The sequence below is a fragment of the Novosphingobium sp. Chol11 genome, assembly GCF_900218065.1.
In the GTDB taxonomy this organism is placed as follows: domain Bacteria; phylum Pseudomonadota; class Alphaproteobacteria; order Sphingomonadales; family Sphingomonadaceae; genus Sphingobium; species Sphingobium agri.
The window spans coordinates 55,553-112,326 of record NZ_OBMU01000003.1; the positions used below are offsets into that span (position 1 = coordinate 55,553).

The 56,774-nt window shown below is 61.4% G+C and carries 55 protein-coding genes (2 of these 55 running past the window's edge); 38 read left to right on the forward strand and 17 right to left on the reverse strand.

Features of this window, described 5'->3' with window-relative positions; genetic code table 11:
- The 10 genes from cobT to NCHOL11_RS15040 all read left to right on the forward strand — a co-directional run.
- On the forward strand, window positions 1-666 hold the 3' portion of the coding sequence (cobT, locus tag NCHOL11_RS14995; RefSeq protein WP_097093395.1) for a nicotinate-nucleotide--dimethylbenzimidazole phosphoribosyltransferase. The gene continues 351 nt to the left of window position 1, outside the view; 666 of the gene's 1,017 nt are visible here — the last part of the coding sequence; its start codon lies beyond the left edge, outside the window; it ends in the stop codon at window positions 664-666.
- 20 nt (window positions 667-686) lie between these two features.
- Complete coding sequence (locus tag NCHOL11_RS15000; protein ID WP_369680253.1) at window positions 687-1,229, forward strand: histidine phosphatase family protein; 543 nt, start codon at window positions 687-689, stop codon at window positions 1,227-1,229.
- On the forward strand, window positions 1,226-1,936 hold the full coding sequence (locus NCHOL11_RS15005) for an adenosylcobinamide-GDP ribazoletransferase (RefSeq protein ID WP_097093397.1): 711 nt from the start codon (window positions 1,226-1,228) through the stop codon (window positions 1,934-1,936). The genes NCHOL11_RS15000 and NCHOL11_RS15005 overlap by 4 nt, the downstream gene beginning before the upstream one ends.
- Window positions 1,933-2,910, forward strand: coding sequence for a threonine-phosphate decarboxylase (locus NCHOL11_RS15010; protein WP_097093398.1), 978 nt, complete (start codon window positions 1,933-1,935; stop codon window positions 2,908-2,910). The genes NCHOL11_RS15005 and NCHOL11_RS15010 overlap by 4 nt, the downstream gene beginning before the upstream one ends.
- A complete protein-coding gene (gene cbiB / locus NCHOL11_RS15015; RefSeq protein ID WP_097093399.1) occupies window positions 2,873-3,832 on the forward strand; it encodes an adenosylcobinamide-phosphate synthase CbiB in 960 nt (319 codons plus the stop codon). The genes NCHOL11_RS15010 and cbiB overlap by 38 nt, the downstream gene beginning before the upstream one ends.
- A complete protein-coding gene (gene cobU, locus NCHOL11_RS15020) occupies window positions 3,832-4,353 on the forward strand; it encodes a bifunctional adenosylcobinamide kinase/adenosylcobinamide-phosphate guanylyltransferase (protein ID WP_255254863.1) in 522 nt (173 codons plus the stop codon). The genes cbiB and cobU overlap by 1 nt, the downstream gene beginning before the upstream one ends.
- Window positions 4,354-4,635: 282 nt before the next feature.
- A complete protein-coding gene (locus NCHOL11_RS15025; protein WP_097093400.1) occupies window positions 4,636-4,926 on the forward strand; it encodes an NAD(P) transhydrogenase subunit alpha in 291 nt (96 codons plus the stop codon).
- A 3-nt stretch (window positions 4,927-4,929) separates the two neighbouring features.
- Window positions 4,930-6,324, forward strand: coding sequence for an NAD(P)(+) transhydrogenase (Re/Si-specific) subunit beta (locus tag NCHOL11_RS15030; RefSeq protein WP_097093401.1), 1,395 nt, complete (start codon window positions 4,930-4,932; stop codon window positions 6,322-6,324).
- 323 nt (window positions 6,325-6,647) lie between these two features.
- The gene (locus NCHOL11_RS15035) at window positions 6,648-7,247 is read left to right on the forward strand and encodes a hypothetical protein (protein ID WP_097093402.1); all 600 of its coding nucleotides are present in this window, start codon (window positions 6,648-6,650) and stop codon (window positions 7,245-7,247) included.
- Between the two features lie 194 nt (window positions 7,248-7,441).
- On the forward strand, window positions 7,442-8,692 hold the full coding sequence (locus NCHOL11_RS15040) for a serine hydrolase domain-containing protein (protein ID WP_176502304.1): 1,251 nt from the start codon (window positions 7,442-7,444) through the stop codon (window positions 8,690-8,692).
- A gap of 91 nt (window positions 8,693-8,783) precedes the next feature.
- Here the strand turns inward: NCHOL11_RS15040 and NCHOL11_RS15045 are convergent, their stop codons facing one another.
- The gene (locus NCHOL11_RS15045) at window positions 8,784-9,494 is read right to left on the reverse strand and encodes a 3-keto-disaccharide hydrolase (protein ID WP_255254864.1); all 711 of its coding nucleotides are present in this window, start codon (window positions 9,492-9,494) and stop codon (window positions 8,784-8,786) included.
- 300 nt (window positions 9,495-9,794) lie between these two features.
- Here NCHOL11_RS15045 and NCHOL11_RS15050 point away from each other — a divergent pair, with 300 nt between their 5' ends.
- Window positions 9,795-10,883: a Rieske 2Fe-2S domain-containing protein gene (locus NCHOL11_RS15050; RefSeq protein WP_097093404.1), complete on the forward strand. Its 1,089-nt coding sequence runs from the start codon at window positions 9,795-9,797 to the stop codon at window positions 10,881-10,883.
- A gap of 139 nt (window positions 10,884-11,022) precedes the next feature.
- Complete coding sequence (locus NCHOL11_RS15055; protein WP_097093405.1) at window positions 11,023-12,627, forward strand: DUF5597 domain-containing protein; 1,605 nt, start codon at window positions 11,023-11,025, stop codon at window positions 12,625-12,627.
- A gap of 211 nt (window positions 12,628-12,838) precedes the next feature.
- Here the strand turns inward: NCHOL11_RS15055 and NCHOL11_RS15060 are convergent, their stop codons facing one another.
- From NCHOL11_RS15060 to hppD, 3 genes are read right to left on the reverse strand one after another with little or no spacing between them, the layout of a single operon-like run.
- Window positions 12,839-13,873: a fumarylacetoacetate hydrolase family protein gene (locus tag NCHOL11_RS15060; RefSeq protein ID WP_097093406.1), complete on the reverse strand. Its 1,035-nt coding sequence runs from the start codon at window positions 13,871-13,873 to the stop codon at window positions 12,839-12,841.
- A complete protein-coding gene (locus tag NCHOL11_RS15065) occupies window positions 13,870-14,412 on the reverse strand; it encodes a VOC family protein (RefSeq protein WP_097093407.1) in 543 nt (180 codons plus the stop codon). Before NCHOL11_RS15065 ends, NCHOL11_RS15060 begins: the two co-directional genes overlap by 4 nt.
- Window positions 14,409-15,500 (reverse strand): 4-hydroxyphenylpyruvate dioxygenase, encoded by a 1,092-nt coding sequence (gene hppD / locus NCHOL11_RS15070; protein WP_097093408.1) that lies wholly within the window; start codon window positions 15,498-15,500, stop codon window positions 14,409-14,411. The genes NCHOL11_RS15065 and hppD overlap by 4 nt, the downstream gene beginning before the upstream one ends.
- A gap of 215 nt (window positions 15,501-15,715) precedes the next feature.
- Here hppD and NCHOL11_RS15075 point away from each other — a divergent pair, with 215 nt between their 5' ends.
- From NCHOL11_RS15075 to NCHOL11_RS15095, 5 genes are all read left to right on the forward strand, one after another.
- Entirely contained in the window at window positions 15,716-16,183 is a 468-nt protein-coding gene (locus NCHOL11_RS15075; protein ID WP_097093409.1) for an Lrp/AsnC family transcriptional regulator, read from the forward strand.
- A gap of 88 nt (window positions 16,184-16,271) precedes the next feature.
- Window positions 16,272-17,291 carry a 2-oxoadipate dioxygenase/decarboxylase family protein gene (locus NCHOL11_RS15080; protein WP_097093410.1) on the forward strand — a complete coding sequence of 340 codons (1,020 nt, stop codon included), beginning with the start codon at window positions 16,272-16,274 and terminating at the stop codon, window positions 17,289-17,291.
- A 106-nt stretch (window positions 17,292-17,397) separates the two neighbouring features.
- On the forward strand, window positions 17,398-18,633 hold the full coding sequence (locus NCHOL11_RS15085) for a hydrolase (protein WP_097093411.1): 1,236 nt from the start codon (window positions 17,398-17,400) through the stop codon (window positions 18,631-18,633).
- 106 nt (window positions 18,634-18,739) lie between these two features.
- A complete protein-coding gene (locus NCHOL11_RS15090; RefSeq protein WP_097093412.1) occupies window positions 18,740-19,561 on the forward strand; it encodes a class I SAM-dependent methyltransferase in 822 nt (273 codons plus the stop codon).
- A 137-nt stretch (window positions 19,562-19,698) separates the two neighbouring features.
- On the forward strand, window positions 19,699-20,256 hold the full coding sequence (locus NCHOL11_RS15095; protein WP_097093413.1) for a dihydrofolate reductase family protein: 558 nt from the start codon (window positions 19,699-19,701) through the stop codon (window positions 20,254-20,256).
- Between the two features lie 11 nt (window positions 20,257-20,267).
- Here NCHOL11_RS15095 and NCHOL11_RS15100 read toward each other — a convergent pair whose 3' ends face one another.
- Entirely contained in the window at window positions 20,268-21,014 is a 747-nt protein-coding gene (locus tag NCHOL11_RS15100; RefSeq protein ID WP_097093414.1) for an SDR family NAD(P)-dependent oxidoreductase, read from the reverse strand.
- A 243-nt stretch (window positions 21,015-21,257) separates the two neighbouring features.
- Between NCHOL11_RS15100 and NCHOL11_RS15105 the strand changes: the two genes are divergently transcribed.
- The 13 genes from NCHOL11_RS15105 to NCHOL11_RS15165 all read left to right on the forward strand — a co-directional run bounded on the left by NCHOL11_RS15105 (window position 21,258) and on the right by NCHOL11_RS15165 (window position 36,022).
- Entirely contained in the window at window positions 21,258-22,028 is a 771-nt protein-coding gene (locus tag NCHOL11_RS15105; RefSeq protein ID WP_097093415.1) for an SDR family NAD(P)-dependent oxidoreductase, read from the forward strand.
- On the forward strand, window positions 22,025-22,552 hold the full coding sequence (locus tag NCHOL11_RS15110; protein WP_255254865.1) for an SRPBCC domain-containing protein: 528 nt from the start codon (window positions 22,025-22,027) through the stop codon (window positions 22,550-22,552). The genes NCHOL11_RS15105 and NCHOL11_RS15110 overlap by 4 nt, the downstream gene beginning before the upstream one ends.
- Window positions 22,552-23,838 carry an MFS transporter gene (locus NCHOL11_RS15115; RefSeq protein WP_097093416.1) on the forward strand — a complete coding sequence of 429 codons (1,287 nt, stop codon included), beginning with the start codon at window positions 22,552-22,554 and terminating at the stop codon, window positions 23,836-23,838. Before NCHOL11_RS15110 ends, NCHOL11_RS15115 begins: the two co-directional genes overlap by 1 nt.
- 2 nt (window positions 23,839-23,840) lie before the next feature.
- Window positions 23,841-24,629, forward strand: coding sequence for an SDR family oxidoreductase (locus tag NCHOL11_RS15120; RefSeq protein WP_097093417.1), 789 nt, complete (start codon window positions 23,841-23,843; stop codon window positions 24,627-24,629).
- Window positions 24,630-24,637: 8 nt separating this feature from the next.
- On the forward strand, window positions 24,638-25,681 hold the full coding sequence (locus NCHOL11_RS15125; protein ID WP_255254866.1) for a zinc-dependent alcohol dehydrogenase: 1,044 nt from the start codon (window positions 24,638-24,640) through the stop codon (window positions 25,679-25,681).
- Window positions 25,682-25,685: 4 nt separating this feature from the next.
- Window positions 25,686-27,353 carry an FAD-dependent oxidoreductase gene (locus tag NCHOL11_RS15130; protein WP_097093418.1) on the forward strand — a complete coding sequence of 556 codons (1,668 nt, stop codon included), beginning with the start codon at window positions 25,686-25,688 and terminating at the stop codon, window positions 27,351-27,353.
- A 99-nt stretch (window positions 27,354-27,452) separates the two neighbouring features.
- Window positions 27,453-27,902 (forward strand): nuclear transport factor 2 family protein, encoded by a 450-nt coding sequence (locus NCHOL11_RS15135; RefSeq protein WP_097093419.1) that lies wholly within the window; start codon window positions 27,453-27,455, stop codon window positions 27,900-27,902.
- 106 nt (window positions 27,903-28,008) lie between these two features.
- Window positions 28,009-28,782, forward strand: a complete 774-nt coding sequence (locus NCHOL11_RS15140) for an SDR family NAD(P)-dependent oxidoreductase (protein WP_097093420.1) — start codon at window positions 28,009-28,011, stop codon at window positions 28,780-28,782.
- A gap of 21 nt (window positions 28,783-28,803) precedes the next feature.
- Entirely contained in the window at window positions 28,804-30,936 is a 2,133-nt protein-coding gene (locus NCHOL11_RS15145; protein ID WP_097093421.1) for an oxidoreductase, read from the forward strand.
- Window positions 30,937-30,947: 11 nt separating this feature from the next.
- The gene (locus NCHOL11_RS15150) at window positions 30,948-31,664 is read left to right on the forward strand and encodes an SDR family NAD(P)-dependent oxidoreductase (RefSeq protein ID WP_255254867.1); all 717 of its coding nucleotides are present in this window, start codon (window positions 30,948-30,950) and stop codon (window positions 31,662-31,664) included.
- Between the two features lie 94 nt (window positions 31,665-31,758).
- Entirely contained in the window at window positions 31,759-32,892 is a 1,134-nt protein-coding gene (locus NCHOL11_RS15155) for a helix-turn-helix transcriptional regulator (protein ID WP_176502305.1), read from the forward strand.
- A 324-nt stretch (window positions 32,893-33,216) separates the two neighbouring features.
- A complete protein-coding gene (locus NCHOL11_RS15160; protein ID WP_176502306.1) occupies window positions 33,217-35,493 on the forward strand; it encodes a TonB-dependent receptor in 2,277 nt (758 codons plus the stop codon).
- 43 nt (window positions 35,494-35,536) lie between these two features.
- Window positions 35,537-36,022: a nuclear transport factor 2 family protein gene (locus tag NCHOL11_RS15165; RefSeq protein ID WP_097093425.1), complete on the forward strand. Its 486-nt coding sequence runs from the start codon at window positions 35,537-35,539 to the stop codon at window positions 36,020-36,022.
- Window positions 36,023-36,058: 36 nt separating this feature from the next.
- Here the strand turns inward: NCHOL11_RS15165 and NCHOL11_RS15170 are convergent, their stop codons facing one another.
- Entirely contained in the window at window positions 36,059-36,475 is a 417-nt protein-coding gene (locus tag NCHOL11_RS15170) for a BLUF domain-containing protein (protein WP_097093426.1), read from the reverse strand.
- Between the two features lie 168 nt (window positions 36,476-36,643).
- Between NCHOL11_RS15170 and NCHOL11_RS15175 the strand changes: the two genes are divergently transcribed.
- Together NCHOL11_RS15175 and NCHOL11_RS15180 are read left to right on the forward strand one after the other, a co-directional pair.
- Complete coding sequence (locus tag NCHOL11_RS15175; RefSeq protein WP_247229570.1) at window positions 36,644-37,381, forward strand: SIMPL domain-containing protein; 738 nt, start codon at window positions 36,644-36,646, stop codon at window positions 37,379-37,381.
- Window positions 37,382-37,544: 163 nt separating this feature from the next.
- On the forward strand, window positions 37,545-38,333 hold the full coding sequence (locus tag NCHOL11_RS15180) for an SDR family oxidoreductase (RefSeq protein WP_097093428.1): 789 nt from the start codon (window positions 37,545-37,547) through the stop codon (window positions 38,331-38,333).
- Window positions 38,334-38,491: 158 nt separating this feature from the next.
- On the opposite strand, the gene NCHOL11_RS15185 is transcribed toward NCHOL11_RS15180, so the two are convergent.
- The 7 genes from NCHOL11_RS15185 to NCHOL11_RS15215 all read right to left on the reverse strand — a co-directional run bounded on the left by NCHOL11_RS15185 (window position 38,492) and on the right by NCHOL11_RS15215 (window position 47,238).
- A complete protein-coding gene (locus tag NCHOL11_RS15185; RefSeq protein WP_097093429.1) occupies window positions 38,492-40,282 on the reverse strand; it encodes a flavin-containing monooxygenase in 1,791 nt (596 codons plus the stop codon).
- 133 nt (window positions 40,283-40,415) lie between these two features.
- Window positions 40,416-40,823, reverse strand: coding sequence for a VOC family protein (locus NCHOL11_RS15190; protein WP_097093430.1), 408 nt, complete (start codon window positions 40,821-40,823; stop codon window positions 40,416-40,418).
- Between the two features lie 47 nt (window positions 40,824-40,870).
- A complete protein-coding gene (locus tag NCHOL11_RS15195; protein WP_097093431.1) occupies window positions 40,871-41,257 on the reverse strand; it encodes a VOC family protein in 387 nt (128 codons plus the stop codon).
- A gap of 68 nt (window positions 41,258-41,325) precedes the next feature.
- A complete protein-coding gene (locus NCHOL11_RS15200; protein WP_176502307.1) occupies window positions 41,326-43,686 on the reverse strand; it encodes a TonB-dependent receptor in 2,361 nt (786 codons plus the stop codon).
- 230 nt (window positions 43,687-43,916) lie between these two features.
- A complete protein-coding gene (locus NCHOL11_RS15205) occupies window positions 43,917-45,032 on the reverse strand; it encodes a hypothetical protein (RefSeq protein WP_255254868.1) in 1,116 nt (371 codons plus the stop codon).
- On the reverse strand, window positions 45,032-45,832 hold the full coding sequence (locus NCHOL11_RS15210; RefSeq protein ID WP_097093434.1) for a phytanoyl-CoA dioxygenase family protein: 801 nt from the start codon (window positions 45,830-45,832) through the stop codon (window positions 45,032-45,034). Before NCHOL11_RS15210 ends, NCHOL11_RS15205 begins: the two co-directional genes overlap by 1 nt.
- 86 nt (window positions 45,833-45,918) lie before the next feature.
- Window positions 45,919-47,238: an aspartate aminotransferase family protein gene (locus NCHOL11_RS15215; RefSeq protein ID WP_097093652.1), complete on the reverse strand. Its 1,320-nt coding sequence runs from the start codon at window positions 47,236-47,238 to the stop codon at window positions 45,919-45,921.
- A gap of 150 nt (window positions 47,239-47,388) precedes the next feature.
- On the opposite strand from NCHOL11_RS15215, the gene NCHOL11_RS15220 reads away from it, so the two are divergent.
- From NCHOL11_RS15220 to NCHOL11_RS15235, 4 genes are all read left to right on the forward strand, one after another.
- A complete protein-coding gene (locus NCHOL11_RS15220; protein WP_097093435.1) occupies window positions 47,389-47,940 on the forward strand; it encodes a cupin domain-containing protein in 552 nt (183 codons plus the stop codon).
- 104 nt (window positions 47,941-48,044) lie between these two features.
- A complete protein-coding gene (locus NCHOL11_RS15225) occupies window positions 48,045-49,217 on the forward strand; it encodes an acyl-CoA dehydrogenase family protein (protein ID WP_201516578.1) in 1,173 nt (390 codons plus the stop codon).
- Entirely contained in the window at window positions 49,217-50,338 is a 1,122-nt protein-coding gene (locus NCHOL11_RS15230) for a CaiB/BaiF CoA transferase family protein (RefSeq protein WP_097093436.1), read from the forward strand. Before NCHOL11_RS15225 ends, NCHOL11_RS15230 begins: the two co-directional genes overlap by 1 nt.
- On the forward strand, window positions 50,335-51,135 hold the full coding sequence (locus NCHOL11_RS15235) for an FAS1-like dehydratase domain-containing protein (protein ID WP_097093437.1): 801 nt from the start codon (window positions 50,335-50,337) through the stop codon (window positions 51,133-51,135). The genes NCHOL11_RS15230 and NCHOL11_RS15235 overlap by 4 nt, the downstream gene beginning before the upstream one ends.
- 65 nt (window positions 51,136-51,200) lie before the next feature.
- Here NCHOL11_RS15235 and NCHOL11_RS15240 read toward each other — a convergent pair whose 3' ends face one another.
- From NCHOL11_RS15240 to NCHOL11_RS15255, 4 genes are read right to left on the reverse strand one after another with little or no spacing between them, the layout of a single operon-like run.
- Complete coding sequence (locus NCHOL11_RS15240) at window positions 51,201-52,568, reverse strand: MmgE/PrpD family protein (protein ID WP_097093438.1); 1,368 nt, start codon at window positions 52,566-52,568, stop codon at window positions 51,201-51,203.
- 4 nt (window positions 52,569-52,572) lie between these two features.
- Complete coding sequence (locus tag NCHOL11_RS15245; RefSeq protein ID WP_097093439.1) at window positions 52,573-54,063, reverse strand: aldehyde dehydrogenase; 1,491 nt, start codon at window positions 54,061-54,063, stop codon at window positions 52,573-52,575.
- 25 nt (window positions 54,064-54,088) lie between these two features.
- Window positions 54,089-54,679, reverse strand: a complete 591-nt coding sequence (locus tag NCHOL11_RS15250; RefSeq protein WP_097093440.1) for a thiamine pyrophosphate-dependent enzyme — start codon at window positions 54,677-54,679, stop codon at window positions 54,089-54,091.
- A complete protein-coding gene (locus tag NCHOL11_RS15255) occupies window positions 54,667-55,218 on the reverse strand; it encodes a thiamine pyrophosphate-binding protein (RefSeq protein WP_097093441.1) in 552 nt (183 codons plus the stop codon). The genes NCHOL11_RS15250 and NCHOL11_RS15255 overlap by 13 nt, the downstream gene beginning before the upstream one ends.
- 89 nt (window positions 55,219-55,307) lie before the next feature.
- Between NCHOL11_RS15255 and NCHOL11_RS15260 the strand changes: the two genes are divergently transcribed.
- Both NCHOL11_RS15260 and NCHOL11_RS15265 read left to right on the forward strand, forming a co-directional pair.
- The gene (locus tag NCHOL11_RS15260) at window positions 55,308-56,255 is read left to right on the forward strand and encodes a LysR substrate-binding domain-containing protein (protein WP_097093442.1); all 948 of its coding nucleotides are present in this window, start codon (window positions 55,308-55,310) and stop codon (window positions 56,253-56,255) included.
- Between the two features lie 131 nt (window positions 56,256-56,386).
- Window positions 56,387-56,774, forward strand: the start of a protein-coding gene (locus NCHOL11_RS15265; RefSeq protein WP_217991098.1) for an alpha-hydroxy acid oxidase. The gene runs 815 nt beyond the window's last position; only the first 388 of its 1,203 coding nucleotides appear in the window; its start codon is at window positions 56,387-56,389; its stop codon lies beyond the right edge, outside the window.

Here is a 56,774-nt window from a genome sequence, read left to right on the forward strand (position 1 = left end):
GTCCCGCTTTCCCTTGAACAGCCCACCGCCGACATATGCGAAGCCCCCGCCATGACGGAGGCCGAGTGCCTCGAAGCCCTGAACGCAGGCGCTGCCGTGGTGCCTGAAGATTGCGAACTGCTCTTCGCCGGAGAGATGGGCATCGCCAACACCACCCCCGCCGCCGCGCTGTGCCTTCACGCCTTCGGCGGCGAGGCGCAGGACTGGACGGGGAGGGGAACGGGCATCGACGAAGCAGCCCTCGCCCGCAAGACGGAGGCGGTCCGCGTCGCGCTCGCCCTGCACGCATCCCATTGCACCGACGCCTTCGAAACGCTTCGCCGCCTCGGCGGTCGGGAGATCGCCGCCATGGCAGGTGCGATCCTGGCCGCGCGGATGATGCGCGTGCCGGTGCTGCTCGACGGCTTCATCTGCGGCGCAGCGGTCGCTCCCCTCGCGCGCGACAATCCCGCCATCACTCAACACTGCCTGGCCGCCCACTGCTCAGCCGAAGCAGGGCATGCCCGGTTGCTCGAGAAGCTCGGCCTTGACCCGCTGCTGCACCTCGGCATGCGCTTGGGCGAAGGGAGCGGCGCGGCCGTCGCGGCGCAGCTCGTCCGCTCGGCCCTCGCGGCGCATGCGCATATGGCGACCTTCGCGCAAGCCGCCGTCGCGGGCGCGCTATGAGCCCGTTGACACTCCACCTGATGCGGCATGGAGCACCACAAACGCCCGGACTTCTGCTCGGTCACACGGACATGCCGCCTGATCGAGCCGCCATGCAGCTGTGCATCGATCGGTCACGCGCGCTCGCATTCGACTGTCTGACCAGCTCCGGCCTGTCACGCGCCAGCGCGCCCGCCACGCTGATCGCCACCGATCGCCAAGCCGCTCATCGGATCGACCCGCGCTGGCGCGAACTGAACTTTGGCGAATGGGAGGGCATGGACCCCACCACGCTTCCAGCCGGCGACACTGCCCGCTTCTGGTCGTCTCCCGACGACTATCCTCCGCCAGGCGGCGAAAGCTGGTCCGGCCTCTGCCACCGTGTTAGCGCGGCACTGGGCGACGTAGGGGAGCCCACCCTCATCCTCACGCACGCAGGACCGATCCGTGCTGCGCTGACGGCGCTTTGCGGCCTGAATTATCAACAGGCCTGGGCGATCGATCTCCCCTATTCGGCGGTGCTCACGCTGCGCTTCTGGCCCGGAGACAATCCCGGCGCGCAGATCACAGGCCTCGTGACATGACCCGCCTCATCCTTGCCCTGCAACTCATGACCCGCCTGCCGCTCCCGAACGTAGGCGCGGACGAAAACGACTTCGCCGCCGCTATCCGCTGGTTCCCCGCAACAGGCATCATCGTCGGCCTGACGATCGCCGCCGCCATGACAATGGGCTTGCAGAGCGATCCTTGGATCGCCGCCTTGCTCAGCCTCATTGCCTGGGTGGCCATGACGGGAGCGCTCCATCTCGATGGCCTGGGCGACATGGCCGACGGAGCCGGAGCAGCGCATCATGACCGGGAAAAGCTGTCCGCCGTTCTCGCTGATCCGCACATCGGCAGCTTCGGCGTCGTCTCGATCGCCCTGCAATTGCTCACAAAGCTGGTCCTGCTCCGCCTGTGCGCGGAGCATGTCCCGCCGCTAGCCCTTGTCGCCGTGCCCTTCGCAGCCCGGATCGGCCCGCTCGCCTGGACCCTTTGGCTCCCGCCGCTTCACCAGGGTCTCGCCAGCCGCTTCCGCGACGGTATCGGCGCTTCGCATCTGCTGGGTTGGGTGATGCTTGCCGCAGCCCTCTGCCTGATAATCCCCCCACTCTTGTCCGCCGCCCTTTTCATCCCATTCTGGGCATGGTGGTTGCGCAGCCGCATCGGCGGCATTTCGGGAGACGGCCATGGCGCGGGCATAGAGCTTGTTGAAAGCGGCTTGCTCTTCGCGCTGGTGCTGGCGCGATGAGCGGCATCTTCCACTGGCATGGCGGGCGCCTCACCGCTGCGCGTCAGCATTATAAGGAGGCGCGCTTTCCCTGGATCGATCTCTCAACCGGCATAAACCCGCTCGCCTGGCCCGGCGCGGCTGCGATAAAGACCGATTGGCGATCGCTCCCAGATCCCGCAGCACTCGCCGATCTCGAACAAGCCGCTGCCGCCCATTTCGGCGTTACCACCGATCATATCTGCGCCTTACCCGGCAGCGAGACCGGTCTGCGCCTGCTTCGCCATCTGATCGACGCGCCCGCCTGCCACATCCAACCGTCCTACCGCACCCATGCGCAGGCTTTCCCGAATATGCATGCCTTGCAGCAGCCGGAAGCCGCACCGCCGAGCACCGCGCTCCTCCTCGCCAATCCCAACAATCCTGATGGCCGCCTCTACACGCGGGCGCAGATGCGGCAGCTTCTGTGCCGTCAGGAAAAGCGGGGCGGTTGGCTGATCGTCGACGAAGCCTTCACCGACTGCATGCCTGCCGTCAGCATCGCCAGCGAGGTTGACGATGGCCGAAGCCTGATCATCCTCCGATCCTTCGGCAAGTTCTTCGGCTTGGCGGGGGTGAGATTAGGTTTCCTCCTCGGGCCATCCCCCATTGTCGCTGCCTGCCGCCGTCTGATGGGAGATTGGCCGCTATCCGCGGCGGCGATCGATTTCGGCCGGGCTGCCTATCGCGACCGGCGCTGGATCGACGAGACGGTCGCGAGCTTGACCACTCGCGCGGCCCGCCTTGACGCGGTGCTCATCCGGCACGGCTTCAGCCCGCGCGGCGACTGCCCGTTATTCCGCCTGATCGATACGCCAGACGCTGCTTCGTTGTTCGACCGCCTTGCGCGGCAAGCGATTCTCACGCGTCCGTTCGAAGATTATCCTCACTGGCTGCGCTTCGGCCTGCCTGCCGGCGATGCCGATCTGGCCCGGCTGGACGAAGCCCTTGGTTGAGTTGGCCGCGCTCGTCCTCGACGCGGTTCTCGGCTGGCCAGCCAGGCTGCACGCGCGCGTCGGACATCCGGTCGGCGCCTTCGCCCGGATCATCACCGCCTGCGAACGCCGCCTCAACCACCCCGGCTTCAGCACCCCGCGCCGCCGGACAGGTGGCATCCTCACACTGCTGATCCTCCTGGCGATCACCATCGCGGCCGCCTGGGGTGCCGATCGCCTTCTTCGTCAACTGCTCGGGTCCTGGGCCTGGGTGGGGCTCGCGCTTGCGGCCTGGCCTGCTCTCGCGCAGCGCAGTCTGTTCGATCATGTCTTGCCCGTGGTGCAGGCGCTGGAGGCTGGCAATCTCTTCGCCGCCCGCCGCGCCGTCGGCCACATCGTCGGCCGCGACACCGCCGCGCTGGATGAAGCAGGCGTTGCGCGCGCCGCTATAGAAAGCCTCGCGGAAAGCTTCTGCGACGGCGTCGTCGCGCCGCTTTTCTGGCTGCTTGTCGGCGGCCTTCCCGGCATATGGGCCTATAAGGCCGTCAACACCGCCGACAGCTTGATCGGGCACCGGGAAGAACCGTTCGCAGCATTTGGCTGGGCCGCCGCCCGCTTTGATGACCTTTTGAACCTCATCCCTGCGCGCTTGTCGGGCTTCCTCATCTGCTTGGGCGGCCTGGGCGGCTGGCGTATTTTGTGGCGCGATCATGGCCGCCATGCCTCTCCCAATGCGGGTTGGCCGGAGGCGGCGATGGCGGGCGCGCTCCATATCCGGCTCGCCGGGCCGATCGCCTATGAGGGGGAGTTTCATGCCAAGCCATGGATTGGCGGGGAGGGTGCGGAAGCCACCCCCGCCGCCGCGCGCGCGGCGCTTTCGCTTTATATCCGGGCTTGCGCCTTGCTCTGGCTCATGACTGCGGCAATCGAAGGATTTCGCTGATGGACGCTTGGCAGAAAATGCTCGTGCTCGGTGGCGCCCGCTCAGGCAAGAGCCGCCATGCCGAAGCGCAGTGCGAAGGCTTGCCCGGCACCATCAATTATATCGCCACGGCGCAGGCCTTCGATGCCGAGATGCGCGACAGAATCGCCGCGCATCGCGTCCGGCGGAGCAAGCGATGGCAGACGATAGAGGCGCCGATCGATCTGCCCGCCGCCATCGCGCAGGCGCAACAATCTGGCCCCATCCTTGTCGACTGCCTTACTCTCTGGCTGTCAAACCTCTTGCTCGCGGGTGAAGATATTGACCGTTGGAGCAAGGATCTGGTCACCGCTGTTGGTGGTTGCACCGTGCCTATGGTGCTTGTCAGCAATGAAGTCGGGCTGTCGATCGTTCCTGAAAATACCCTTGCTCGCCGCTTCAGAGATGAGGCAGGCCTTCTCAATCAACATGTCGCGGCTGTCTGCGACAGGGTTCATTTCGTCGCTGCCGGTCTGCCCGTGACACTCAAGCAAACCGGATGAAGACGCGTCGGCGCATCTGCTGATATTGAAAATCGCGCGAGCCATCCGGGCAGCTTGCCGTAGAGGCTGAATAAATTCATTGCGCGAATCGATGGCGTGATAAATGGGTGCGGCGGCTTGCCTGCGATCGACTGGATCAATATGGGACGCCCAATAATGGTTGGAGGGGTTTTATGGGAGCCAGCGATCATGGCAGGGGCGCTATGTCCCGGACCGGGGGGAAATCGGAAGACCGCCAGGGTGTCTTGATCGGATCGCGGCTTCTGGACAGGGGATAAGTCAGTGAACGCATTGAATGCAGATTATCTGTTCGTCTTCATTTTGGCGGCTTTTCTTGGTTTTCAGCTGATCAAGAAGGTGTCGCCATTGCTGCACTCGCCGCTGATGTCGCTGACCAATGCGATCGCGGCGGTGGTGATTGTGGGGGCGATCACGATCACGGGTGAGGAAGGGGCGACGCCTCTTGCCAAGACCTTGGGCTTCATCGCGGTTTTTTGTGCGACGGTGAACCTGGTGAGCGGGTTCATGATCACCGATCGCATGCTCAAGATGTTCAAGCCGCGGGGGAAGTAACAGATGGACGCCTTCGTACCTTTCGCGGCGATTGCCGCATCGGCCCTGTTCATCCTGTCGCTGATGTGGATGAGCCATCCCTCAACGGCCCGGCGCGGCGTGCGCGCGGGCGAGATCGGCATGGTCATCGCCATCATCGGCGCGCTCGTCCAGCATGAGGTGGTCGATTACAACCTGATCATCATCGCGATGATCGCGGGCGCGGCCGCGGGTATCCCGATGGCGCTGCTGATGCCGATGACGGCGATCCCGCAGCGGACCGCCATCTCCCACGCCTTCGGCGCGCTTGCGGTCGGCCTCATCGGTGCTGCCGAATATTACAAGCATGCCCATGCCGAATATGCCGGCGGCTTCATCATGTGGGCGCTGATGTTCGAAATCCTGCTGGGCTTTCTGACCTGCACGGCCTCGATCATCGCCTTTGCCAAGCTTCAGGAACTGATGGGCAGCCGCCCGGTGTCCTTCCCCGGCCAGCGTATCGTCAATGGCGCGGTGGCGCTGGCGGCGGTGGTGATCGGCGTCACGCTGGCGCTTGATCCGACGCAGACCTGGTTGTTCCCCGTTTTCGCGGCGCTCGCCCTGCTCTTCGGCATCCTGCTGGTGATCCCGATCGGCGGCGCGGACATGCCGACCGTTATCGCGCTGCTCAACAGCTATGCCGGTCTTGCCGCTTCCGCCATGGGCTTTGCGCTGGGGAACAAGCTGCTGATCGTGGCAGGCGCGCTTGACGGCGCGTCGGGCTTCATCCTTGCGGTCATCATGTGCAAGGCGATGAACCGCAGCTTTGCCAACGTCATGTTCGGCGGGTTCGGCAATGTCGTGGCTGGCGCCGCTGGTGGCAAGGACGACCGCGTCGTCCGCTCCGCCTCGGCCGAGGAAGCCGCGATGCAGCTGGAAAATGCCGGCACTGTGGTGATCGTGCCGGGCTATGGCATGGCCGTCGCGCAGGCGCAGCACAAGGTCAGCGAGCTTTACCAGGCGCTCACCAAGAAGGGCGTGGACGTCAAGTTCGCGATCCACCCGGTGGCGGGCCGCATGCCCGGCCATATGAACGTGCTGCTGGCCGAAGCCAATGTGCCTTATGAGCAGTTGGTGGACCTGGACGACATCAACCCGGAACTGCCGCAGGCGGATGTTGCGGTGATCATCGGCGCGAACGACACGGTGAACCCCTCGGCACGCGACGATCCCCAGAGCGCGATCGCGGGCATGCCGATCATCGAGGCGGACCGCGCCAAGTCGGTGTTCGTCATCAAGCGTTCGATGAACGCAGGGTTCGCCGGGATCGACAATCCGATCTACTATAACAGCAACACCCAGATGCTGTTCGGCGACGCCAAGGACATGGTCGGCTCCATCGCCAAGGAACTGGCAGGCGGCGGAAGCGGCCTACACTGAGCCCCACCCACTGGTAAAAGAGAAAAGCCCGCTGCTCTAAAAAGCAGCGGGCTTTTTCGTGTCCGAGATCATGCCACCGAGAGTGAGCAAAGATCGGCGCGTCGTTCTTGAAAGGAAGGTTTGCAGCATCCCTGCTCCATCGGTTGAAAATGCGCTCCCCTCGGGCGCTAACCGGCCAACATCGTGCGCGGCCAAATCTTGCGACCTAAAGTGCCAGCGATGACACTTTACCTTCGGGCAAAGTGTCATGCGCGACAAAAGCGACCGATTCCTGTCGCAAGGGATTCACATTGGCCTCCACCTGTGCTTGATTCATCCCCGTTATGTTTCACGGTTCGATTAGGCCCCCATCATCCGGAAGCGGCGATTTGTCGGCGCTGCTTGACCGGCTCGCTCATGCGAGTACGCGGCCGCGCTATGCTTTCATGCTGCTCACCTTGATCGCCGAAGTTGCCCGGCCCGACGGCAGCGCGGGACCCTTGGTGGCGAAGGATGGCGGGCTGCAGCCGCTGCGCGACTGGTTGTGTGATGCGCTGACCCCGATGGGCGGGCGCGATCCTCGCCGCCTCGCGCTCGCCGCACGAGTGCGGGCCGAACTTGCCGGGCAGGAGCGTCTGCCAACTGACCAAGACGCTGCGGGCCTGGTGGTCGAAGAGGAAGTGAAGCTGCGGGTCCGCGCGTCGGGCAAGACCAATCTCAGCCGTGCCGTCTCGGAAATGGTGGCGGCAGGACTACTCCGCCGTCATTATCAAGGCTATCGTGTCGATCATCATAATCGCGGGGCGCAACGGCAGGCGGTCTATACCTTGACCGGCCTTGCGCGCATCCTCGTCGCTCCGGCCGCGCCCTTCTCGTCCCGGTCCCTCGCCCCAGCGCCGATCCCGACGCCCTCGCAACCCCGTCAAGGTGAACTTGGCCTGTAGAACTGCTGACCTCAGTCCGGTATTATTTCCGTTCCGTCGATCAATAATGTTGACGACAGACAATATTTTGGAAAATGTTCCGGCATCATCAGTTGCCGGAAGTGGCTCGACCGTACTTGAGCGCCGTTATGTCAGCGATGAACGGCTCCTAATGTGCAAAACCCGGCGAATTGCTCCGGATGAAGGAATTGGATGTGAACCAAGAATCATCACGCCGCTTTGATCCGGCAAGCTTCCGCGAAGTGACGACCCTGTTCGAGCGCCATATTGGTCAGGGTGATGTCGCAGGGGCAGTGCTCGCGGTTGCCGTGGGCGATGAAGACCCTTGCTTCATTTCCGTCGGCGAGACGGGGTTCGGAACCGGCCGGGCAGTCCAGCCCGACAGCTTGCACCGCATCTATTCGCAAACGAAGCCGATCACCGGGATCGCCACGATGATGCTCGTCGAAGAGGGCGTGATCGGTCTCGATCAACCCATAGGCGAATTGCTTCCGGAACTTGCCAAGCTCGATGTGCTCGTTTCAGAAGAAGGCGACGCCGTGCGTCCGGCCAAGCGGCAGCCGGTGGTGCGCGATCTGCTTACCCATAGTGCAGGCTTCAGCTATGGTCTGCAATTCTCACCTCTTGCGGCGCGTTACCGGGAACTGGGCCTCTTGCCCGGCGACAGGATTTCCGCGCATCGTGACGGTGGCGAAGATCCGAACGATTTGGCGCACATGGTTGAACTGCTCGGCACCTTGCCGTTGGCGCGCGATCCTGGCGAAATGTTCGAATACAGCCTCTCGATAGACGTGCTTGGAGCGCTTATCGAACGCGTTTCCTGCCGTGGCCTTGATGCCTTTTTCGAGGAGCGCATCTTTGGTCCGCTGGGGATGGCGGACACCAGTTTCGTCGTACCCTCCGATAAGCTCGACCGGCTCGTCAACCTTCACGAACGCGGTGAGGATGGGACATGGCGCCTGGTGGATGGTCCAGCCGATAGCGCTTATGCCCGTCCGGCGCTGCTTTCAGGCGGTGGCGGGCTTGTCTCGACCGCCCAGGATTATGCGCGATTCACCGCGATGCTCGCGAATGAGGGCGAATATCGTGGCAAAAGGCTGCTGAAACCCGAAACGGTGCGTTTGGCGCGGTCCAACCTGTTGCCGGCCGGGATCAATGCCCAATTCTACGGCAATGTGATGCAGGATGTCGTCTTTGGCGCGGCTATGCAGGTGAACCTGTCTGCCTCACGCACGCCGCCGGGGCTGTACGGCTGGGGAGGCGCTGCTGGCACCGGAATGTGGGTCGATCCGATCCACCGGCTGCATGTCGTCCTGATGACCCAATATTTTCCGCCGGAGATCAATTTGACCTTCCGTGAAGACCCTGTCGCGGCGGTTTATGCTGACCTGGGGCTCTGGCCTGCTGGGCCGAGGGCGATGCTGCATCATCATCTTGATGGCTGAGTGCGACCGCTAAGCCGCGCATGGTGTTATCAAGGCCTCGTGTCTGCGATTTCTTCAATCAGGACCAATGCACGAAGTCGGCACTTCCGCATCACAGCCGTTTCAACCGGATATTCCGATATTCCACCTTCATCGGTGGACCTACATGCACTTGCATTCCGATCTCGCCACTGCAGCGGCGGCCCTTCGATTCATCCATTGCCGCCGCCATCAGTTGTCCGTTCAAGAGATGATAGAGGGCAGGGCCTTTGGCGATGATGTGGACTTCATTCCAGTCCGGTCTGATCATCGTCTTCAGGGATCCGGGCTCCCCAATCGCTCCGATCACTTGTGAAGGCTCTGTCGTCGTGCGTGCGAATTGGCCGCGTCGGGCGATAAAGCTCCGTCCTCGCTCCTCATATACCATGGCGGTGAAAAGATTCTGGCCATCGATATCGAACTGCAGCCCCGACAGTGCAAAGCGGTTGGTGGGGGTGGTTTCGTCTTTGACGACCTTGCTGCGGTAATTGACTCCGCTATTGCCCTGAGCCGTGATCCGATAGTCCAACTTCAGCTCGAAGTCTTCAACTTGACCCCCGCTCCAGATCAGAAACGTGTTGCTGCGGAGGAGGGTGTCCGGTGTCACCTCTCCCACGATCATGCCGTCCTCCACGCGCCAATATGTGGGATCACCGCGCCAGCCCGACAGACTCTTGCCATCAAAAATCGGCGTGAAGCCGGGCCCGTCGCCCTTCGCCGGCCGAGGCATCAAGGGCATCGTCTTTGGTTCCGGCGGCAATGTCCGCTGCGCGGCAGAGGTCAAGGAAGGGAATATCGCCAAGGCGCCAGCGCCTGCGATGAATGTTCGACGTCCGGTCCGGTGTTCCATGATGTCCCCTTCAGATGCGGCCAGCAATTTACAGGAGTGGTCGCGGAAAATGCTGCTCGGCGCAAGCCGATCCGCTTGTCCAGGCTTAAGATGCGCCGAGTTAGGCGTGAACTTGCAAAATCAGGCCCGGCAGTTGGCAGGAAGCGATGCTCGGGGTCGCCACCCGCCTGGGGAACTGCTAATCAAGTCAAGGGCATCGCGGCGATCAAGACCGCGTGATCAGAGGATGAAGAGATGGCGAGCAGCAGCGATTATGGCTTCGGCCCGTTCCAATATCCGCGCGGGTGGTTCATGATAGGGGCCGCAGATCAGGTCATGGACCGGCCCGTGCCGGTGCGGTATTTTGGCGAGGATCTCGTCCTCTACCGCGGTGAGAGTGGCAGGGCTTACCTCGTTTCGGCCTATTGCCCGCACATGGGTGCTCATTTGGCGAACAACGCCACCAGTTACATCATGCGAGATGGCGATCAAATCCAGGGTGAATCCATCCGCTGCCCCTTCCACGGCTGGCGCTATGGCTCCGATGGAAAGTGCAATGATATTCCCTATTCCGACTTCATTCCCGGAACTGCGCGCCTCAAAACTTATCACCTGGTGGAACGGGCCGGAATATTGTGGGTGTGGCATGATCCTGAAGGGCTGGAGCCGGACTATGTTCTGCCGGACTTCGGCGGCCATTATGATCAGGCGGGGTGGGTGAACTGGAAGATCGATCATCTGGGCGACATCGACATTCACGGCTGTGAGATTGTCGATAACATGGCGGACCTGGGGCATATGTCGCCCATCCATGGAGCCGAACGCTGCATCTACTTCGCGAACAGATTTGACGGCCATGTCGTTCACCAGCTTTTTACCGCGGTGAACCGGGGCTGGGGAAATCTTCCGCCGACACTGAGCCAACTCGATACATGGTATACCGGGCCGGGCATTCTTCAGTCCGACATGAACAGCCACCTGCCGGTGTTCATGCTCGTCGCGCATACGCCGATCGAGGATGGCCGCACCCGTGTTTGGCACGCGACAATGGTACGGATGAGCGATGGCTCAGGGCCGCTGAGCGACGAGGAACGTCATGTCGCTTCGACATATCAGGACCAGTTGAGGGACGGCCTAGTCCAGGACGTGGAAATATGGGCCAACAAGCGTTCTAGCATACATCTGCTCACCGTGCCCGCAGATGGTCCTTATGGGCGGCTCCGCAACTGGTACAAGCAGTTCTACAATGAGCGCGACAAAGTGGCCAACATTCAGTCCCGCGTTAACGGAACGGTCGTCACGCTGGATCAAAGCTCCACATTGAAAGGCGGCGAAGCGGCCTGACCAGCTCGAAAAGCCGTATCTGAGCCAAATAAATGCAACGAATGTGTTTACTTCTTTGGTGTCGGCGGGATATAGCGGCGGCGGTCGTTCATGTCGCGCCCTGAACAGGGGGCGCAGCCAAGTCTCAAAGGGGAATCCTATGGTCCGCCATCATTTTTTGCTCGGGTTGCTCTGTGGATTGGTGTTCCCCGGGACAGCTTTGGCTTCGGATGTACCGCGGCTTCAGAGTGAAGGTGGACGGCATACATTCCTGGTCGATGACAAGCCCTACCTCATGCTTGGCGCTCAGGTCCACAATTCAAGCAACTACCCCGCGGTTCTTCCGCAGGTCTGGCCCGTCATGAAGGCGCTGAATGCGAATACGATCGAAATTCCCGTAGCATGGGAGCAGTTCGAACCGGTCGAAGGGAAATTCGACTATAGCTGGGTCGATACCTTGCTGGCACAGGCGCGCCAGAACGACATGCGGGTTGTCCTGCTGTGGTTCGGCAGCTGGAAAAATGGCGAATCCACCTACACCCCTGAATGGGTGAAGAACGACACGACCCGTTTCCCGCGCCTGATGCGGCGCGATGGCCGTCCTACGAAGACGCTGTCACCTTTGGGCGAAGCGAGCCTTGCTGCCGATCGGAAGGCGTTCACGATGCTGATGCGGCATCTGAAGCAATCGGATCCGAAGCACACGGTGATCATGGTGCAGGTTCAAAATGAGGTGGGGACGCATGGCGTTGCCCGTGATTATTCGCCTGCTGCTGACAAGCTTTTCAACCAAGCGGTTCCAGAAGCGGTCATGCGCGCCTCCGGCAAGCCTGCCGGGACTTGGGCCGAGGCCTTTGGCAAGGAAGCGGATCAGGCATTCGCTGCCTGGACATATGCGCGTTATGTGCAAGAGGTCGCCGCTGCGGGGAAAGCAGAGAAGAACCTGCCAATGTACACGAACGCGGCTGTGTTCGACGCGACGAGCACCATGATGGCCGCACAGGTCGGGAGCGGCGGGCCCAACTGGAATGTCTTGCCGATCTGGAAGACGATCGCGCCGGCGCTGGACCTGATAGGTCCCGACCTGTATCTGCCGATTGAAAAGACCTACCTTGGATTGCTTGACCGCTACACGCGACCGGACAACGCCTTGTTCGTCCCCGAAACGAGCAATGCTGCGTCGAGCGCGCGGTTTTTCTGGGCAGCCTTGGGCAGGGGAGCCATCGGCTGGGCGCCGTTCGGCATGGATGCCACCAACTATTCCAACTATCCCCTTGGTGCCCGCGAGTTGGACGCTTCAACGATCGAAGCGTTCGCCGCTCCCTACCGGCTGTTCAAGCCGATCGCGAGCGAATGGGCGGCGATCGCTGGAAAGCACCCGACCTGGGGAAGCTCAAAGGGCAGCGCGGGTGAAGAATCCACGTCGATGGGCCGGTGGAAAATCACCGCTATCTATGGCCGCAACAACTTCGATATCCCCGCCTGGCCCGGCATGGAGTCGCCCGCTTGGGCAAAGGAAGCTGTAGGTGGTGGGGTCGTCGCGCAATTGGGGCCAGACGAGTTCCTCGTTGCCGGGCAATATAGCCGTTTTCAGTTCACCCCGACCGACGCGGCTCTGAATGGTCAAATTTTGAGCGCTGAGGAGGGGACATTCGTGAACGGCCAGTGGAAGGCATCACGTCGCTGGAATGGCGACCAGACTTCCTACGGGTTCAATTTCAACGAGCAGCCGGCTCTGCTTCGGGTAAGGCTCTCGACATATTGAGGGTCTTACCCTCGATGCATTGAGCGTGGTCGGAACTGCTGTCGCCAGCAATTTCGACCCGTCCGAGCGCAGTGCAAATTAATTCCACATAACTGCACGTCAGTGGCCATATTAGCGCCGGGTCAGGGCAAACAATCACTATAAGGGTAAGCAGCTCTGCGGCTGCTACGGGCACGCCAGCGCGGCGATGAGCGGGTAGATCCCCGCTATTTCAGCGCTGATTGCTAGAAGCGGCGGTCTCCGGTTGCGTAACTGTCTGATCGATCACGCCGAAGACTGGTGCGCCCGCTTCATCCTCCATCCAGATGCTCACCCGGTCGCCCCGCCGCAGGAAAGGCGTATGCGGCTCCCCCTGAAGGATCGTCTGGACCATGCGCGCTTCGGCGATGCAGCTATAGCCAAGGCCGCCATCGGCTGCGGGCCGTCCGGGGCCACCGTCCGCGTCACGGTTGGACACGGTGCCCGACCCGACGATCGTCCCGGCGGCGAGCGACCGGGTCTTCGCCAAATGGGCGATCAGCATGCCGAAATCGAACGTCATATCGACTCCGGCATCAGCCCGGCCAAAGGGCTGGCCGTTCAGATCGACCTTCAGCGTGCCGTGCAGCTTGCCGTCCCGCCATTGCGCGCCCAATGTATCGGGCGTCACGAAGACCGGTGACAATGTGCTGGCGGGCTTCGACTGGTAGAAGCCGAAGCCCTTCGCCAACTCGCCTGGAATGAGGTTGCGTAGCGATATGTCGTTCACCAGGCCGACGAGCCGGATGAGGCCGCGCGCATCCTCCGGGCTGACGCCCTGTGGCACGTCATCGGTGACCACGACGATCTCCGCCTCCATATCGCAGCCCCATGACTCATCGGCGAGCGGTATAGGATCGCGGCAACCCAGGAAACTGTCCGACCCTCCCTGATAGACCAGCGGATCATGCCAGAAGCTGTCGGGCAGTTGTGCACCGCGCGCCTGCCGCACCAGTGCGACATGGTTCACATAGGCTGATCCGTCCGCCCATTGATAGGCGCGGGGCAGGGGAGCGGCCGCCTCCGCCTCGTTGAAGGGAAGGCTTGTTACCGCGCCGCTTTCAAGGTCGCGCGCAAGTGCTTCCAGCCGGGGCGCGACCGCCGCCCAATCGTCCAGCGCCGCCTGCAGGGTTGGAGCGATCGCCTGCGCATCGGCATAGGAGGACAGATCGCGGGATACGACGACAAGGCGTCCGTCTCGGCTTCCTTTCAGACTGGCGAGCTTCATGCCTTGGGCTCCTCATGCAGCCATTGCGCGTGGCGGGGCGCGCGCTTTGTACGGCTCCATTCCTCGAGCATCAGCGGCGCGACGCGCTTCAACTCCGCATATTGTTCAGCCGTGCCGATATTGGCCGCCAGTTCGATGCGATGGCCATTAGGATCGAAAAAGTAGATCGACTTGAAAACCCCATGCCAGGTGGGGCCGAGCACGTCGACGCCCTGCTCCTCGAGATGCGCTTTCGCGGCGAGCAGCGCGGCTTTATCCTCCACTTCAAAGGCGATGTGCTGGACCCAGGCGGGCGTGTAGGCGTCGCGGCCCATGGCAGGCTGGTTCGGCAGCTCGAAAAAGGCGAGGACATTGCCGCCGCCGCAGTCGAGGAAGACGTGCATATAAGGATCGTCTTCGCCGGTCGAAGGCACCTTGTCCTCTGCAAAGGCAGTGGTGAAAGTCATGCCCAGCATGCGGGCATACCAATCGACCGTCTCCTTCGCGTCGATGCAGCGATAGGCGACATGGTGAATGCGTTTGAGGTCTGGGACGGTCATGCCGGTTGCTCCACGTTCAGCGCGCCCCGCCGCATCTGATCACGTTCCATGCTTTCGAACAAGGCGGTGAAATTACCTTCGCCAAAGCCCTCATCCTTCTTGCGCTGGATGAATTCGAAGAACACAGGGCCGATCGTCGGCTGCGCGAAGATCTGGAGGAGGAGACGCGGGTCCCCCTCCTGCGTCGACCCGTCGAGCAGGATGCCGCGCGCCTGCAACTGCTCCACCGGCTCGCCATGGCCGGGCAGCCGCTCATCCAGCATCTCATAATAGGTGGCGGGCGGAGCGGCCATCAACGGCGTGCCCATCGCCTTCAGCCGATCCCAGGCGGCAACAAGGTCGTCGCACAACAACGCGATATGCTGAATGCCCTCGCCATTATAGGCGCGCAGGAATTCGTCGATTTGGCCGCCGCCGGTCTTGCCCTCTTCATTGAGGGGGATGCGAATTTTGCCGTCTGGCGCGGTCATCGCCTTGCTGGTGAGGCCGGTATATTCGCCCTTGATGTCGAAATAGCGGATTTCGCGGAAACCGAAGACACGCTCGTAGAAGCTCGCCCAGTGCGCCATACGCCCGCCATAGACATTGTGCGTCAGGTGATCGATGATCCTGAACCCAGCGCCGACAGGATGCCGCTCCACGCCTGGTTCATAGACGAAGTCGATGTCGTAGATAGATAGCGCGCCATCCTCGCCCTCATAACGGTCGATGAGGTAGATGATCGACCCGCCGATGCCGCGCACGGCGGGCAGCCGCAATTCCATGGGTCCGGTGCGCACCTCCACCGGCTCCGCGCCGCGCTCGATCGCCATGGCATAGGCCTTGGCCGCGTCCTTTACGCGCCAGCCCATGCCGCAGGCGGACGGGCCATGTTCAGCGGCGAAGTAAGCGGCCGGGCTGCGCGGTTCATAATTGGCGATCAGGTTGATGCCGCCTTGCCGCCATAGCTGCACATCCTTCGATCTGTGACGCGCGATCATGGTGAAGCCCATGGCGGTGAAAACAGGTTCCAGCAGGCCCTTTTCCGGAGCGCTGAACTCCACGAACTCAAAGCCGTCGAGCCCAAGGGGATTGTCGAGATCAATCATGCGCAAACTTCCTGAATCGATGGAGCCGACGATGATGAAATCCTAGCATATACGGTCGAAATTATGTTTCATTTGATAGAAAATCAGGGTGATATGAGATGAGGTCCAATCACAAAGCTGGCGTGATGGATGGAAATGCATCAAAGATTGCGCCGAGCTGATCGACTCTGAGCGGCTGCGATTCGCTCCTGTCAAAACAAGGAAGCCTCTGCCTGATGCCCATTCGTCCCATTGACGCGATCGATCGCAAGCTGCTGCACGAATTGCAGCGTGACGCATCGATCAGTCATGCCGAACTTGCTGAGCGGGTCGGCGCGTCGACCGCCTCATGCTGGAGGCGGATAAGGGCGTTGGAGGCGGACGGCGTGCTGGGCCGTCAAATCCGCCTCGTTGACCCGGCGCGGCTGGGACGCAGCCTCAACGTGCTGTGCCATATCAAGATCAAGAACCATCAAGCAGAAACAACCGAGGCATTCGAGACTTTCATCGCATCGCGTGACGAGATCATCGAATGCTATTCCATGTCGGGCGACTGGGACTATCTGCTACGGATATTGGTCGCGGATGTGGAAGAATATAATCACTTCCTGATGCGCACCGTCCTGCGCCATCCCACGGTCGCGACCGGGTCATCCCACTTCGCCTTGTCGCAGGTGAAATATACGACGGCGGTGCCGATCTGACCCATACCCTCATGCTCAATTATCGATTATAGACATGAAGCTATTGCGATCTTCGGCATCCGGCCTTGGCTGATGACAGGATTACAGGATGAGTACCGAAAATGAAGGCGCGCTGAAGCTGGTGACCGCGATCCTGGGTGAGGAGGATGGCCGCCGGATTGCCGCCATGCTGACGCCTATGCTGCCGGCCGGACATCAGGACCGGCCTGGCGTCACCCGCGCGCAGATGGCGGCCGCCATGAACATGCTGCTGTTCGCTGGATTGCTCGAACGAGTGCCGAGCGCCGCCAGCTATGTCGCGGACGCCATCGCTAGCGGCCGCCGCCTGTGTTTCGATCATGGCGCAATCCGCACCGTCGCCCTCGTCGATAAGGATACGGGCGCTCTGCCCCGCGGCGAATTGGCGTTCCGGCGCATCCTGGAACCGTTGGCATATGAGGATGTAGCGACCTATCCGCTTCCAGCCTTGCGCATGACCGGCCGCGCCTATCGTCATCGGGATTTTCCGGAAAGCATCCCGCAATTCTTCGTCAGCGAATTGCATGTGGACCAGTTCGACGAGGCGTTCGCCGCGGTCGCGGATCGCGTATTTGGCAGTTCGCAAGACCCCCTGGACGAAGAAGCGCTGGCCGCGCTGGATCAGTTCGCCGCGGGTGGAACCATTCCCTTCGACGTTGCGCGTGCCGTGCTGCCGACGCTGGTCGTTGCTTTCGGGCGACATCATGCGCCCTGCACGGTCGCCGATTATGAGGCGCTGCGCAGCGCATCGGCAGAGGCGGCGTGGATAGCGACGGAGGGCAATGCCTTCAATCACGCCACCGACCGGGTGGCCGACGTCGTCGCGCTAGCAGAGGAGCTGAAAGCGCTGGGTCGGCCGATGAAGGACAAGGTGGAATTTTCCCGCAATGGCCGCGTCCGCCAGACCGCTTTCAGAGCTGACATGGTGGAACGGGAATTCGTCAATGATCAGGGTGACATGTGCCATATGAAGGTGCCCGGCTCCTTCTATGAATTCATCAGCCGGGACGTGGACCCCGCCACCGGGAAGCTCGACCTCTCCTTCGACAGCGGCAATGCGACCGGCATTTTCCACATGACCAAGCAATGATCGCGGCGGCGCCCTCATCATGAGTGCGCGCTGCTGACCATTGCGCCTATTCCTTCGCCCGTTTCGAGGCTAGTCTGTCAGAACAACTGGCGGTTCCAGGCCTGACATGACAGACGAGCATATTTTCAGCGCCGATATCGGCCTCGACCGGGCGGTGGTGGAGGCTGCCAGCGCCGCGCCGATGCTGGATCAACTGCTGCAATGGTCCGCAGTCAACAGCGGATCGCGGAACCTGGCGGGGCTGGCGACGACGGCGTCGGTACTGACGGACGCCTTTTCCGTGCTGCCGGGCGACATGCAACTGCGCCCTGCGGCAGAGGTAACGTCGATCGCGCTGGATGGTCGGGAAGACGCCCTTGATCTGGGCGACAACATCCTGCTCACCGTGCGTCCCGATGCACCGCTGCAACTGTTGTTCACTGGCCATATGGACACGGTGTTTCCGGCAGAGAGCAGCTTTCAGCACTGCCGCAGGGACGGCGATCTGCTGAACGGTCCTGGCGTCGCCGACATGAAGGGCGGGATCGCGGTGATGCTGGCGGCTCTACGCGCGTTTGAAGCTTCGCCACTCCACCCGCGCATCGGCTATCAGGTCGTGTTGAACAGTGACGAGGAAATCGGTTCGCCCGGCTCCGCGCCGTTGCTGCGGGAAGCGGCGCGGGGAAAGCAGGCCGCCTTCACCTATGAACCGTCGGCACTGCCCGATGGCACGCTGGCGGGCGCGCGACCCGGGAGCGGCAATTTCTCGATCATCGTCACCGGACGCAGCGCGCATGCGGGGCGCAATCCCCGAGACGGCCGCAACGCGGTGCTGGCCGCCGCCGACATCGCCCTGCGGCTGGAACAGCTGGCGGGCGAAGGGCTGTCCGCCAACCCGGCGCGGATCGATGGCGGCGGCCCCAACAATGTCGTGCCCGACCATGCCATATTGCGCGTGAACATGCGGCCCGCGTCGGCCGATCGGCAGAAGATGGCCGAAACCGCGATGCAGGCGATCCTTGCGTCGGTAGCGCAGGCGCGGGAGGTCGCGATCCACCTCCATGGTGATTTCGGGCGGCCGCCAAAGACGCTCGACCGCCAAGCGCTCGCGCTGCTCAACCTCGTCAGCGATTGTGGGCGCAAGCTGTCACAGCAAATCGGCTGGCGCGACACGGGCGGCGTGTGCGACGGCAATAATATCGCGGCGTGCGGCGTGCCTGTGGTGGACACGATGGGCGTGCGGGGCGGATCAATCCACTCGCCCGACGAGTATCTGATCGTGCCGAGCCTTGGCGAGCGGGCGGCGCTGACCGCATTGCTGCTCTGCACCCTAGCCAGGCAGGGCATGCCCCGCGCGGCCTGAGCTCCTACTCCTGAGCGGAGCAGAAGCGGGCCATCGCTGCGCGCGCTTGCTATTCACGAGTATCAAGCGCAGATCAGGGTTATCGCCGAAGAAGAGAGGATCATGGATGAACCGTCTTGCGCGCGCCGGTCTGCTGCTGACTGCCCTTGCCGTACCTGCCTTGCCACTTGCGGCACAGCACTCTGAGCACTCTGAGCACGGGAAAACACAACCTGGCAACGATATCGCAGCCGCCGTTGCAGCGTCCAGCCGGACCGCCGCTAACACGGTTCGCGATAAATATCGCCATCCCGCAGAAACGCTCGCCTTTTTTGATGTTGAGCCAGCGCAGACCGTAGTGGAATTCAGCCCGGGCGGCGGCTGGTACACCGAGATACTCGCGCCTCTGCTGCGCGAAAAAGGGACGTTCTACGCGCTCCAGCCATCGGGCCGATATCTTGAGAACTATCGCAAGTTTCTCGCTGCCAAGCCGGCCGTCTATGACAAAGTAAAGCTGATTTCTTACCCTGACCAGGCCGCCATGATCCCTGCGGGCAGCGTCGATACGCTGCTTACGTTCCGCAACGTACATAATTTGGTGATGGCGGGCACGGAGGCAGCGACCTTCAAGGCCTTTTATGATCTTCTCAAGCCTGGCGGGACGCTTGGCATCGTCGATCACCGCCTGCCTGAAGACCGGGACAGCGCGCTCGAGAAGCAAAGCGGCTATCTCAAGGTCTCGACCATTCGCCGCTTGGCCGAGGCTGCTGGCTTCGAATATGTCGCAGCTTCGGAAATCAACGCCAATTCCAAAGACAAGGCTGACTGGCCCAAAGGGGTTTGGACCCTTCCGCCCACTTTCGCCAACGGCGATGTGGACAAGGCAAAATATCTAGCGATCGGCGAAAGCGACCGCATGACACTGAAATTCCGCAAGCCCGCCCCATAGGAATTGGCTGCTGTGCCTGTCCACGATCATGTTCTTGAGCGGCATGCATCTGTGCACGCCAAGGGCGCGTGCAGCACTTGCTAGCTGACGGAACCGATTGATGCAGTCTTTCGCATAATCCGACCTAGAGTGGTTCCATGGGATCTCTCACTTTCAGCATCAACGTCACGCTGGATGGCTGCATCGACCACCAGGCAGGCATTGCTGACAACGAAACGCACGCCTTCTTCACCCGCCTTATGGACCAGAGCGGGGCGATGCTTTGGGGGCGCGTCACATATGAGATGATGGAGAGCTACTGGCCATCGGTTGCGCGCGGCGACACAGACGCGCCGCCAGCGGTGCGCGAATGGGCCGTCAAGCTCGAAGCCAAGCCGAAACATGTCGTGTCATCGACGCGAAATGTCTTCCCATGGACCAACAGTCACCACGTCGCTGGCGACCTGCGGACGGGCGTGCAGAGGCTGAAGGACGCAACGCCGGGCGGCGTGTTGCTAGGCAGTGCTAAGCTCGCGGCTGAGCTGGACCGGCTGGGTCTGATCGACGAATATAGGTTCCTAGTTCATCCACGGATCGCTGGCCACGGGCCTACCCTCTATGAAAGCGGGCTGGCCAGCACGCGACGGCTCGAACTGATTTGGGCAAGCCCGCTAAGCAACGGCGTGGTCGCCATGCATTACCGGCGTGCAAGCTGACCTCCTCGTCTTCAGCCTGCGGTCTGGGCACCATCCACCGGCAGCGCGATGCCGCTCACGGTGCGCGCATCCGCCGAGCCCAGATAGACGATGGCACCGGCGACTTCGTCGGCCTCGATCAAATCACCCATCTTTGAAGCGTTGCGCATCAGGAGCGATATATCGACGCCTTCGGGGAGGATGCCGGTGGTCATGGGTGTCTTCACGCCGGTGGGGCAGATCGCATTCACGCGCACGCCCGCGCTTGCATATTCGATAGCCAGCGACTTGGTCAGACCGATGACCCCATGCTTTGCCGCGCAATAGGCGGTGGTGTAGGCGATCCCCACCAATCCGGCTGCCGAGCTGATATTGACGATGTTGCCTTTCGTGGCGACCAGATGCGGCATCGCCGATTGGCACAGGTAGAAGATGCTGGAGAGGTTGACCCGCATCATTCTTTCCCATCGCTCTTCGCTGAACATCGGCAGCGGCCCCCAATCCATGATCCCGGCGATGTTGCACAGCATGTCGATCCGTCCCGCCTTTTCGGCGGCAGTGGCGATGAAAGCGCGACAGGAGGTAGGATCACCAGCATCGAAGCCGATCACTAGCGGCGTGAACTGCGTATCCAGAGAGTCTGCCAAGGACCGAGCGCCCGCCTCATTGATGTCGCCCAGCACGAGCTGCGCGCCCTCCGCAGCCAGCCGCTGCGCGGTCGCCCTGCCGATCCCTGATGCAGCGCCGGTGACGATGACCAGCTTGTCGCGATAGCGCATTTTCTCTCCTTGAAATCCTTATCTTTGTCCGTCCGCCCGGGCCTAGTTTGATCGGCCTGAGAATGGCCTGCTTCCAGCCTTCATGTGGCTGGTTCAAAAGCCGACCGCCCTCTACCTCCAAATCAATTAGGCGCCGGGAAAAGCGCTCGTGCGCGACCCCCTCCATTTCGACGAGGCGGGGGAGTCTCAGCTACGCCATGCTGCGAAAAACCGGCGAAGGACCGGGGTGATGGAGAGAGCAGGATGAGCTTCGTGGGGAAGTCCGCAGTTGTGACCGGAGGAGGCTCCGGGATCGGCGCTTCTGCTGCGATGCGCTTGGCTGCGGAAGGCTGCAAGGTCGCCGTGGTCGACATCCGCATGCAGGATGCGGAGCGGATCGCGAGCCTGATCGAAGCGCACGGAGGCACCGCCCTCGCGATAGCTGGCGATGTCAGCCGGGAGGCGGACAACGAGCAATTCTTCGCCCAAGCCGAAGCCGCGCTCGACGGGCTCGACATGGCCTTCCTCAATGCTGGCGTGATCCAGCGCTATGGCCCGTTCGACCAGATGCCCGTCGAAGAATTCGACCGGATGATCGCCATCAATCTGCGCGGGCCCTATCTTGGCCTGCGGCAGGCGCAGCGACGTCTGCGCCCTGGGGGTGCAGTGGTGGTGACCGCCTCGGCTGCCGCGCTCACCGGCTTTTCGGATGCGGCGGGTTATAGCACTGCCAAACATGGCGTTGTCGGCCTGGTGCGCTCTGCAGCGCGCGAATTTGCCAGCCGTGGTCTCAGGGTCAATGCGATTTGCCCGGGCGGGGTGGAGACGCCGATGACCGGAGCGGAGCAGCAGGACAGCATCGTTGCGCCGGATCAATTGGGCACGCCGCCCTACCGCGGCAATCTCACCCCACAGATGGTCGCGGAAGTCGCGCTGTTCCTGCTCAGTCCTGCTGCGGCCGCTCTGAACGGCCAGGGGCAGCTTGTCGATGCAGCGCTGTTGTCCGCCTTCCCCCCTGCGCTCGAAAACCAGTGAAGCGGAGAAACCAGATCGTGCCGAAAGCCGCCATGGACGCCAAAATCAGCTACGACCCTGCCAATGTCGTCACTTCCGAAGTTGTGGTGATCGAGGCATCGCCCGCTCTGGTGTGGGAAGTCCTCACCGACCTCGATCGGTACGGCGATTGGAATCCCTTTTGCGTGAAGGCCACGTCCACGCTCGAAATGGGCGCGCCAGTCTATATGAGCCTCGTCAATTATCCCAATCCCGGGGCGTTGCTCCAGGGATGCGAATATATATGCGAACTCGAACCCGAGCGGAGGCTCGCCTGGGAAGCGCGCTGGCATGAGAACTGGCCCTATGCCGCCCGTCGCGACCAGTTCATCGATCCGATGGCCAACGGCCACTGCCGCTATTGGTCGACCGACGCATTTCTTGGTGAAAACGGCGTCCATGTCATGCGCTTTTGCGGGCCCTGGGTAAAACGGGCGTTCGACGACACTGCCCATGCGTTGAAGGCGCGGGCAGAAGCCCTGCATGCCGAAAGGATAGGGCGCTGATGTCCGGGCGGCTTGCGAGCAGGCCAGCGATGTGCGTTTCATCAGGAGGCGAGGACCGCGACACCGCGCGGGGCTTTCTGGGCTGGCGCATGGTGGCCATCGCGGCGGTCACGCAGAATGTAGCGGTGGGTCTGACCTTCGGCTCCTTTGGAACGCTGGTCCTGGCCATCGAAGAGCGGTTCGCGACGACCCGCACATTGTCCGCGCTTGGTATCTCGCTGGTCATCCTCATCTATTCGCTCAGCGCCCCTCTGATCAGCCCGTTGATCGCGCGGACATCGATCCGGCGGGTCCTGACCACAGGCGCGCTGCTGGGAGCGTCGGGCTATTGTCTGCTCCCTCTGGCAGGCAGCATTGGCCAGTTCCTCGGCATCTTTGCGCTGTTGATCTCACCCGGCTTTCTGCTGCTGGGGGTCATTCCATCCAACATATTGGCGAGCAATTGGTTCGTGCGGCAGCAGGGACGAGCTCTGGGCTTCGTGACCATGCCGGTGTTCGTCATGCTGGTGCCGATGATCAGTGCCTGGGGTCTCCATCATTATGGACTGACCGCCGTATTGGTGGGCGTAGGCCTCGCGCACCTGCTTGTCCTGCCACTTATGCCGTTCGTGATCGACCGTCCCGAACAGATCGGTCAGCAGCCCCTTGGCCACGCCGATGGGATCGCGCGCGCAGAAATACACCAGTTGCTTCCGTGGCGAACACTGCTCGCCCGCCCAGCACTGTGGCTCGTCACGCTGGCAGTCGGCATCGTAGTGGGCGGCGGCGTGCTGAAGGCCGCGCATATGGTGCCGCTCATCATGGGGCAGGGTTGGAGCCTGGAGGAAGCCTCCTTCCTCTTCGCCCTGTCCGGGGGCACCGGTATCCTGGGAGCGATGGCCTTTGGCTGGCTGGCCGACAGATTCGGTCCGGGCAGAGCATTGGCCGCGAACAGTGTGGTGCAGGGATTGGTGTGGTTCATCTTCCTTCAGCCCGCGCCCTATTGGCTGCTGGTCCTGGACGCGGTCGTCGTGGGGGCATGCGGGGGCGGCATCGCGGCGGCCCAAGGGGTGTTGCTCACCAGATTGTTCGGACCACGCAACTTCGCGCAAGTGATGGGCATGGTGACGATGTTCACCGTTCCCTTCACCTTCGGCGCCGCCCCGCTCGCGAGCGCGCTTTTCGATGCCACGCACAGCTACTGGACGCCGATCGCGCTCCAGATCGCGGGCTTCGCTCTCGCTGCCGTCATTTTCCTGATCCTGCAGGCCCGCGGCGCTGCACAACTGCCGAATATGGAGAGATAAACGTGATATTGAAGGACAAGGTCGTCATCGTGTCAGGCATTGGGCCTGGCCTGGGACAGGAACTCTCGTCGCTGGCGGCTGCCGAAGGGGCCCATGTCGTGCTGGCCGCGCGTACCCCCTCGAAGCTGGACGCAGCGGAAGCCATGATCCGGGAAGCGGGACATGATGTGCAAGTCCTGAAAGTCCCCACCGACATTTCGAGGCGGGACGATGTGGAGAGGCTGGTCGATGCAACCGTGGAGCGCTTTGGCCGTGTCGATGGCCTTATCAACAGTGCCTATATCCCGGGTGCATTTACCGATGTTGTCGATGCTGACCTCGACGAATGGCGGCGGACGTTCGACGTAAATCTGTTTGGCACCGTTGGGCTCTGCCAATCCGTCATTCGGCAAATGCGCCAGACGGGCGGAGGCGCCATCGTCAATGTGAACACGCAAGTGACGCGCAAAGCCTGGGTGCAGCAGGCCGCCTATGCCACGTCCAAGGCTGCGCTCGCCATGGCGACGGTGCAGATGGCGACGGAGGTCGGGCGCTGGAACATCCGTGTCAACTCCACCTTCATGGGTTGGATGTGGGGACATTCGGTCGAACAGGCGCTCGATTACATGGCAAAGGAAAGTGGCCGGAGCGTCGCTGAACTGAAGGCGGAGCAGGAGCGGGGCATCGCCCTTGGCCGAATGCCGACCGATCGTGAATGCGCGCGGCCGATTATCATGCTGCTGTCTGACTATTGCTCCGTGGTGACGGGCGCCAGCCTCGACATCAACGGCGGCGAATTCATGCCGGGTTGAAGGAGGGGATGTTGGAACTATCCACCATGCGCGTCGCGGACTTCATCGATCCGGGGCAGATCGCCGCGCGCAGCGATGCGACGCGTCCCGTGCCTGCAGCCGGAGAGGTGATCGTTGCTGTCGAAGCTTGCGGCATTTGCGGGTCCGATCTGCACATGTTCCGCAACGGCAGCTATCGTGATCAACTCGTCCGCGCGACGCCAGAGGGCTATCATGTCCCCGGCCACGAATTCGCGGGGACCATCGACGCCATCGGCGAAGGCGTGGTGGGATGGTCAGTCGGTGAGCGCGTGGTCGGCGTGACGGGTCTGGGCGGCGGCATGGCCGATTATGTGGCTGTGCCCGTCAACCCATTTCAGCTGGTGCGCATGCCAGAAGGCGTGGACATGATTGAGGCAGCCACTACCGAACAGTTGGCCGACGGCCTTCAAATGGTGCGCAAGGCCGCGATCAAGCCGGGCGAGCATGTCGTCATCTTCGGTGTCGGCATCATCGGGCTGAGCGTCATCCAGGCCATTCGGGCGCGCGGGATAGAGGCTGGGCAGGTCATCGCGGTCGACGTTCATCAGGCACGACTGGAGGCCGCTCTGGCGCAGGGCGCGACTGCCGTGGTCAACGCCCGCGACGGGGACGTCTTCGATCAGGTTGCGGCAATCACCGGCATGGAAGAAGGCTATCAGGGCAAGTCCGCGCGGATCGGCGCGGTGATCGATTGCGCGGGCTACATCAAGCATATGCCCGGTCCTCCGCCGCTGGAAACCGCGCTGCGCCTCATCGACTTGGACGGCGGAAGGATCGTTTGCTTTGGCGCCTATGAGGACCGGATGACGATCGACTTTGGTCCTATGATACAGAAGCAGCCGACAATTATGGGATCGAACGGCTATGCGGCCGAGGAACTGGTCGAAGCCTTGGCCTATATGGCTGAGCGCAAGGTCGATCGTGCGTCTCTCATTTCCCACCGCTTCCCGATCTCGCAAGCACCCCAGGCCTTCGCCGCTCAATGTGCGCCGGAAGCCATCAAGGTGATGCTGACGATGGAAAGGAACTGACGAGGTGGAAGCGTTCGACGAGGAAGTGGACGTCCTGATCGTGGGTTCCGGGGCTGCGGCGCTGACCGCTGCCATTATCGCCGCAGACAATCGCGCGAAGGTGGCGCTCATAGAGAAGGGCGATCAATTCGGCGGGACCTCTGCCACGTCGGGTGGCGTAATCTGGATTCCTGCCAGCCATCTTGCCAAGGCCGCAGGCGCCGATGACAGCCCGGAAGAAGCCGCAAGCTACATAACGGCGTTGGCAGGCGACGATGCCGAGCCGGAGCGCATCAGGGCCTTTGTCGAAAACGCCCCGCGCATGCTGGCCTATATGCAGGAGCGGACGGAGGTCCGCTACGCCTCTATTCCCTACACCGACTATCATGCCGAACTGCCGGGCGGAAAGATGGGCTGGCGCAGCCATGACCCTCAGCCGATAGATGGGCGGCGACTGGGCGCGGATCTTGCGCGGCTGCGGCCGACCCATCCTGCGGGTATGCTGTTCGGCCGGATCAGCTGGACGGCGGCAGAAGCAGCACCGATGATAACGCGCATGCCCGGTTGGCAAAAAATGCTGACCCGCGCGCTTTGGCGGCATTATTCCGATGTCGGACAGCGCCTCCGCTCCACGCGCAGTCGGTTTCTGACTTCAGGCAATGCCCTGCTTGCACGGCTGAAGCTCTCGCTGGACGGTCGTCAGGCGGAGATACGCTATCGTCACGCGCTCATCTCCCTGATTGAGCGGAATGGCCGTGTACAAGGTGCGGTGGTGCAGACGCCAGCTGGAACGCTCCGCATCGCCGCGCGGCAAGCCGTCATATTGGCGGCCGGCGGCTTTGAACGTGATGCGGACATGCGGCGGCGCTACCTGACCGGATCGGCCAATCCGGAATGGTCCGGCAGCCAGAACGGCAACACAGGCGATGCGATCCGTGCCGCCCAAGCTGTAGGCGGAGCCACGCGGCGGATGGATTCGGCTTGGTGGGCACCGACGATCAAGGTTCCCGGCGAGGATCGCGCCCGACCTCTCTTCTTCGAGCGCTCGCTGCCCGGATCCCTCATTGTCGATGCCAAGGGCCGCCGCTTCCTCAACGAAGCAGCTTCATACCACAAGGCAGGCGAAGCCATGCGCGATGCGGGCGGAGGGCAGGCCTGGGTGATTTTGGATGCACGGTTCAAATGGCGCTACCCGATGGGACCGTTGATGCCGATGATCCCCAGCTGGATGCATCCAAAGGCTGTACGGCGCATATTGCGCAAGGCGAGCAGCATAAGGAAACTCGCTGTGCAGATCGGGGTCAGCCCGGACGTGCTGGAGAAAAGCGTTGCCCGCTTCAACCATCATGCCAGCCGTGGAGAAGACCCGGATTTCAGCCGCGGTCAGCAACCCTATGACCGCTACTATGGCGATCCGAAGGTGAGCCCCAATCCTAACTTGTTGCCGCTGGAAAAGGCGCCCTTTTATGCTTTGCCCGTCAATGCGGGGGACATCGGCACCAATGGTGGGCTTGCGACGGATGGGAACGGCCGGGTCGTGGATGACATGGGGTCGCCGATCGAGGGCCTTTATGCCGTCGGCAACAGTGCGGCGTCGGTGACCGGGCGCTCCTACCCGGGTGCCGGGTCAACGATTGGGCCAGCCATGACCTTTGGCTACATCGCCGCGCGGCATGCCACGGGTGCGAACTAGCGGGCTTCTGCTTTGCTGCGGCCTTTGTCCATCGGCTTCCCTTGAATTGATCAATTAGCCTGTCCGCCTCTTTGCTACATCGAAAAAAGGAGAGGGTGAATGACCAGCAGCGCAAATCGCGATCTGTTCGTAACAATGTTGACGGCGCTGGGCCGAAAGGACTTTGATGAAGTCGAACGCTGCCTGGCCGAGGATATCCTGTTTGAATGGCCATTTCCCGTCATGGATGGCTTCCCAGTGGAGCATCGCGGCGCACGCTGGTTCCTGGAAGCCATGCAAGCGAGCTGGCGCGACTTTGACGACTATGCCTATCGCATAGAAACCATCCATGACCTGGTTGGAGATGACCAGCTGATCGCCGAATACAGCTCGCACAGCCGGTATATCCCTACCGGCGCCCCATATTCCAATCGCTACATCAGCGTTTTCGATTTTGCTGGCGGGCGGATCACCCGTTGGCGGGAATATGTAAACCCACGCGTCGTCGCCCAAATATTGGGCGAAGGAGCGTCCTGGAGCGAGGACGGCGGAGCACAGCGCCGGGTCTAATCGATTTCGACGTATCCGGGCCGAACGCAAGATGATGTCCTGCATTACACCCCGCGCGTCCCGACTGCCTGGTGGCGGACAGAGGAATAAAGAAAGAGAGTGGATCATGGAAAAGGCAATGTTTCCGGAGGGCGCTGCCCTTGTGTTTGGCGGCAGCGGCGGCATTGGCCGCAGCGTTGCGCAGAGTTTCGCGGAAGCTGGGGCTGACGTCGCGATCGGCTACCACAGCAAGGCGGATGCTGCGCAATCGCTTGCCAGTCAAATTGAAGCAATGGGGTGCAAGGTTTCGGTCCATCGCGGCGACGTGCGCGATCAGGCACAGGTAGAGGCCTTGTTCGAGGCAGCTGTAGCCGCGCACGGCCGGGTCCATACCATTGTCTGGGCCGCCGGGCCTCTCGTCGATCAGGTGATGATAGGCGATATGACGCATGAACAATGGCGCCGGGCCATTGATACCGAGGTGCATGGTTTCTTCAACGCCGTGCAGGCTGCGCTGCCGCATTTCCGCGCGCGTGGCGGCGGCTCCTTCGTAACGCTTGGGTCCGCTGGCCATATGCACTGGCCGGAAAAGGATGGTCTGTCCGTCGCGCCGAAGGCGAGCAATGAGTCGCTGGTGCGCGGCATCGCCAAGGAAGAAGGTCGCAACAACATCCGCGCCAACAGCGTGCTCGTGGGCGTGATCGAAGCGGGCATGTTCCTGGAACTCACCCGCCAGGGCGTCTTCGATACCCAATGGGTCGCCGAGGTGCAGAAGGGCCTGGCGCTCAAACGCTGGGGCCAGCCCGAGGAGATCGGCCACGCTGCCGTATTCCTGGCGTCCAATCGTGCCGCTTATGTGACGGGACAGCAGATTAACGTCTCGGGCGGCTACGGCATCTGACGCGGCAGGAGAGGGATAATCATGGCTTACCGCCACCTCCTCGCGCCCGGACGCATCGGCGCCATGCCGCTGCGCAACCGCATCTTCATGACGCCGATGGGATCGAACCTGGCGGACGAGGATGGCATCACGGGTGACCGGCTGCGCGCTTATTATGAGGCGCGGGCGAAGGGCGGCGCGGCGCTTATCACCATGGGTTCGGTGTCGATCGGCTATCCCGAGGGATCGGGCAACTGGCGGAACGAAGCGATCTCCGACGAGCGGCATGTGCCCGGCGTCAGGGCGCTAGCCGATGCGGTTCATGCGCATGGTGCAAAGCTCGCGATGCAGCTTCAGCATGCGGGGTTGGTCGCCATGAACGACATGCTCGCCGGGCGTCCGATCTGGACGCCCTCCATTCCAGCGGTCGGCAAGAGCGACGGCGACATGATGGAGGGCTTCCTGGAAGATGAGCTGGCGATCTTCACCGCGCCCTTCGCGGCGATGGGGGAACCCAATTACAAGGTGATGACGGCGCAGGATATCGAGCAGCTGGTGCAGATGTTCGCTCGCGCTGCCGAACGGGCGAAGCGGGCGGGGGTGGATGCGGTGGAAATCCATGCGGGGCATGGATATCTGATCTCGTCATTTCTGAACCCATTAATAAATCAGCGAAAAGACGAGTATGGCGGATCGATCGAGAACCGGTCGCGTCTTCTTTGTGAGATCATTCATGGGATCAGGTCCGCCGTGGGTCCCGACATGCCGATCTGGCCGCGTCTCGACAGCCAGCATTTCCTGATCGACGGCGGCATCACCGTGGAAGACGCCGCCACCACTGCAAGGCTTGCCCAGGAAGCGGGTGCCGACGCCATCCATGTGTCCGCTGACGGGCATCCTGGGCGCGGCCTGACCTATTCGACCGGCCACGCCACCGACATCCGCAACGGCTTCGTCGAGGCAGCCGCGAGGATCAAGGCGCGGGTGGACATTCCCGTCATCTGTCCGGGGCGGATCGAGCCCAAGGACGCCGACCGCTTCATCGCGGCGGGTAAGCTTGATTTCGTGACGATGGGCCGCAAGCTGCTGGCCGACCCCGCATTACCCAACAAATTGAAAGCGGGGCAGGCCGAGGCGGTGCGTCCCTGCGTCTATTGCTATACCTGCATCAGCCAGATTTTCTTCAGCCGCCCGGTCAAGTGCGCGGTCAACCCGGAGACAGGGTTCGAACGGGAAAGGGGGCTGCATCCTACGGCGCAGGCTCGGCACATCGCTATTATCGGCGGCGGTCCCGCAGGCATGGAAGCCGCGCGGAGAGCGGCGGCAAGCGGCCACCGCGTGACCTTGATCGAGGCAACCGGCGGGCTCGGCGGAACAGCGCGCTTTGCTTCGATCGCCTATGCGCCCAATCAGGGCATCGTCGACTGGCTGAAGCGCGAGATAGCAGCGCAGCCCAATGTCAGCATCCGCCTCAACACACGGGCCACGCCTGAACTGCTGAGGGAAATCGCGCCCGACGAGGTGATCGTCGCGACCGGCGCGCGGCGCGAACTGCCGCCGATCCCGGGCGCCGACCGCGACAATGTATTCAGTGGCGACGAGATGCGCAGCCTGATGCTGGCACAGGATCTTGGCCAGCTGAACGGCAAGATCGACGGCAAGACTCGCCTGATGATGCGCGCGGGCAAAGTGACCGGCCTAACCGCTCGTCCCGGCTTCGTCCGCGCGGCCAGCGACTTCTGGATGCCTTTTGGCAAGCAGGTCGTCATCATCGGGGGCGAACTGGTCGGCCTGGAACTGGCGGAGTTCCTGGCCAAGCGCGATCGCCGGATCGTCGTGATCGACGAAGCCTCCCGCATGGGCGCAGGGCTTCAGGTGGTGCGGCGGTGGCGTGTGCTTGATGAATTGAAGCATCTGAACGTCAAGCTGCTGCCCGGTGTCACCGACATCGCCATCGGCGAACGCACCGTCAGCTACGTGAACGGATTTGGCCAGCGCCGGACCGTGGGCGCGGACCAGGTCATCATCGCGAAGGGCGCGCAGGGCGATGCGCGGCTGGCGGACATGTTGCGCGAGGCTGGTTTTCAGGTGCGCAGCATCGGCGACGCCAATGGCGTCGGCTATATCGAAGGCGCGATGCAGGATGCGGCGGATGCCGTCGCCGCGATCGGATGAAGGGAGGCGGCATGTTCGATTTCAAAGGGCGTCATGTGCTTGTCACCGGCGGGAGCAGCGGCATCGGCGCGGGCATTGCGAGTGCCTTCATGGAGGCCGGTGCGCGGGTGACGATCACCGGCACGCGAGAAGCGGTCGAACCGCAGTTGATCCCTGCCGGCGCAGAATATCACAGCCTGCGCCTGGAGGATCGGGACAGCGTCCACGCACTCGCAAACAGCCTCGGCAAGCTCGACATATTAGTGAACAATGCGGGCGGAACTTCGATGCCGGAGGATTTCGACGCGGCCATAGACGCCAACCTGAAGGGGGTGCATGCCCTGACCAGCGCTTGCTTGCCCCTGCTGGAGCAGACCGATCATGAAGGCGGCGGGGCGGTGGTGATGATCGCATCGATGATGGCGATATTCGGCAATTCCATGTTTCCCGGCTACAGCGCCGCCAAGGCAGGGATGCTGCTCCTGACCAAATCGCTGGCACAGCAATGGGGTGGCAAAGGGGTTCGCATCAATGCGCTGGCGCCGGGCCCTGTTCGCACGCGCATGACCGAGCGTTATGCCGACGATCCTGTTTATGGCCCGGCGACCGCGCAGCGCATGGCGCTTGGCCGTTGGGGAGAGCCCAAGGACATCGCTGGTCCCACATTGTTCCTGGCGAGCCCCGCGGCGGCATTCATTACCGGAGAATGTCTGGTGGTGAGCGGTGGCTACATGATCGCAGAGGCGTAAGGGCCGCTCGGCTGCTGCGCAATTGGCAACATCTGATCAAGCCTCTACCATGCTGGAAACGGCCGCACAGGGCCGGTGCGGGAGAGGCACGAAGATGACCGACGAAGCGAGCAGGCGGATGGAATTTTCGCGCCTGATGCTGGCCTTGAACCAGGGGTTGCTGGGCGATGACCCGTGGCGCGAATTTCTGTTGATGCTGCGCGACCAGACCCATGCCCGTTACGGAACGCTGATCCTGACGCCGCCGGATCTTTCGCTCACCACGATGATCACGCCGACTGCGACCAGCGAGTCCATACAGCGCTATCTGGACCGCTATCTGGAAATCGATCCGTTCGTGAACCTGCCCGAGGGCAAGGTCATGACGCTGTATGAATATGTGGGAGAGGCGGCGCTCAAGAACTCGGCCTATTACAAGGAATGGATTGAATCCATGGACGGGTCCCATGTGCTGGGCGTCGACCTGCGCATGAGCGGCGGGTTCGAAGCGCGTCTGCGCCTGACCCGTGCTCCGGGCGGCGATCCCTTCAATCGCGAGGAAACCAGCCGGGTAGAGGAAATTGTCCCGCATCTGCGGCAGGCGATCGAATTATATCAGAGACTGGAAACATCCAGATCCGAACAGGCCGTGATGATCGGCGCGATCGAACAGTTCGCCGTCGGCACCGTCATTCTGGACCATGATCTGAAGGTGTTGAAGGTCAACGAGGTTGCGGCATCAATCCTGGCGGATGGCGACGGCATCGGGCTGGTGGGAGGCCGTGTCGCCCTTACCAACCCGTCACGCGACGCCGAATTCCGCAAGAGGCTGAAGGCGGCCGCGTCGGAATGCGGCAACGGGGGAGGCCGGTTCGTTTTCCTGGCGGAGCGTCCTTCCGGTCATCGCGACATCGGAATGGTCGTGCAACCGGTGCAGATCCCCGGGTTCATGCATACCGGCAGTTCGCCTGCACTCGCGCTGTTCCTTGGCGACCCGGAGCGGCAGTGCGTCGTGACAGCAGATGCCGTGCGCAAGCTCTTCAACTTCACACCGACCGAGGCGTCGATTTCCGCATCGCTCGCAAATGGTGTGTCAGTCATCGACACCGCGCACCGGCTAGGCATTGCTGAAAACACGGTGCGATCACATCTGCGGTCAATCTTCGCCAAAACGGGGGTCGCCCGGCAATCGCAGCTTGTTCACCTGATCCACACCAGCATGCCGGAACTGACGCTGCCGCGTGGCTGATCTCTTCGATTTGACTTAATCGATATGGAGGTGTCGTCCCTCCCTTAGCTGCGCGATGCTCCTCGAGACGATCTGCTGAAGGCAGACGCGAGACGAGGAGAGGATGGGCTGCCACAAGGCGCCTCATGGCCAACGCGAATAGGTCGGATTGCGATCCTCGCGAATGCGCGCCATGCGGATCAGCCGGGCAGCCTTAGCCACCCCCTCCGTTCGCGACGCAGCCAGTGATGCCTTCGTCGGGCGCTGGCGTAGAGAATGGGGAGGAACAGCATGTCTCGAATTTTCTGTTGCGCATTATTGAGCTGTGTCGCGCCGAGCGCCCTCATGACAGGTGTCGCCCGTGCGCAGGACAGTGCTCCAGCAGCGGGCAGGGCCGAGGCTGGCCTGACCGACATCATCGTGACGGCGCGCAAACGCTCTGAAAATATCCAGAATGTTCCAACCGCCGTCACTGCAATGGATGCGAAGCTGATCGCGGATCTCCAGATCGAAAGCTTTCAGGATGTCGGCAAGACGGCACCGAACGTGGTTATCCAGAAGCAGGCCGGATCGCCGACCGCGCCCCAATTCAATATTCGCGGCGTATCTTCGGGATCGATCAACTTTCAGATCGATTCCGGCGTCGCTCTCTATCTTGATGGTGTGTATCTAGGACGGCCGGGCAATTCCGCATTCGACCTCGCAGATATCGAACGGATCGAAGTGCTGCGCGGACCGCAGGGCACTTTGTTTGGCCGTAACTCCACCGGCGGCGCAATCAGCTTCGTGACGGCAGGGCCGACCGGCAAGTTCGGCGTAGTCGTTGACGGCACCATCGGAAATTACCAGCGGCGGCGGGGGCGAATTACCGTCAATACGCCGGAATGGAATGGCTTGTCCGCCCGCGTTACCTATGTGCATGATGAAAATACAGGCTATGTGAAGAATAGCGGTCCGCGCAGAACCTATCTGTTTCCGGAACCTTTCGGGCCGCAAACCAGCGCGGACAGTTTCGGCGCGAACAATAATGAGTCCGTTTTCGCGGCGGTACGCTATACCGGCATCGACAATCTGACGCTCGACTATCGGTTCGACTATGCCGATCTGGTGACGACGCTCGATGCGATGCAGTTGCTGAACGGTGGGGCGGCGTTTGGCGCGATCACCAATTTTCCCAATCAACCTGCTCTGGGCGGAACGGCGGTCGAAAGTTTGAAGCGGTTGGACCGCGTGCCGATCGACGGTTTGGCTGCCGCGAGCCAGAAGACCTGGGGACATAGTCTTACGGCGGTCTATGACTTAAACGATGCGCTCAGCGTCAAATATATCGGGGCTCTTCGCGGCTTCAAGGTGAACAGCACTTCCGATCTCGATGGCAACGCGCTTGTCGATCCTTATGGCGGGACGGGCGGTTATTTCCAGGCATTGGGCGCAGTACGTTATGCCAAGCAGCGGCAATGGTCCCACGAACTCCAGCTGCTGGGCCATATGGACCGGTTGGATTTCGTCGGCGGCCTGTTCTACTATCGCGAGAAAGCCTTCCTCAACAGCCCGGTAATCTTCGGCCTGGTGGCGCAACCCGGCCAGCCGATCCCGATCGTCAATCCGGACAGCTATCTGGCCGGCGGCGACCTGTTGCGAGTGCTCAACAAATCTTACGCCGCCTATGCCCATGTGGATTTCCGGTTGACCGACGAGCTGGAGCTGAGCGCGGGCACGCGCTATTCCAAGGATGATCGAACGGAGAACGACCTGCTGGCGGCTCCGCGTACCCCCACCGTGCCGCGCGGCAGCTTCCGGGCGAAGCAGGGACGCTTCGACTATGACGCCTCCATTCGTTACCGCTTCGCGCCCGATAGCAGCGTCTATGCCAAGTTCACCACCGGGTTCGTTTCAGGCGGCATCTTCCATGGCGCGGAATTCGAGCCCGAGACGATCAAATCCTATGAAGTCGGCCTTAAATCGGAATTCCTGAACCGGCGCGTCCGTGTCAACCTTGCGCTGTTCCAGGCGGATCGCAAGGCGCTTCAGGTTACCGGCTTCGATCCCAACCAGGGCGGCAACATCCTGCTCAACACTGGCACGGAGCGGGCGCGCGGTGTCGAGGTCGAAACCACCGTGGTGCCGGTGGATGGCCTCACCCTCAATGCCAATTACGGCTTCACCGATGTGGAGCCCAAGGCGGAATCGTCCAATCCCGCCGCGACGCCGGTGCGGTCCTACCAGCCCCGGCATACCGCCTATCTCGCGACGCAATATGAAGCGGCGGCCTTCCCGGACGGCACGACGCTGAGCTTCCGGGTGGATGGCCAATATGAGGGCAAGCATTACCGGCTTCAGTGCCCGATCGGCGCGTTGCAATCGCCAACGGAGGGCTGTCTGGGGAGCGGAGACGCTGCGCTTGATCGTGCGCTGGTTATTCCTTCGAGCTGGCAGATCGGCGCCCGCATGACCTTTGCCGATATCCCGCTTGGCAGTGTGAAGGGGCGGATTTCGCTGTGGGGCAAGAACCTCAACAATTCGGACAAGCCGGAATTCCTCTTTCCCGTATTCGATACCTGGACTGTCGGAACCTTCCAGGCGCCGCGCACCTATGGCGTCGATTTCGGTGTGGAGTTTTGATGGGACCGCGTTTCAACCTTATCGCAAATCTTGAGGATTGGTCATGACGATACGGCTCGAAGACATAGAGCTCATCAAGCAGCTGAAACATAAATATTGCCGGTATCTGGACACGGCCGATGCGGAAGGCCTTGCCTCCGTCCTTACGGAAGACATCGTCGTCGATTATGTTGGCGCCAGTTATCACTTCCATGCCGAGGGCCGCGATGAGGTGGTGTCTCTGCTCCACGCGGCCTTCCATGAGGACTTCGTCGGTTGCCATACCGTGCATCAGCCCGAGATCAACGTGACGAGCGATGATCGGGCGGAGGGCCGCTGGACGCTTACCGACTATGCCATGGACTTCCGTACGGGCATGGAAACGAGCGGTGCCTGCCTCTATCGTGACGAATATCGCAAGGTCGATGGCCAATGGCAGATCGCCCGGTCCTCCTACCGCCGCCTGTATGAGCGGATGGAAAAGCCTGCGGTGGCGCCCAATTTCACGTCGCGCTATCTCGCTGAAAAGGCGGCCAATCCGGAAATCTGATGGCGTGGGTGCTGATCGAGGGGTAAGCGGAGCGGCTCATGCATGTCCCATCATGGCGGATTCGGACATGAATTGGGCTAATGCTTCTACGCAGTCTTCGCGGGCGTGCGCCGCGTCGCTTAGCAGCTGTTCAATCCTCCGCTCACCCGATCGCGCGGGGGGCACATATGCAAGCGACCAGGTGACGAACCGGCGGCAGGGATATGCGCCCTCTGCGATGGTGCGGATATCTTCGTGCCGAAGGTCATCGAGGATGATCCGCTGCAATGTGCCCACCGAAGTTGCGGGGCCTTCAAGATATTGCGCGAAATGGCGGCCGGTGAACAGCAGTGCGCCCGTGACCTGGAGCTTGCGATTGCGAGGTATCGAGTCCCTGACGATATCCGCCACCAGCTCATCGGACTCGTCCTCGGCAAGCCTGCTCGTGCTGATGTAGAACCATCGGAAAATCATTTAGCGAACTCCCGGATTGTCGATCGTCATTACAGGAGAAGCGGCTGCCCCGTCTCCAACTCACTAGGGTTAAGCAGAAAGTCCCAACCGTGGGCCCAGCCTTTCGCTCAGCTTCGCTTCATCTTTCGTGGGGCACGTTCGGCTTCACCGCAAAGTTGGGGAGAGATGATGTCCGTTGCTAAATTGTCTTTGGCATTGAGCCCGCTGATGCTCCTCCATGCCTGTGATCGAGAGCCGCGCGACCCGCGTGGCGTTGGTCATGATGAAACGCTGCTGTCCGTCAGCGCAACGGGACAGGGCGACACGCGTCCTGATCAGGCACAGTTCCAGGCCGGTATCAATAGCTGGGCGAAATCAGCCGCCGAAGCCACTGCCGCGAACCAACAGCTGATCGGAAAGATCGTGGACGCTCTTTCCGGTGCAGGGATAGCGGAGAAGGACATCCAGACACGGAGCCTGAGTGTACAACGGCTCGATTGGGGCGATCGCAAAGGCCAATATCAGGCTAGCAACATCATCAACGTAACCGTGCGGGACGTTGATCGGGCATCCGCCGCAGTGACAGCGGCTACCACGGCGGGTGCCAATGTCCTGAGCGGTCCCGATCTGCGCATGGCTGATCCGGAGAAGGCGGCGAACTCCGCATACACCGCAGCGTACAAGGCCGCGCATGCGCGCGCTGAGGCCTATGCCGATGCGGCAGGAATGACTATCGCGCGCGTGCTGTCGATACGCGATGCAGGCGGCACCCAAGGGAACCGCTATCTGCCGGGTGCGGTGCCGGTAGCGCCCCCACCGATCGCGGTTGAACAATCCGCCGCCAACGCTTCGAATGTGCCGTTGATGCCGGGGCAGACAACGAGCACAGTCGCCGTGCAGGTGGATTTCGCACTCAAGCCGAAATAAGCGCTCTACCCAACCGCGATCGAAGCGGGCGTTTGCAAGAACGCCGATCATGTTATTTGTACTTTGCGTAGCCGTGACTTTAGGAGGGGTGGCATGCTGGGCCTTCGCAACAGCAGGCCGGTCCACTAACGCCGAGCGTGACGAGAAAATTGGGAGAGAGTAGATGAGCGGTCGATTGAGCGGCAAACGGGCCATGATCCTTGGCGTCGCTCCACAGAATGTCGGCGCCGCCATCGCGCGTACCTATATCGATCATGGTGCACAGGCCGTCATTGCCGGTCGCAGAACGGAACCGCTGCAACAGATTGCGGACGAGATCGGGGCGGAATGGGTTGCCTGCGACATCACCGACGAAGCCAGTCTCAACAAGGCGGTGGAGGATGCCGCCGACAAGATGGGCGGGCTCGACATCGGCGTCAACAGCACTGGCTGGGGTTTGCTCAAGCCGTTTCTGGAAACAAGCCGTGACGAATTGGAGCGCATGGCCGCTGTCCAGTTCACCGGGCCGTTCCAGTTTTTCCAGGCGCTGGTGCGGAACATGCAGCATGGCGGGTCGATCATCCAAATCTCATCGGTGACGGCGACGATCATGTTTGAGGATCATGCCGCCTATATGGGCACCAAGGCCGGTATCGATCACGTGATCCGCACGATTGCCAATGAATTTGGCGACAGGGGCATTCGCGCCAACAGCATCGCGGCTGGCGGCGTCGCGGATGCACCCATGTCGGGCGGGGGAATGGCCATCCCGGCGATGCGCGAACTTTATATGCGAGAAATCCCCCTCCGGCGGCCGGGCATGTCTGCGGATGTCGCCAACGCCGCGCTATGGCTGGCGAGCGAAGAGTCGAGCTTTGTTACAGGCCAGGTGATCCATGTCAGTGGCGGCCAGACGCTGCGGCGTAATCCGTCCATTGCGGAAGTCTATGCCATTTTCGGGGCAGAGCAATGAACCGATGATGGAGATTGGCTGACCTTCCGCAAGATGGAAGGTCAAGCCAGATTGAAGCGTCACTACAGCACTTTGCCACCCGGAGGCGGGCCGACTCGAACTTCCGGATTTCGATGCACGAAATCGGCACCAAAATCCGGATAGCTTGGTCGCTGTCTTTAGGCTTCCGAATTCCTGGAAACTTCCAGTCCTTCGAGATCGCCCCTTTCGCGCCATTTCTTCAGTTCTTCGAAATAGGCCAGGGTGCCCCCGGCATAGGGAGCGTTGCGGGCCATCTTGTGGTCGCCGAGCGATCCTTCGTTGTTGTAGAAGCCCGGGGTGCATTCGGAGGAGAACTTGCCGGTGCCCGTCAGATGCGACATCAGCACGCCAAGCCAGTGTTCCTGCGCCTGCTCGGTCGGTTCGAAGGCGCGGGCGTCCAGGTCGACCATGCGCTTGAGGGTGTAGGCGGTCTGTGTCGCGACATTATCGAGAATGGGAACGACGTTGACGCCGGTGCCGCCCTGGACCAGGCTGGACATCAACAGGTTGGGGAAGCCCTTCGTATACATGCCATGCAGGGTGGCGGCGCCGTCCTTCCACGCGTCGGTCAGCGACTGCCCGCCTTTGCCGTACAGTTCAAAGCCCAGGCGGCGGGTATAGCCCGTCGAGACTTCGAAGCCCGATGCATAGACGAGGCAATCGACCGGATATTCGGTGCCGCCGACCACCACGCCGGTGGGGGTGATGCGCTCGACACCCTTGCCGTCGGTATCGACCAGAGTGACGTTGGGACGGTTGAAGCTTTGCAGATATTCGTCATGGAAGCAGGGACGCTTGCACATGGTGTTGTACCAGGGCTTCAATGCCTCTGCCGTGGCGGGATCCTGCACGATCTGATCGATGCGGGCGCCAATGCCCTCCATGCGGGCGAAGTCGGCCAGTTCATACTGATCGTCATCAGCCGCGCCGCCTTCGAAATTGACGCCGCCTGAAATCTGCGTCCAGCCATCGTTGATGAGGTCCTGCTCAACCGGCTGACCGGCGACCAGCGCCTCGAAATTCTCGATCCGCTCCTGCTGCCATCCTGGCTGGAGCGAAGCGGCCCATGCAGGATCGGTCGGCTGGTTGTTCCGCTCACCCACGCCGGACGGCGTGCGCTGGAAGACGTAGAGATGCTCCGCGTCGCGGGCGAGGTTGGGCACCGCCTGCACCGCGGTCGCGCCGGTGCCGATGATGCCGATGCGCTTGTCCTTCAGGCGATCCATCGGCGTGGTCGGGCTGCCACCGGTATAGGCATAGTCCCAGCGGCTGGTGTGGAAGCTGTGCCCCTTGAAGTTTTCGATCCCCGGGATGCCGGGCAGTTTGGCCTTGTGCATGATCCCGCCGGCGATGACGAGGAAGCGTGCCGCCAGCACGTCGTCATGGTTGGTGCGCACCAGCCAGCGGGCGCGTCCCTCATCCCAGCGGACTTCCGTTACCTGCGTCTGGAACAATGCGCGGTCGTAAAGGTCGAAATGGCGGCCGAGCTGCTGGCAATAGCCGAAGATTTCCGCCGCCTTGGCGTATTTTTCCGTCGGGATGTAGCCGGTTTCCTCAAGCAGCGGCAGGTAGATATAGCTTTCAATGTCGCAAGCCGCGCCCGGATAGCGGTTCCAATACCAGGTGCCGCCGAAATCACCTGCCCGATCGATGATGCGGAAATCCTCGACGCCTTGCTGCCGCAGGCGCGCACCGGTGAGAAGCCCGCCGAAGCCGCCGCCGACGATTGCGACCTCTGTTTCTTCGACGATCGCCGGGCGCGTAAAGCCTGGTTCGACATAAGGGTCGGCGTCGAAGTCGCGGAAAACGGCGTTGGGATCAAGATACTGGTTCGGACCATCGGCCCGCAGGCGCCTGTCGCGTTCGATGCGGTATTTTTCTCTTAGCGCTTCAGGAGATATCCGGACCGCTGTTTTAACATCGCTCATGAGCTAGCTCCAAAATCTTCAAATTCATCTCTGAATATCATCCCGCGATGCGCCACTTCAGTATAGACCATGCGAGAGGCAATCAGTCCCGACCGTCCTATTGAGAGGACGGCGGGACTCGTCGCCCGTTCCTTCATTTGCCGTGGTCAGGCGACAATTGCATGACTTCGACTTTATGACCCTCGGGGTCGGCCACGATCGCATAGCGGAACTTATGCTCCTCGAGCGTCTCAGCCGCTCTGGCGATGCTGCCGCCCGCGGCCAGCGCTGCAGCCACGACGGCGTCCACATCGTCGACCATGAAGGCAATCGCTGCCTCTCCCGGCGTTGGCGTAGGCCTGTTCACATAATGCATCAAGGCGAGTTGCTGGTTGCTTTCTCCCCCTTCTGCTTTCAGGAAAATCTCTATGTGGGGCTCTTCGGTTTCGAGGCCGTCGAAGCGTCCCACTTCCTTCATTCCGAAAGCGTCGCTGTAGAAACGCACCAATGTCTCTGCATCGCCAACCATCAGTTTGAAATAATATAGGGAAATCTTGCTCATCTGTTTTTCCTATCGTGATCAAATCACTGAAATATCGTCTACTTTTGTCAAAGGCCGAATTGCATGACCTCGATGGCGTGACCTTCAGGATCGGTAATCGTCGCCCAGCGGAAATTATATGCCTCCAGCGTTTCGGCCGGTAGGATTATGCCGCCGCCTCTGGCTTGCGAAGCCGCCACGACTTCGTCCACATTTCCAACCGTGAAGGCGACCCTGACTTCGCCAGGCTGGGGCGTGGGCTTGTTGAAATATTGCATCAGGCACAATTGTTCGGTCTCTCCTGCCGACAGATATATCTCCAGGTGAGGGCGTACATGTTCGGGTTCGTGAATACGCCGGATTTCCTTCATTCCGAAGACCTCACGATAGAATGGCGCCAAAGCCTCCGCATCGTCGACCATCAACTTGACGTAATAAAGGGAAGTATTGCTCATCGATTTACCTCTTTGCGATCAAATTACCGGCTTTTGATATTCAATTTCTTGATGCCTCTGTGCTCGCCCTAAAAGGAGTAGCGTGCACGAACGCCGTACATGCGCGGCTCGCCATATAGGGTGGCAGAATAGAGAACCGAATTGAACACATTGCTGTTGGACACCCGGTACAGTTTGTTGGTGATGTTGGTGCCGTAAAGGCCGAGATCCAAATTGCTTCCGCCGATTTTCTTCCAATCGATCGACAGGTTGAGCGTGCCAAACGCCTCCAGCTTTTCGCCAGGCTCGTTCGGCGGGACTATGGTGCCCGACGTGTGCTGCGAAGATGTATGTGAGTAGATCGCGAAGAACGAGATCGTGCCGAGATCGCCGCCAAGCGATTGTTCAGCCGAGGCATGAATGCTGTAGATGTAGGGAGAGACATATTGGAACGGCAGACAGGTCAAGTTTGCGGTGCCAGGCGCGGTGACGAAGTTGCCCGAGCAGTCCTGTACCAGCACGCTCGGTTGATATTCGTACCGCTTATATTTGGCGTCGGTGTAGCTGAATGTGCCGCCGATCTCCACGCCGGGGAATGGCCGTAGCGAAGCTTCCGCCTCTACGCCCTGGATGCGGGCATCAGCCTTCAGAACCTGAGCGCCCGCAGCCTGCGTGCCAGGATTGAAATCACCGGCCGCCCGCTGGATATCCTTGTACGTCAGGTAATAATAGGTGGCGTTCAAACGGAGCGGCATGCCGGCAATACGGACGTCCGACTTGAAGCCGCCTTCATAAGAAGTGACATATTCGGGCGGGAATGTACGGGTGTTCGCAAAGACGGCGTTGGCGTTGATGCCACCGGCCTTGTAGCCGCGACTGACCTTTCCATACAGCAGCAGGGCAGGAGATACCCTATAGTCTAGGCCGATATTCCACGTTGGCGCATTGGTCTTCAGATTAGCCGAAAACTGACAGTCGGAAGGCGTGGTGGCTGGGATCGTGGGATCGGTATAGCAGGCGACAAAGCCCGGGCCCGCCTGATACAAATTCGCCGTGCCGCTCACCTTGTCCCAGGTATGGCGATACCCGCCCGTGAGCTTCAAATTTGCGAGCGCGGGGGTAAGCAGGCCAAGGTCCAGAGTGGCTTGCGCATAGAGCGCCTTCGACCTGTTGGTGATTGAATATCTGATGTCATATCCCGGGCAGAAACCGGTGAAGGCGGCAGGGCAAAAGCCGACAGATCCGGCGCCCTGATTTGCCACCGGACGCTGGTCATAGAGAAATGCGCCGGTGGTGAATGTCAGAAGATTGTCGAGCAGATTGCCCTGCAGTTGCAGTTCCTCGGTGAAAACTTTCAAGTCGTCCCTTGGGAGATCGGTCAATGTCGCATTCAGGTAGGTAAGCGGCGTTCCATCGCCCGGCAAAACTGCCTGTCCCGGCGCAGGATAGCGCCGTGGGTCATTATCTTCCTGTTGGAAGACGCTGCCGTCGCTATCGATGCTATAGGATGAGGTGAAGCGCTGGTAGCTTACGATATTGCGGAGGGTCAGTTCGTCGTTCAATGCGAGCGAGGAGGTGTTGGTAATGCCCCAGGTCTTTGTTTTTTGATAGGAGTCGGTGCCATGAGCCGTCTGCCGCGGGCCGCGGGCTTCTGAATCGGCGACAGCCGCCCGGTACACATCGCATGACGCGATCACGCCGGGGATGGTCGGGCCTTCCTGACAAAAGCCGAGCGTGGGGTCTGACAACGCAGCGATGTTAAACCCAGTGTTGACCGTGCCGGTGCCATTGTTCCTGGAATTGGCTCCATACGCCATGGTGTAGTTTTCAAACCCCTCGAAGGGCTTGAGCGTCAGGCCGATGCGTCCAGAATACCAGTGGGTGTTGTCGCGATCCTTGTCCCAGACCACATCATAGGTGTAGCCGTCACGGTCATGATAGGCACCTGCAACGCGCAGGAGAACCTTGTCATCGACGATCGGCACGTTGATCGCGCCTTCCAACTGCTTATTGTCGTAGTTGCCGAACTTGGCCTGCGCATAGCCTTCAAATCTGTTCGTCGGTTTGTGCGGGACGAGGAGAACGGCGCCGCCAGTGGTGTTGCGGCCGAAGAGCGTGCCCTGCGGCCCATTCAGAACCTGCACATTCTCCAGATCAACGAAGTTCCCGGCGCCGCCCTGCTGCGGGGTTGAAATCGACGCGGGCAGCGGGACTTCGTTGAGGTACACCACTACACCAGGAGACGCCTGGAAGGTCGCGCCCTGGCCGCGGATCGTGAAGCTCTGCGCTTCACGCGAAGGATTTCCGTTATTGCCCACGACCAGGGAGGGAACGGTCGCTTGCAGGTTTTGCGCCTCCGTAACGCCTTGCTGCTGTAGACGCTCAGGAGAAAAGGCCGTGATCGCAATAGGCACGTCTTGCGCGCGCTCATCACGGCGTTGGGCGGTCACGACGATATCGTTCGAAGGAAAACTGTTAGGATCGGGCTCCGCAACGGCTTGATCTTGACCCTGGGCCTGCACATTCTGGGGAATGGCGACAGGCAAAAGAGTAACTGAACATAATAAGGCGATGCGGATTCTAGTATATCCAACCATTTAACAGCCTCCCTTTATTTGTTTAATGTCGTGCCAAAATCTATTGGCTGTCGTTATTCATCAATAATTGGCGACGAGCTTCTTCATTCTGCCGCCAGATCGTATATTGCGGGCATGATCGTAGGCGAGCCTGGCTCGAACACGCTGGTGAGCAACTGGATGAACTCGGGGTCGTGGAGCGGATCACTCGGCGTTTTGAAAGCTATGCCCCGCGCGCGCAGTTCCGACAGGAAGATATCGAAAACCTGCTCATGGGATAGGTCGTCACTATGATCCAGCGCGACCGTCATTTCATCCAAGTCCATGTACATGTCGGCGCCCCAATGGAATAGCAGGCGGATTTCGTCGGCGGGCAACTGCTGAATGACGTTGCCATCCGTCTTGATTTGCCAGCCGTCTGAATCGGGGTCGGCTGCGATCACCGAGTTGATCGCCAAGCCTTCGGGCTTGCGCATTTCAGCCGGGCCACATGCATTGGCGCCGTGATACATGACCTCATTTTCCACGACGGCAGCGCGGCCCCACATCGGCGCATAAAGCTGTTTGGGCTGCCCCTCGGGGCCGTCAGGCCAATAGGTGAATCCGCCGCCGATCTGCCCCTTATAGTACCAGGTCAGAACCTGCGCTTTCTTGACCTGCCAAGGGCGAAACAGCCCGCATTTGGTCATAAGCCCGATAAGCCAGCCGGGTGTGTTCTGAATGGTCACGCCCCGATAGTCGGCGCCATCGACATGAGGCGCCCCGCCCGCACCGGCGGGCCCCTGAATATTGCAGAGCATGAGGTTTGGCGCTGCATATTTGGCGCCCCAATAACCTTGGGCCAGATCAAGAAACTTGCTGTTGTAGAAGCAATCCTCGACCTCTGGGTAAAGGCTTGCATAGCCGCGGCCGAGCGTTGACCGAAAGACCGGGCTGAGAAACATGTCCCACGTCGGTACGAATCCTTCAGGAAGTGAGCCGGATGTTGCGCCGATTACCTCTTCAGGCGAACTGAATTCCTGGGACAGGATCGTCGTCCAGGGGCCCTTATTGCGCAAGACAGAGAAAAGCCGCTGCCGCTGATCTTCGCTGAACGCGTTCTCTATAAGCTGAGGCTCAGCGATCGGTCGCAGGAAAGAATGCGTGTTCATGATTTCTCCTTTTGCTGCCGGAACAGCCAATTGTTTTTTGTGTTCTCGCTGTGAGAGAAAGATATCCATCAGCTTTCCCTAAGTGCTTTCAATGGATCGGCCTGTGCTCCGGCATGGCCGTATCCATATTTGGGACCGACCTGATATCCCATGAGTTTGAGCAGATCGTCAGGCAAGGTCCGCGCGATTTCCGGGGGGCAGGCGATATATTGATTTTCACCTTGTCGTAGCCATCCCAGGGAATAGTTTATCGCCTGCGCGATACGCACATCATTTGACCGGTTGTTGCCGCCGGCATGCCAAAGCTTGCCTGAGAAGATCAGCACTGATCCCCGCTTCATTTCTGTCGGCAGCGTGTCTTCCATTTTGTAATGGGCAGGCGGACGAGCATGGCTTCCGGGGACGATGCGTGTGGCACCATTCTCTTCAGTGTAGTCGGTGACAGCCCATAGAGTATTGCAACAAGCGATACAGTCGTCCGGGAATATGAAGTCATCGTAGAGAAGTTCATCTGTATGGATGACTTGCGCCGGAGCACCCGGGTTGAGCGAGATCATCTCGGTCGTGCAAATCTGGAACGTCGATGCGCAGCTGAGAATGTTCTTGACCACGCCTAAGACCAGTGGGTTCATCGCCAGATCGCGTCCGGCCGGCGATCGGGCGATCAGCTTGCCCACCCGTTGCGCATAGTCCCCGCCCCACTCTGCGTCGGTCAGCTGAGCCTGCGGATTGAATGGCTGCATGTCCGATCGGACCTGATCCATCACCGACTCAGGAACCAGGCAATCGATAATGACATGACCATGTTCCTGCATTACTGCAGTGGCTTCTTCGATCGTTGCCGTATTTGGCAGATGCTGCACGCTCATTGTGAAGCTCCTTCATTGAGCTCGTATGGTTGTCATCCCGGCTTCTTGGGAGATGTCGCCCGAAACAGATTCAAACCGAAACTGCGTCACCTCGTTTTTCTAAGTATGTCGAAGAGTGTTTGCGTGATGCGATCGATCTGGTCTCGATCGATGATGAGTGGTGGGGAGAGTGCGATGGTGTCACCATTGGCGCGGACTAGAAGCCCCTTTTCAAAGCAGTCCACAAATACATCAAAGCCGCGTGATCCGGGGTCATCGGGTCGGGGCGAAAGTTCGATCGCGGCGATCAGGCCCATGGCCCGGATATCGGCAATGTGCGGCGCATTCTGCAATGAGAGCAAATTGCGCTGCCAATGCTCCTCAAGTTCCGCAGCGCGCATGAAGAGGCCTTCGCGCTGATAAATGTCGAGGCTGGCAAGACCAGCTGCACATGCGGCGGGGTGGCCGGAATAGGTGTAGCCGTGGAATAGCTCGATCGCGGCCTCGGGCCCCTGCATGAGGGCGTCGTGGACGTGGCGGGATGTGAACACCGCACCCATCGGCATGGCGCCGTTAGTCAGCCCCTTCGCCGTCGTCATGATGTCCGGCGCGACATCGAAATGCTGGGCTGCAAAGGGGCTGCCCAGGCGGCCGAAACCGGTGATGACCTCATCGAAGATCAGGAGGATGCCGTGCCGCGTCGCGATCTCGCGTAGCCGCTTCAGATACCCCTGCGGAGGCAGCAACACCCCTGTCGAGCCAGCAACCGGTTCGACGATAACCGCAGCGATCGTTTCCGCGCCATGGAGTTGGACGAGCCGCTCCAGATCGTCGGCCAGTTCGGCGCCATGTTCGGGAGGGCCCTTGCAGAAAAGGTTGCGGCTCGGATCATGTGTGTGCCGCATGTGATCAACGCCATGCAGGGTGGAGAAGGCGCGTCGATTATTGACCAGCCCCCCTACCGAAATGCCGCCAAAACCGACCCCATGATAGCCACGCTCACGCCCAACCAGCCGAGTGCGTGTGCCTTGACCAATCGCGCGCTGATAGGCGAGAGCGATCTTGAGCGCCGTGTCCACGGATTCTGAGCCGGATCCGGTGAAGAATATCCGGTCGAGACCCGGGGGCGCTATTTCGGCCAGGCGTTCTGCAAAGCGGAAGGCAAGGGGATGGCCTAGTTGAAAGCTTGGTGCGTAGTCCAAGCCCTCCAACTGGGCGGCGACCGCTGAAGCAATCTCCTTCCGACCATGGCCGGCGTTGACGCACCACAGGCCCGCTGACCCATCGAGTATGTCGCGTCCGTCATCGCTGCGGTAATACATGCCGGATGCTTCGACCAGCATTCGCGGCGCCGCCTTGAACTTCCGATTAGGCGTGAAGGGCATCCAATAGGCATCGAGTGCTACGCTGTTGGTCAAAGTCTTCATTTGATCATCCGTCAATTTGTTGACATGTTGATCGTTTATCCAGGCATGCCGCAAGGCGTTTTCAGCTTTTAAGAAGATCCTTGATTTTCAATAGGATGCTTTGATGAATGTTCGATATATCGAACATATTCAACAGGGAGAGTCGTTTCAGTGTCGGAAGTGGAGATCGGATCGCGCCTGCGCCGTGCGCGTGAAAAGGCGGGAATATCTCAACGCACGCTGGCCAAACGTGCTGGGATCACCAATTCTACCATCTCGCTGATGGAATCGAACGGCACCAATCCGTCGATCGGAGCCTTGAAGCGCGTGCTCGATGCCATGTCCGTCAGTTTGTCCGATTTTTTCGCGATGGACGAACCGGACCGCCCTCAGTCTTTCTACAAGGCTTCCGAACTCACGGAAATTGGCAAGGGGTCCGTGTCCTTGCGCCAGGTGGGATCCAACCTGGCTGGGCGGCAACTGCAGATCCTGTCGGAGACGTGGCAGCCGGGCGCGGACACGGGGAAGATCAGCCTTACTCATGAAGGCGAGGAGGGCGGGGTGGTGATATCAGGCTTCATTGAAATCACCGTCGATGACGAACGATGCATCCTTGGACCTGGCGACGCTTACAACTTCGACAGCAGGCGGCCACATCGCTTCCGCTGCGTCGGGGATGAACCGGCCCGCTGCATTAGTGCGTGCACTCCTCCCACCGTCTAGGATATTTCGATTATATGCCAGCTTCGCATAGCTCAGTTTGATTTCTGTACTTTTCAGTATGGCCTATCCATCGATACCGGCAGGCAAGCTTAGATATGATTGGGATGGAAATGGGCGCGCCCGAACAAGAAGAGACGTTTTCAGACATCCGCGAAGGCATCCGCCGGCTTTGTGCGCGGTTTCCCGGGGCCTATTGGCAGGAGTTGGATGCTGAGCGGCGCTATCCCACCGAGTTCGTGACGGCGCTGGCCAGCGAGGGTTGGCTTTCAGTGCTGATCCCGGAGGAGTTTGGCGGCTCGGGTCTTGGGCTGGCTGCTGCAACGGCGGTGCTGGAGGAAGTGCACCGTTCGGGATGCAATGGCGGTGCGGCCCATGCGCAGATGTACACCATGGGCACTGTCCTGCGGCATGGGTCGGAGGAGCAGAAGGCACGCTATTTGCCGAAGATCGCGTCGGGTGAGCTTCGCCTCCAGGCGTTCGGGGTCACCGAACCGACAAGCGGCACTGACACGACCCGTATAAGGACCTTCGCCAAGCGGGATGGCGACGACTATGTCGTCAATGGCCAGAAGATCTGGATCAGCCGCGCTGAACATTCCGACCTGATGGTCCTGCTGGTGCGCACCACGCCGCGTGAGGAATGCGCCAAGCCTACCGACGGCATCAGTGTCTTGCTGGTCGATATGCGTGAAGCGGTGGGCAACGGCCTTACCATTCGGCCGATTCGTACGATGCTGAACCATGCGACGACGGAACTGTTCTTCGACGATTTGCGCGTGCCAGCGGCGAACCTGATCGGGGAGGAAGGCAAGGGCTTCCGCTACATCCTGTCCGGCATGAACGCCGAACGCATTCTGATCGCGTCGGAATGTATTGGCGACGCGCGCTTCTTCATTGATCGCGCGAGCGCCTATGCGAAGGACAGGTCCGTCTTCGGCCGTCCGATCGGGCAGAACCAGGGTGTACAATTCCCCATCGCGCGCGCCTATGTGCAGACGACCGCCGCCGCTGCCATGGTGGATCGGGCCGCGGCGCTGTTCGACGCGGGGGTGCAGCCGGGCACCGAAGCGAACATGGCCAAGATGCTGGCGTCCGAGGCGTCCTGGTATGCTGCCGACATGTGTGTCCAGACCCATGGCGGCTTCGGCTTTGCGGAAGAATATGACATCGAGCGCAAGTTCCGCGAAACGCGCCTTTACCAGGTCGCGCCGATTTCGACCAACCTGATCCTCAGCCATGTGGCGACGCATGTGCTGGGCCTGCCGAAGAGCTTCTGATGGGAAAAGTGCTGGAAGGCTTGCTGGTCGTCTCGCTGGAACAGGCGGTGGCTGCGCCGCTCTGCACCAGCCGCCTTGCAGAAGCGGGGGCGCGGGTCATCAAGCTTGAGCGGGCGGAGGGAGACTTTGCGCGTGGTTATGACTCCGTCGTCCATGGCGAGAGCGCCTATTTCGTCTGGCTGAACCGCGGCAAGCAGTCGCTGCGCATTGATCTGAAGGATACCGCCGACGCGGCGCTGATGGAACGGATGCTGTCCAAGGCAGACGTGTTCGTCCAGAATCTCGCCCCGGGCGCGGCGGCGCGATCGGGTTTCGGATCGGCTGATCTGCGCGCCCGCTATCCCCGCCTCATCACCTGCGACATCACCGGCTATGGCGAGAGCGGCGATGCGGCGGGGATGAAGGCCTATGACTTCCTGATCCAGTGCGAAGCCGGGCTTGCCAGCATCACCGGCACGGTGGATGATCCTGCGCGGGTCGGGGTTTCGGTGGCCGACATCGCCTGCGGGATGAATGCGCATGCTGCGATCCTTCAGGCGCTGATCGAGCGGGGACAGACCGGCAAGGGGCGCGGCATCGCGGTGTCGCTGTTCGATGGGTTGGCCGATTGGATGACGGTGCCGCTGCTACATTATGATTATGGCGGCAAGGCGCCGTCGCGCGCTGGGCTGAAGCATCCTTCGATCGCGCCCTATGGCGCCTTTGCGACTGCGGACGGATCGCAGATCGTGGTGTCGATCCAGAATGAGCGGGAATGGGCGAAGTTCTGCGCCACGGTGCTGGGCGATGCAGGCCTAGCGACGGACCCGCGCTATGCGTCGAACACGCTGCGTAGTGCCAATCGTCCCGAACTGGACGCGATGGTCGGCCGTGTTTTTGCAGCCGAAATGCCTGACGCACTGATCGCCCGGCTGGAAGCGGCTGGCACGGCTTGGGCACGATTGAACGGTGTCGATGGTTTGTCGCGGCACAGCCAGCTTCGCCGCGTCACGGCGGAAACTCCAACCGGCCCTGTCGCCTTGCCAGCCTCGCCCGTGAGATGGGATGGGGAGGAGGCGGTTGCGCTGCCGGTTCCGGCTTTGGGGGGCGATGATGAGGCGATCCGGGCGGAGTTTCTGTGAGCCGAGCGATCGAACATCGCACCGATATCGCTGCCGCCCGGCAAGCGCATTTGCTTGCGGCGCTGCTTGATCATGACACGCCGCCGTGGCCGGCGGGAGAGTTGCCGCCGCTTGCGCACTGGTTGTTGTTTCCGCCGGACGCGCGGCAATCATGCATTGGACCCGACGGTCACCCGATGCGGGAGGATGATGGCCTGCCGCGCCGCATGTGGGCAGGCAGCCGCGTGCGTTTCCTCGCCCCGATCCTGCTTGGCAGCGAGGTAGAGCGGGAAACGAGTGCGATCGCGATCAACGACAAAGAGGGGCGATCCGGGCGGATGCGCTTCGTCACCTTGCGTCACCTGTTGAAGGTGGACGGCCAGGTCTGTGTTGAGGAAGAGCAGGACATCGTCTATCGCGAAGCTGGGCGGAACGGGGCTCCTCCGCCGCCCGAAGAAGTGACGCCTGCGCCGCCTGTTGCGCGCGTGGTGACGATCGATCCGGTGCAGCTTTTCCGCTTCTCTGCTCTCACCTTCAACGCGCACCGCATCCATTATGATTTGCCCTACACGCAGGATGTCGAAGGCTATCCCGGGCTGGTCGTCCATGGCCCCTTCATCGCGACATTGCTGATGGATCATTTCCTGCGCCATGCTCCAGCCGCGCAGGTCTCAAGCTTCTCCTTCCGCGCGCAGCGGCCGATTTTTGCGGGAGAGCCGTTTACTTTGGGCCTGTCACCGGAGGGAATGGGTGGCGACTTGATGGCGATTGATCACGCGGGCGGCCTGGCGATGCGGGCGCGTGTGGAAACTCGCTAGTCCAGTCCTGTTCATTGGTAGATTCGCCAGATCGCTAAGTCGCCTTAGGCTGTAGAGCTGAGAGGCTATGACGCCAGGCACGTCAGCTTTTTGACCTCCGGCAGTGAGGCAAGGTCAAGTGCAGCCGTGGCAAGCGCGTCCGCCTTGGCCGCTCCCAGCACTGGAGCGGCAAGCGCCATAAACTTGGCCAACAGCTTATCTGTTCCGAGGAAGTTGGAGGGTTCGCCCAGCGGCACGACCACTTTGCGGCTGAATGTCCGACCGCGCGCCGCGATGGTGATTTTTCCCGACATGTTGGTCGGGAACTCCGCCTCGATCTCCGGATCGTGGATGCAATCGACCTTGGGCAGCATTGTGCGGATGACAGGGTCGTTCAACCGCTGATAGCTGTCCCATTCCATCGCGCCTGTGACCAGCGCGCAGGAGAGGACGAACGGCGCGCTGAACTGCGCGTCCACGATGTTGCGTGGATTGCGTTTATGCTCGATCGGCGCGCCGACCAGCAGCAGGCCAGCGTTGGACAGGCCATAGGTGATGCTGTCCACCTGCTCCGGCGACAGTCCATGCTCAGCCCGCAGCGCCAGCACCGCGTCTATACCGGCATGGCCGTATCGGCAGGATGGATAGGGTTTGATGCCGGTATGCATCAGTTCGTAAACGGAGCCGAGATCCTGCACGACCCGCTCTGGCCGTGGCGCTGGCGCGTAGCCCTGAAGGAAGCCATGGCGTCCCTCGATCGCTTCAGCCGGACCCTTGTAGCCATTGCGCGCCAATGTCGCAGCGGTAAGGCCAGCCATCGCTGCCCAGCCGACTTGAAACGGCTTCGTCTGCGCGCCATCGGCCAGGAACTGGAGGCTTCCCGCGCTCTGGCTCAACGCAATGCCCAGCGCGGAGCTGATCCCTGCGGCATCAAGGCCGAATATCCGCGCCGCCGCAGCAGCAGCGCCGAACACGCCGCAGGTCGCGCTGGGATGAAAGCCCCGCGCATAATGATCGCCCGCTGGCAGTGCCACAGCGATCCGGCAGCAAGTCTCATAGCCAGCGACGATGGCGGCTAGAATGTCCGCGCCGGATGCTCCCACAATCTCCGCTGCGGCAAGTGCGGCCGGGATGACCGGCGCGCCGGGATGCAATGTCCCGGCGGCATGGGTGTCGTCAAAGTCGAGCGCATGCGCCAGCGCCCCATTGAGCAGCGCCGCACCCGCCGGGGCATAGCCTGCCGGGTCGCCGAACACGCGGGCTGCACCATTGCCCATGCCCATCGCGGCTACGGTGGCGAGCAGGGGCGGAGAGACCGCCGCCTCGCTGCGCGCTCGCACGATGCTGCCGATAAGGTCGAGCAGGAGAAGGGGCGTGCGCTCGACCACTTCTGAGGGCAGGGACGCTATCGAGACGTTGGCACAGAAATCCGACAAGGCTTCCGTGATTTTCATGATCTCACCGGATCACGAATGGATTTGATACCGGAGATCCGAGGTCGATCCATACGCTTTTGGTCTGGAGATACTCGTCCATCGCCTCTTGCCCGTTTTCGCGTCCGATGCCGCTGCGCTTCATGCCGCCGAACGGGGCCATGAAACTGACGGCGCGATAGGTGTTGACCCAGACCGTGCCCGCTTCGACGCGTTCCGACATGCGAATGGCGCGGCCGATATTCTGCGTCCATACGCCCGCAGCGAGGCCATAGGGGCTGTCATTGGCGATCGACAGCGCCTCTTCCTCATCATCGAACGGGATGATGGCAAGCACCGGCCCGAACACTTCCTCGCGCGCGATCGGCATCTGGTTGTTGACGCCGGTGAAGATGGTGGGCTGCACGAACCAGCCGTCCTCCAATCCGGCAATCGTAGGCAGGCCGCCGCCCAGCACGCATTCTGCGCCCGATTGACGAGCGCCCGCGATATGATCGATTATCTTGCCGCGCTGCGCCAGCGTCGTCACCGGCCCGACCTGCGTGTCGGCCAGCTTCGGATCGCCGATGCGAGCGGTGCCCGCCAGGGCGACCAGACGCTCCACCACCTCGTCATGGACGTTGCGCTGTACCAGCAGGCGCGATCCCGCGATGCAGGTCTGGCCCGATGCCGCGAAGATGCCCGACACCGCGCCATAAACCGCGCGCTCCAGGTCGGCATCGTTAAAGATGATGTTGGGCGACTTGCCGCCCAACTCCAGCGTGACCTTCTTCAGATTTTCGGCAGCGGAGCGATAGACGGCGATGCCGCCGGGTTCGCCCCCGGTAAAGGCGACCTTGGCAATGTCAGGATGTTTGACCAGCGGCTCGCCACATTCCTGTGGCAGGCCGGTGACGGTATTGACGACGCCCGCCGGGAAGCCTGCGCGTTCGAACAGTTCGACAAAGGCGAGGGTCGAGCAGGATGCATGTTCCGACGGCTTGATGACCGCCGTGTTGCCCGCCGCCAGCAATGGCGCCAGCTTCCACGCCAGCAGCATGAGCGGCGAGTTCCATGGCGTGATGCAGGCGATCACCCCCAGCGGCTCGCGGCGGGTGAAGGCATGCATTGACGGCTTGTCGATTGGGAGGACCTGCCCCTCGATCTTGTCGGCCAGACCCGCAAAGTAGCGATAATAGGTAGGGAGATTGCCAAGCTGCGCCCGCATTTCCGCGATCAGCTTGCCATTGTCCTGCGTTTCGAGTTGCGCGAGGCGTTCCGCTTCTTCCGCGAGGATGTCGGCAAAGCGGTAGAGCAGGGCGCCGCGCGCGGTTGCTGTCAGGCCACGCCACTCGGGTGAGCGGAAGGCGGTGCGCGCCGCCTCCACCGCTGCATCGACATCGGCAGAAGTGCAGCGCGGGATGAGAGCCCAGGGCTTGCCGGTCGCGGGGTCAAGGCTCTCCAGCCATTCGCCGCCGTCCGCCTCACGCGCACTCCCCGCCAGCAGATTGCGGAACCGGACCAGATCCTCAGCCATCAAACTCTCCCCTCGACCTGCTGCTTCAATTCGGCCCGAAGCCCAGATGTTCGCGCATGCGTGCCTTCAGCCATACACCATCGCGGGCGGGCAGGGCACGCGGCGTTTCCTCGTGCACGATGCGGATGACGATCAGGCGCGGACCTTCACCGATCGTGCCGATCGCTTCGCGCGCCCGAGCGATGCCCGCCTCATCGGTGACTTCGAAACATTCCGTGAAACCGCACACTCGCGCCATCTCGGCCAGGTTGATCCCTGCGCCCGCGTGGCTCATCTGTCCGCCGGTTTCGCCATAATGGCCATTGTCGAGAACAACGATCGAGAGGTTGTTCGGCCGCTGAACGCCGATCGTTGCAAGGCCGCCAATGCCCATCAGCTGCTCTCCATCGCCGGTCACGACCGTCACAGGACGCTCCGGCTGCGCCAGCGCGAGGCCGAGCCCGGTCAAAGCCGCGCCGCCCATGGCTCCCCACAGGTAGAAGTTGCCGGGATGGTCGCCCGCCGCGAAGACATCATAGGTGGGGGAACCAAGGCCAGTGACGATCAGCATATCCTTGCGATCGGCGAGCAGGTCCGCCACGGCCTGGCGGCGGTGGAGACGGTTCACTTCAGCCATTTCTTCGCTCCCAGCATGCTTTGCGACAACAGGATAGCGATCGGCTGATCGCTTTCGAACGCCATGGTCGCGGCGGACGCCATCATCGGGGCGAGGTCTTCAAGCCGGTCGATGCGGATGGTGGTGACGCCCATGATCTCAAGCGCGGCGGGCGTTGCGCGGCCCATCGAGACTTGCCACGGGTTGAATTCCTGAAACTCGCCGCGCATCGTGACGATCGTCAGAAACGGAACGCGGCAGCTCGCCAGCAATGAGAGCATGTTGATGCAATTGCCAACCCCGCTCGACTGCATGAGGAGGGCGCTCCGCTCCCCGCCCAGCCACGCGCCGGTGCAGAGCGCTATGCCCTCTTCCTCGGTGGTGAGGACAATGCTCTTCATGTTCTCGGCGGCGCTGCACATGCGGATCAGCCGGGCATGGCCTGCGTCCGGAACATAGCTGACCTGCCGTACATTCGCCTGCTGCAAGGCGTCGAAGATTATAGGTGCCCAGGGGGAGTCGGCGTGCGCCCCTGTTTCCGTCTCGCTAATGGCTGACATGTGTCCCTCGAAGTGGATTTCGCAAAGCCTATTGCGGGATTTGCTAAACCAATAGGAACAATATACGCGTCCAGCTATGTCGGTTGGGCATGATAGAAAGGCGCGTGCAGGTGGACTTCCGGCGGCTTGAACATTTCCTGAAAATCGCCGAGCTCGGCTCGCTCAGCCGGGCGGCGGACAGGATGCGGATCGCTCAGCCCGCGTTGAGCAGACAAATGCGCATCCTTGAGGAAGAGGCGGGCACGCCCCTGTTCTACCGGCACCGCAGAGGCATGCAGCTCACACCCGCGGGCGAGGAATTGCGGCAGCATATCGCAGGACCCGTGCGCCAGGTCCGGCAGGCGTTCGACGACATACGCAACCGATCGGCGGAAGGAGGCGGGCAGATCGCCCTGGGGGTTCCTCCGACGGTCAGCTATATTCTGGCTGGACGGCTTGCCCGCCGTGTCGCGGAGCAGGCGCCCAATATCTCGCTGCGGATCGTCGAGGGCTATGCCGGGCACCTGATCGACTGGCTGCAAAGAGGCGAGATCGATGTCGCGCTGCTGTACGGCCCGGCTTCGGATTTCCAGATGAATGTGGCGGAGATATTGTATGAGGAGTTGGTCCTTGTCGGGCCCTCATCCTCCGACCTCAATCCTGCGACGCCGATTTCGATCCAGGAAGTCGTCAAGCTGCCCATCGTGCTGCCCAGCCAGTCGCACGGACTTCGGCTGATCGTGGAGGCGGCGGCGCGCAAGGCGGGTGTCCCGCTCAATGTCCGATTTGAAGCGGACTCCTTTCTGGTGCTGAAGGAGCTGGTGGAATTTGGTCTCGGCTATACTGTATTGCCACTCTCATCGATGAGCCGGGAAGTCGATGCTGGCATCCTGCGTTATGCGCCAATCGGCCATCCGCCCGTCGTCCGCCAGTTGGTGCTCGGCATGCCGCGCGAGGAGCAGCTGACCCGTTCGACGCGGATCATCGTTCGGCTGGTGCGTGAGGAGATCAAGCATCTGGTGGATAGCGGTGTCTGGAAGGCCCAGCTGCAATATTGATAATTAGGTCTCGCCGCTGTTCGGACATATCGATCCGGCATAGGTGGCGATAGCTGTTCTATGACTATGAGCGCAGTGCGGGGGCTATTTCATCGCGATGCCGGAACGAGGAAATGGTGGGGAGGACAGGGTTGGATAGGCGGGAAGCCGAGCCATCGGCCCGGGTGAAGCGGAAGGCAGCGGGCGTCCTTTCCCTTGGGGACTATGAAGCCCTCGCGCGCGCACATTTGCCACGCCCGCTGTTCGGCTATGTCGCCGGGGCATGCGAAGATAATCTGACGGTTGCCGCCAATCGGGACGCGATGCGTCGGGTCGCTTTCGTCCCGCGCGTTTTGCGGGACATGGCGGGCCGGACCCAGCAGCTTTCCCTATTCGGTGAGAATTGGAGTTCCCCGTTCGGCATAGCACCCATGGGACTTTCGGCCCTGATCGCCATGCGGGGGGACATTGCCCTCGCGCGAGCCGCCCACGCCGAAAATGTACCCATGCTGCTCAGCGCGACATCGCTCATCCGGCTGG

Bases quoted from the DNA above. Each gene is read 5' to 3' on its own strand.
- NCHOL11_RS15000 (WP_369680253.1), top strand. From the start codon at position 687: ATGCGGCATGGAGCACCACAAACGCCCGGACTTCTGCTCGGTCACACG.
- NCHOL11_RS15005 (WP_097093397.1), top strand. From the start codon at position 1,226: ATGACCCGCCTCATCCTTGCCCTGCAACTCATGACCCGCCTGCCGCTC.
- NCHOL11_RS15010 (WP_097093398.1), top strand. From the start codon at position 1,933: ATGAGCGGCATCTTCCACTGGCATGGCGGGCGCCTCACCGCTGCGCGT.
- cbiB (WP_097093399.1), top strand. From the start codon at position 2,873: ATGCCGATCTGGCCCGGCTGGACGAAGCCCTTGGTTGAGTTGGCCGCG.
- cobU (WP_255254863.1), top strand. From the start codon at position 3,832: ATGGACGCTTGGCAGAAAATGCTCGTGCTCGGTGGCGCCCGCTCAGGC.
- NCHOL11_RS15030 (WP_097093401.1), top strand. From the start codon at position 4,930: ATGGACGCCTTCGTACCTTTCGCGGCGATTGCCGCATCGGCCCTGTTC.
- NCHOL11_RS15035 (WP_097093402.1), top strand. From the start codon at position 6,648: ATGTTTCACGGTTCGATTAGGCCCCCATCATCCGGAAGCGGCGATTTG.
- NCHOL11_RS15050 (WP_097093404.1), top strand. From the start codon at position 9,795: ATGGCGAGCAGCAGCGATTATGGCTTCGGCCCGTTCCAATATCCGCGC.
- NCHOL11_RS15055 (WP_097093405.1), top strand. From the start codon at position 11,023: ATGGTCCGCCATCATTTTTTGCTCGGGTTGCTCTGTGGATTGGTGTTC.
- NCHOL11_RS15060 (WP_097093406.1), bottom strand. From the start codon at position 13,873: ATGAAGCTCGCCAGTCTGAAAGGAAGCCGAGACGGACGCCTTGTCGTC.
- NCHOL11_RS15065 (WP_097093407.1), bottom strand. From the start codon at position 14,412: ATGACCGTCCCAGACCTCAAACGCATTCACCATGTCGCCTATCGCTGC.
- hppD (WP_097093408.1), bottom strand. From the start codon at position 15,500: ATGATTGATCTCGACAATCCCCTTGGGCTCGACGGCTTTGAGTTCGTG.
- NCHOL11_RS15075 (WP_097093409.1), top strand. From the start codon at position 15,716: ATGCCCATTCGTCCCATTGACGCGATCGATCGCAAGCTGCTGCACGAA.
- NCHOL11_RS15080 (WP_097093410.1), top strand. From the start codon at position 16,272: ATGAGTACCGAAAATGAAGGCGCGCTGAAGCTGGTGACCGCGATCCTG.
- NCHOL11_RS15085 (WP_097093411.1), top strand. From the start codon at position 17,398: ATGACAGACGAGCATATTTTCAGCGCCGATATCGGCCTCGACCGGGCG.
- NCHOL11_RS15090 (WP_097093412.1), top strand. From the start codon at position 18,740: ATGAACCGTCTTGCGCGCGCCGGTCTGCTGCTGACTGCCCTTGCCGTA.
- NCHOL11_RS15095 (WP_097093413.1), top strand. From the start codon at position 19,699: ATGGGATCTCTCACTTTCAGCATCAACGTCACGCTGGATGGCTGCATC.
- NCHOL11_RS15100 (WP_097093414.1), bottom strand. From the start codon at position 21,014: ATGCGCTATCGCGACAAGCTGGTCATCGTCACCGGCGCTGCATCAGGG.
- NCHOL11_RS15105 (WP_097093415.1), top strand. From the start codon at position 21,258: ATGAGCTTCGTGGGGAAGTCCGCAGTTGTGACCGGAGGAGGCTCCGGG.
- NCHOL11_RS15115 (WP_097093416.1), top strand. From the start codon at position 22,552: ATGTCCGGGCGGCTTGCGAGCAGGCCAGCGATGTGCGTTTCATCAGGA.
- NCHOL11_RS15125 (WP_255254866.1), top strand. From the start codon at position 24,638: ATGTTGGAACTATCCACCATGCGCGTCGCGGACTTCATCGATCCGGGG.
- NCHOL11_RS15135 (WP_097093419.1), top strand. From the start codon at position 27,453: ATGACCAGCAGCGCAAATCGCGATCTGTTCGTAACAATGTTGACGGCG.
- NCHOL11_RS15140 (WP_097093420.1), top strand. From the start codon at position 28,009: ATGGAAAAGGCAATGTTTCCGGAGGGCGCTGCCCTTGTGTTTGGCGGC.
- NCHOL11_RS15145 (WP_097093421.1), top strand. From the start codon at position 28,804: ATGGCTTACCGCCACCTCCTCGCGCCCGGACGCATCGGCGCCATGCCG.
- NCHOL11_RS15150 (WP_255254867.1), top strand. From the start codon at position 30,948: ATGTTCGATTTCAAAGGGCGTCATGTGCTTGTCACCGGCGGGAGCAGC.
- NCHOL11_RS15155 (WP_176502305.1), top strand. From the start codon at position 31,759: ATGACCGACGAAGCGAGCAGGCGGATGGAATTTTCGCGCCTGATGCTG.
- NCHOL11_RS15160 (WP_176502306.1), top strand. From the start codon at position 33,217: ATGACAGGTGTCGCCCGTGCGCAGGACAGTGCTCCAGCAGCGGGCAGG.
- NCHOL11_RS15165 (WP_097093425.1), top strand. From the start codon at position 35,537: ATGACGATACGGCTCGAAGACATAGAGCTCATCAAGCAGCTGAAACAT.
- NCHOL11_RS15170 (WP_097093426.1), bottom strand. From the start codon at position 36,475: ATGATTTTCCGATGGTTCTACATCAGCACGAGCAGGCTTGCCGAGGAC.
- NCHOL11_RS15175 (WP_247229570.1), top strand. From the start codon at position 36,644: ATGTCCGTTGCTAAATTGTCTTTGGCATTGAGCCCGCTGATGCTCCTC.
- NCHOL11_RS15180 (WP_097093428.1), top strand. From the start codon at position 37,545: ATGAGCGGTCGATTGAGCGGCAAACGGGCCATGATCCTTGGCGTCGCT.
- NCHOL11_RS15185 (WP_097093429.1), bottom strand. From the start codon at position 40,282: ATGAGCGATGTTAAAACAGCGGTCCGGATATCTCCTGAAGCGCTAAGA.
- NCHOL11_RS15190 (WP_097093430.1), bottom strand. From the start codon at position 40,823: ATGAGCAAGATTTCCCTATATTATTTCAAACTGATGGTTGGCGATGCA.
- NCHOL11_RS15195 (WP_097093431.1), bottom strand. From the start codon at position 41,257: ATGAGCAATACTTCCCTTTATTACGTCAAGTTGATGGTCGACGATGCG.
- NCHOL11_RS15205 (WP_255254868.1), bottom strand. From the start codon at position 45,032: ATGGATATCTTTCTCTCACAGCGAGAACACAAAAAACAATTGGCTGTT.
- NCHOL11_RS15210 (WP_097093434.1), bottom strand. From the start codon at position 45,832: ATGAGCGTGCAGCATCTGCCAAATACGGCAACGATCGAAGAAGCCACT.
- NCHOL11_RS15215 (WP_097093652.1), bottom strand. From the start codon at position 47,238: ATGAAGACTTTGACCAACAGCGTAGCACTCGATGCCTATTGGATGCCC.
- NCHOL11_RS15225 (WP_201516578.1), top strand. From the start codon at position 48,045: ATGGAAATGGGCGCGCCCGAACAAGAAGAGACGTTTTCAGACATCCGC.
- NCHOL11_RS15230 (WP_097093436.1), top strand. From the start codon at position 49,217: ATGGGAAAAGTGCTGGAAGGCTTGCTGGTCGTCTCGCTGGAACAGGCG.
- NCHOL11_RS15240 (WP_097093438.1), bottom strand. From the start codon at position 52,568: ATGAAAATCACGGAAGCCTTGTCGGATTTCTGTGCCAACGTCTCGATA.
- NCHOL11_RS15245 (WP_097093439.1), bottom strand. From the start codon at position 54,063: ATGGCTGAGGATCTGGTCCGGTTCCGCAATCTGCTGGCGGGGAGTGCG.
- NCHOL11_RS15250 (WP_097093440.1), bottom strand. From the start codon at position 54,679: ATGGCTGAAGTGAACCGTCTCCACCGCCGCCAGGCCGTGGCGGACCTG.
- NCHOL11_RS15255 (WP_097093441.1), bottom strand. From the start codon at position 55,218: ATGTCAGCCATTAGCGAGACGGAAACAGGGGCGCACGCCGACTCCCCC.
- NCHOL11_RS15260 (WP_097093442.1), top strand. From the start codon at position 55,308: ATGATAGAAAGGCGCGTGCAGGTGGACTTCCGGCGGCTTGAACATTTC.